This is a genomic window from Streptomyces sp. NPDC001450 (genome assembly GCF_053597295.1).
Window position 1 is genome coordinate 1 of the sequence record NZ_JBSFHY010000016.1, and the last position, 57,671, is coordinate 57,671.

General features: G+C 71.9%; 50 protein-coding genes, 1 rRNA gene and 1 pseudogene (1 of these 52 running past the window's edge). 39 read left to right on the plus strand and 13 right to left on the minus strand.

Annotated elements, in window-relative coordinates; genetic code table 11:
* Positions 1 to 93, plus strand: a 5S ribosomal RNA gene (gene rrf / locus ACWC5O_RS19135); the annotation flags it as partial.
* 87 nt (positions 94 to 180) lie between these two features.
* Here the strand turns inward: rrf and ACWC5O_RS19140 are convergent.
* Positions 181 to 1,113 (minus strand): hypothetical protein, encoded by a 933-nt coding sequence (locus ACWC5O_RS19140; protein ID WP_450781032.1) that lies wholly within the window; start codon positions 1,111 to 1,113, stop codon positions 181 to 183.
* A 261-nt stretch (positions 1,114 to 1,374) separates the two neighbouring features.
* On the opposite strand from ACWC5O_RS19140, the gene ACWC5O_RS19145 reads away from it, so the two are divergent.
* Complete coding sequence (locus ACWC5O_RS19145; protein WP_450584658.1) at positions 1,375 to 2,172, plus strand: hypothetical protein; 798 nt, start codon at positions 1,375 to 1,377, stop codon at positions 2,170 to 2,172.
* Between the two features lie 65 nt (positions 2,173 to 2,237).
* On the opposite strand, the gene ACWC5O_RS19150 is transcribed toward ACWC5O_RS19145, so the two are convergent.
* A complete protein-coding gene (locus ACWC5O_RS19150; RefSeq protein ID WP_450584639.1) occupies positions 2,238 to 3,521 on the minus strand; it encodes a DUF1015 domain-containing protein in 1,284 nt (427 codons plus the stop codon).
* 73 nt (positions 3,522 to 3,594) lie between these two features.
* Here ACWC5O_RS19150 and ACWC5O_RS19155 point away from each other — a divergent pair, with 73 nt between their 5' ends.
* From ACWC5O_RS19155 to ACWC5O_RS19170, 4 genes are all read left to right on the plus strand, one after another.
* Positions 3,595 to 4,623, plus strand: a complete 1,029-nt coding sequence (locus ACWC5O_RS19155) for an HAD-IIA family hydrolase (protein WP_450584637.1) — start codon at positions 3,595 to 3,597, stop codon at positions 4,621 to 4,623.
* A gap of 115 nt (positions 4,624 to 4,738) precedes the next feature.
* On the plus strand, positions 4,739 to 5,782 hold the full coding sequence (locus ACWC5O_RS19160) for a FecCD family ABC transporter permease (RefSeq protein WP_450584635.1): 1,044 nt from the start codon (positions 4,739 to 4,741) through the stop codon (positions 5,780 to 5,782).
* On the plus strand, positions 5,779 to 6,816 hold the full coding sequence (locus ACWC5O_RS19165) for a FecCD family ABC transporter permease (protein WP_450584633.1): 1,038 nt from the start codon (positions 5,779 to 5,781) through the stop codon (positions 6,814 to 6,816). The genes ACWC5O_RS19160 and ACWC5O_RS19165 overlap by 4 nt, the downstream gene beginning before the upstream one ends.
* Positions 6,817 to 6,875: 59 nt before the next feature.
* On the plus strand, positions 6,876 to 7,688 hold the full coding sequence (locus tag ACWC5O_RS19170; protein ID WP_450584632.1) for an ABC transporter ATP-binding protein: 813 nt from the start codon (positions 6,876 to 6,878) through the stop codon (positions 7,686 to 7,688).
* On the opposite strand, the gene ACWC5O_RS19175 is transcribed toward ACWC5O_RS19170, so the two are convergent.
* Positions 7,672 to 8,019, minus strand: coding sequence for an SCP2 sterol-binding domain-containing protein (locus tag ACWC5O_RS19175; RefSeq protein WP_450584630.1), 348 nt, complete (start codon positions 8,017 to 8,019; stop codon positions 7,672 to 7,674). The genes ACWC5O_RS19170 and ACWC5O_RS19175 overlap by 17 nt on opposite strands.
* A gap of 42 nt (positions 8,020 to 8,061) precedes the next feature.
* Between ACWC5O_RS19175 and ACWC5O_RS19180 the strand changes: the two genes are divergently transcribed.
* The 6 genes from ACWC5O_RS19180 to ACWC5O_RS19205 all read left to right on the plus strand — a co-directional run bounded on the left by ACWC5O_RS19180 (position 8,062) and on the right by ACWC5O_RS19205 (position 14,120).
* Positions 8,062 to 8,367 carry a hypothetical protein gene (locus ACWC5O_RS19180; RefSeq protein ID WP_450584628.1) on the plus strand — a complete coding sequence of 102 codons (306 nt, stop codon included), beginning with the start codon at positions 8,062 to 8,064 and terminating at the stop codon, positions 8,365 to 8,367.
* 7 nt (positions 8,368 to 8,374) lie between these two features.
* Positions 8,375 to 9,190, plus strand: a complete 816-nt coding sequence (locus tag ACWC5O_RS19185; RefSeq protein ID WP_450584626.1) for a TlyA family RNA methyltransferase — start codon at positions 8,375 to 8,377, stop codon at positions 9,188 to 9,190.
* Positions 9,187 to 10,104, plus strand: a complete 918-nt coding sequence (locus ACWC5O_RS19190; RefSeq protein ID WP_450584624.1) for an NAD kinase — start codon at positions 9,187 to 9,189, stop codon at positions 10,102 to 10,104. Before ACWC5O_RS19185 ends, ACWC5O_RS19190 begins: the two co-directional genes overlap by 4 nt.
* 39 nt (positions 10,105 to 10,143) lie before the next feature.
* Positions 10,144 to 11,886: a DNA repair protein RecN gene (recN, locus tag ACWC5O_RS19195; protein WP_450584622.1), complete on the plus strand. Its 1,743-nt coding sequence runs from the start codon at positions 10,144 to 10,146 to the stop codon at positions 11,884 to 11,886.
* Positions 11,887 to 11,896: 10 nt separating this feature from the next.
* Entirely contained in the window at positions 11,897 to 12,652 is a 756-nt protein-coding gene (locus ACWC5O_RS19200) for a hypothetical protein (RefSeq protein ID WP_450584620.1), read from the plus strand.
* A 331-nt stretch (positions 12,653 to 12,983) separates the two neighbouring features.
* Complete coding sequence (locus ACWC5O_RS19205; RefSeq protein ID WP_450584618.1) at positions 12,984 to 14,120, plus strand: glycosyltransferase family 4 protein; 1,137 nt, start codon at positions 12,984 to 12,986, stop codon at positions 14,118 to 14,120.
* Positions 14,121 to 14,123: 3 nt separating this feature from the next.
* Here ACWC5O_RS19205 and ACWC5O_RS19210 read toward each other — a convergent pair whose 3' ends face one another.
* The 3 genes from ACWC5O_RS19210 to ACWC5O_RS19220 form a co-directional block, all read right to left on the minus strand.
* Positions 14,124 to 15,776, minus strand: coding sequence for a PucR family transcriptional regulator (locus ACWC5O_RS19210; RefSeq protein ID WP_450584616.1), 1,653 nt, complete (start codon positions 15,774 to 15,776; stop codon positions 14,124 to 14,126).
* Positions 15,777 to 15,825: 49 nt separating this feature from the next.
* Positions 15,826 to 17,208 (minus strand): FAD-binding protein, encoded by a 1,383-nt coding sequence (locus tag ACWC5O_RS19215; RefSeq protein WP_450584614.1) that lies wholly within the window; start codon positions 17,206 to 17,208, stop codon positions 15,826 to 15,828.
* A 164-nt stretch (positions 17,209 to 17,372) separates the two neighbouring features.
* The gene (locus ACWC5O_RS19220; protein ID WP_450584612.1) at positions 17,373 to 19,175 is read right to left on the minus strand and encodes a glycoside hydrolase family 15 protein; all 1,803 of its coding nucleotides are present in this window, start codon (positions 19,173 to 19,175) and stop codon (positions 17,373 to 17,375) included.
* Positions 19,176 to 19,714: 539 nt separating this feature from the next.
* Between ACWC5O_RS19220 and ACWC5O_RS19225 the strand changes: the two genes are divergently transcribed.
* From ACWC5O_RS19225 to ACWC5O_RS19280, 12 genes are all read left to right on the plus strand, one after another.
* Entirely contained in the window at positions 19,715 to 21,364 is a 1,650-nt protein-coding gene (locus ACWC5O_RS19225; RefSeq protein ID WP_450584610.1) for a CTP synthase, read from the plus strand.
* Positions 21,365 to 21,462: 98 nt separating this feature from the next.
* Complete coding sequence (locus tag ACWC5O_RS19230) at positions 21,463 to 22,089, plus strand: NUDIX domain-containing protein (RefSeq protein WP_450584609.1); 627 nt, start codon at positions 21,463 to 21,465, stop codon at positions 22,087 to 22,089.
* A 163-nt stretch (positions 22,090 to 22,252) separates the two neighbouring features.
* The gene (locus ACWC5O_RS19235; RefSeq protein ID WP_450584607.1) at positions 22,253 to 24,337 is read left to right on the plus strand and encodes a tetratricopeptide repeat protein; all 2,085 of its coding nucleotides are present in this window, start codon (positions 22,253 to 22,255) and stop codon (positions 24,335 to 24,337) included.
* 148 nt (positions 24,338 to 24,485) lie between these two features.
* Entirely contained in the window at positions 24,486 to 25,601 is a 1,116-nt protein-coding gene (gene ald / locus ACWC5O_RS19240; protein WP_450781028.1) for an alanine dehydrogenase, read from the plus strand.
* Positions 25,602 to 26,014: 413 nt separating this feature from the next.
* The gene (locus ACWC5O_RS19245) at positions 26,015 to 27,148 is read left to right on the plus strand and encodes a ParA family protein (RefSeq protein WP_145882658.1); all 1,134 of its coding nucleotides are present in this window, start codon (positions 26,015 to 26,017) and stop codon (positions 27,146 to 27,148) included.
* On the plus strand, positions 27,133 to 27,684 hold the full coding sequence (locus ACWC5O_RS19250; protein WP_450584604.1) for a hypothetical protein: 552 nt from the start codon (positions 27,133 to 27,135) through the stop codon (positions 27,682 to 27,684). Before ACWC5O_RS19245 ends, ACWC5O_RS19250 begins: the two co-directional genes overlap by 16 nt.
* A 419-nt stretch (positions 27,685 to 28,103) precedes the next feature.
* Positions 28,104 to 29,135 carry a segregation and condensation protein A gene (locus ACWC5O_RS19255; protein ID WP_450781030.1) on the plus strand — a complete coding sequence of 344 codons (1,032 nt, stop codon included), beginning with the start codon at positions 28,104 to 28,106 and terminating at the stop codon, positions 29,133 to 29,135.
* On the plus strand, positions 29,132 to 29,785 hold the full coding sequence (gene scpB / locus ACWC5O_RS19260) for an SMC-Scp complex subunit ScpB (protein ID WP_450584602.1): 654 nt from the start codon (positions 29,132 to 29,134) through the stop codon (positions 29,783 to 29,785). Before ACWC5O_RS19255 ends, scpB begins: the two co-directional genes overlap by 4 nt.
* Positions 29,785 to 30,906 (plus strand): pseudouridine synthase, encoded by a 1,122-nt coding sequence (locus ACWC5O_RS19265; protein ID WP_450584600.1) that lies wholly within the window; start codon positions 29,785 to 29,787, stop codon positions 30,904 to 30,906. The genes scpB and ACWC5O_RS19265 overlap by 1 nt, the downstream gene beginning before the upstream one ends.
* A gap of 209 nt (positions 30,907 to 31,115) precedes the next feature.
* The gene (locus ACWC5O_RS19270) at positions 31,116 to 31,835 is read left to right on the plus strand and encodes an NUDIX hydrolase (RefSeq protein WP_450584598.1); all 720 of its coding nucleotides are present in this window, start codon (positions 31,116 to 31,118) and stop codon (positions 31,833 to 31,835) included.
* Positions 31,832 to 32,854, plus strand: a complete 1,023-nt coding sequence (locus ACWC5O_RS19275; RefSeq protein WP_450584597.1) for an ADP-ribosylglycohydrolase family protein — start codon at positions 31,832 to 31,834, stop codon at positions 32,852 to 32,854. The genes ACWC5O_RS19270 and ACWC5O_RS19275 overlap by 4 nt, the downstream gene beginning before the upstream one ends.
* Before the next feature lie 4 nt (positions 32,855 to 32,858).
* Positions 32,859 to 33,608 (plus strand): nucleotidyltransferase domain-containing protein, encoded by a 750-nt coding sequence (locus ACWC5O_RS19280; protein WP_450584595.1) that lies wholly within the window; start codon positions 32,859 to 32,861, stop codon positions 33,606 to 33,608.
* Here the strand turns inward: ACWC5O_RS19280 and ACWC5O_RS19285 are convergent.
* Together ACWC5O_RS19285 and ACWC5O_RS19290 are read right to left on the minus strand one after the other, a co-directional pair.
* A complete protein-coding gene (locus ACWC5O_RS19285) occupies positions 33,534 to 34,286 on the minus strand; it encodes a nucleotidyltransferase domain-containing protein (protein WP_450584593.1) in 753 nt (250 codons plus the stop codon). The two genes, ACWC5O_RS19280 and ACWC5O_RS19285, sit on opposite strands and share 75 nt — an antisense overlap.
* Positions 34,287 to 34,309: 23 nt before the next feature.
* The gene (locus ACWC5O_RS19290; protein ID WP_450584591.1) at positions 34,310 to 34,690 is read right to left on the minus strand and encodes a Rieske (2Fe-2S) protein; all 381 of its coding nucleotides are present in this window, start codon (positions 34,688 to 34,690) and stop codon (positions 34,310 to 34,312) included.
* A 212-nt stretch (positions 34,691 to 34,902) separates the two neighbouring features.
* Here ACWC5O_RS19290 and aroH point away from each other — a divergent pair, with 212 nt between their 5' ends.
* From aroH to der, 5 genes are all read left to right on the plus strand, one after another.
* Positions 34,903 to 35,271 carry a chorismate mutase gene (gene aroH / locus ACWC5O_RS19295; protein WP_450584589.1) on the plus strand — a complete coding sequence of 123 codons (369 nt, stop codon included), beginning with the start codon at positions 34,903 to 34,905 and terminating at the stop codon, positions 35,269 to 35,271.
* On the plus strand, positions 35,268 to 36,353 hold the full coding sequence (locus tag ACWC5O_RS19300) for a prephenate dehydrogenase (RefSeq protein ID WP_450584587.1): 1,086 nt from the start codon (positions 35,268 to 35,270) through the stop codon (positions 36,351 to 36,353). The genes aroH and ACWC5O_RS19300 overlap by 4 nt, the downstream gene beginning before the upstream one ends.
* A 98-nt stretch (positions 36,354 to 36,451) precedes the next feature.
* Positions 36,452 to 37,147, plus strand: a complete 696-nt coding sequence (cmk, locus tag ACWC5O_RS19305; RefSeq protein WP_450584585.1) for a (d)CMP kinase — start codon at positions 36,452 to 36,454, stop codon at positions 37,145 to 37,147.
* Positions 37,148 to 37,200: 53 nt separating this feature from the next.
* On the plus strand, positions 37,201 to 37,788 hold the full coding sequence (locus ACWC5O_RS19310) for a lysophospholipid acyltransferase family protein (protein WP_450584654.1): 588 nt from the start codon (positions 37,201 to 37,203) through the stop codon (positions 37,786 to 37,788).
* Positions 37,789 to 37,865: 77 nt separating this feature from the next.
* Positions 37,866 to 39,350 (plus strand): ribosome biogenesis GTPase Der, encoded by a 1,485-nt coding sequence (gene der / locus ACWC5O_RS19315; RefSeq protein ID WP_450584584.1) that lies wholly within the window; start codon positions 37,866 to 37,868, stop codon positions 39,348 to 39,350.
* Between the two features lie 64 nt (positions 39,351 to 39,414).
* Here the strand turns inward: der and ACWC5O_RS19320 are convergent, their stop codons facing one another.
* Both ACWC5O_RS19320 and ACWC5O_RS19325 read right to left on the minus strand, forming a co-directional pair.
* Positions 39,415 to 39,810, minus strand: a complete 396-nt coding sequence (locus tag ACWC5O_RS19320) for a hypothetical protein (protein WP_450584582.1) — start codon at positions 39,808 to 39,810, stop codon at positions 39,415 to 39,417.
* 135 nt (positions 39,811 to 39,945) lie between these two features.
* The gene (locus ACWC5O_RS19325; protein ID WP_450584652.1) at positions 39,946 to 40,731 is read right to left on the minus strand and encodes a hypothetical protein; all 786 of its coding nucleotides are present in this window, start codon (positions 40,729 to 40,731) and stop codon (positions 39,946 to 39,948) included.
* Positions 40,732 to 41,271: 540 nt separating this feature from the next.
* Between ACWC5O_RS19325 and ACWC5O_RS19330 the strand changes: the two genes are divergently transcribed.
* The 3 genes from ACWC5O_RS19330 (at position 41,272) to ACWC5O_RS19340 (ending at position 43,685) form a co-directional block, all read left to right on the plus strand.
* Positions 41,272 to 41,973, plus strand: a complete 702-nt coding sequence (locus tag ACWC5O_RS19330; RefSeq protein ID WP_450584580.1) for a transglycosylase family protein — start codon at positions 41,272 to 41,274, stop codon at positions 41,971 to 41,973.
* Between the two features lie 108 nt (positions 41,974 to 42,081).
* Positions 42,082 to 43,116: a helix-turn-helix transcriptional regulator gene (locus ACWC5O_RS19335; RefSeq protein ID WP_450584578.1), complete on the plus strand. Its 1,035-nt coding sequence runs from the start codon at positions 42,082 to 42,084 to the stop codon at positions 43,114 to 43,116.
* 353 nt (positions 43,117 to 43,469) lie between these two features.
* Positions 43,470 to 43,685, plus strand: a complete 216-nt coding sequence (locus tag ACWC5O_RS19340) for an I78 family peptidase inhibitor (RefSeq protein WP_389187957.1) — start codon at positions 43,470 to 43,472, stop codon at positions 43,683 to 43,685.
* 111 nt (positions 43,686 to 43,796) lie between these two features.
* Here ACWC5O_RS19340 and ACWC5O_RS19345 read toward each other — a convergent pair whose 3' ends face one another.
* Positions 43,797 to 44,831 carry a phosphatase PAP2 family protein gene (locus tag ACWC5O_RS19345; RefSeq protein ID WP_450584575.1) on the minus strand — a complete coding sequence of 345 codons (1,035 nt, stop codon included), beginning with the start codon at positions 44,829 to 44,831 and terminating at the stop codon, positions 43,797 to 43,799.
* Positions 44,832 to 45,069: 238 nt separating this feature from the next.
* Entirely contained in the window at positions 45,070 to 46,338 is a 1,269-nt protein-coding gene (locus tag ACWC5O_RS19350; protein ID WP_450584573.1) for a glycosyltransferase family 39 protein, read from the minus strand.
* A gap of 260 nt (positions 46,339 to 46,598) precedes the next feature.
* Between ACWC5O_RS19350 and ACWC5O_RS19355 the strand changes: the two genes are divergently transcribed.
* Both ACWC5O_RS19355 and ACWC5O_RS19360 read left to right on the plus strand, forming a co-directional pair.
* Positions 46,599 to 48,236, plus strand: a complete 1,638-nt coding sequence (locus ACWC5O_RS19355) for an MFS transporter (RefSeq protein WP_450584572.1) — start codon at positions 46,599 to 46,601, stop codon at positions 48,234 to 48,236.
* Between the two features lie 67 nt (positions 48,237 to 48,303).
* A complete protein-coding gene (locus tag ACWC5O_RS19360; protein ID WP_450584570.1) occupies positions 48,304 to 49,488 on the plus strand; it encodes an acyl-CoA dehydrogenase family protein in 1,185 nt (394 codons plus the stop codon).
* Between the two features lie 39 nt (positions 49,489 to 49,527).
* On the opposite strand, the gene ACWC5O_RS19365 is transcribed toward ACWC5O_RS19360, so the two are convergent.
* On the minus strand, positions 49,528 to 49,965 hold the full coding sequence (locus tag ACWC5O_RS19365; protein WP_450584568.1) for a cell division protein SepF: 438 nt from the start codon (positions 49,963 to 49,965) through the stop codon (positions 49,528 to 49,530).
* Positions 49,966 to 50,332: 367 nt separating this feature from the next.
* Between ACWC5O_RS19365 and ACWC5O_RS19370 the strand changes: the two are divergent.
* From ACWC5O_RS19370 to ACWC5O_RS19390, 5 genes and pseudogenes are all read left to right on the plus strand, one after another.
* Positions 50,333 to 50,935: pseudogene (locus tag ACWC5O_RS19370) on the plus strand (DUF1684 domain-containing protein); the annotation flags it as partial.
* Between the two features lie 122 nt (positions 50,936 to 51,057).
* Entirely contained in the window at positions 51,058 to 51,909 is an 852-nt protein-coding gene (locus ACWC5O_RS19375; RefSeq protein ID WP_450584566.1) for a S1 family peptidase, read from the plus strand.
* Positions 51,910 to 52,134: 225 nt separating this feature from the next.
* Positions 52,135 to 53,034: a S1 family peptidase gene (locus tag ACWC5O_RS19380; RefSeq protein ID WP_450584564.1), complete on the plus strand. Its 900-nt coding sequence runs from the start codon at positions 52,135 to 52,137 to the stop codon at positions 53,032 to 53,034.
* A gap of 319 nt (positions 53,035 to 53,353) precedes the next feature.
* The gene (locus ACWC5O_RS19385; protein WP_450584562.1) at positions 53,354 to 54,436 is read left to right on the plus strand and encodes a S1 family peptidase; all 1,083 of its coding nucleotides are present in this window, start codon (positions 53,354 to 53,356) and stop codon (positions 54,434 to 54,436) included.
* Between the two features lie 274 nt (positions 54,437 to 54,710).
* Positions 54,711 to 57,671, plus strand: the 5' portion of a protein-coding gene (locus tag ACWC5O_RS19390; RefSeq protein WP_450584561.1) for a DNA polymerase III subunit alpha. Its footprint extends 480 nt past the window's final position; 2,961 of the gene's 3,441 nt are visible here — the first part of the coding sequence; the start codon lies at positions 54,711 to 54,713; its stop codon lies off the right edge, out of view.

Consider the following 57,671-nt stretch of genomic DNA (forward strand, 5'->3'; position numbering starts at 1 on the left):
ACGCCCGGTTACATTCCGAACCCGGAAGCTAAGCCTCACAGCGCCGATGGTACTGCAGGGGGGACCCTGTGGGAGAGTAGGACGCCGCCGAACAATCTTTGGAGGACCCCTGGTCCCAGCGTTCAGCTGGGACCAGGGGTCCTTTCGTTTTTACAATGCTTGCGGTACCGAAGACAGGAGTCACCGATGTCCACCAACTCTCCCGAAGACCGGCCGGAGCGCGACCAGCGGCGACGGGACAGTGGTGACCGCGGGGATCGCGGCGGTTACCGCGGTGACCGTGGTGACCGTGGTGACCGTGGTGACCGTGGTGGGTTCCGTCGGGACAACGACCGTACCGACCGCGGTGGTTACGGCCGGCGTGACGACAACCGTGGCGGCTTCCGTCGCGATGACCGTCGTGATGACAGGCGCGATGACCGTCGTGATGACCGCGACCGTGGTGAGCGCGGTGGCTTCCGCCGGGACGAGCGCCGTGATGACAGCCGTGGTGGTGGCTACGGCGACCGTGGTGACCGTGGTGGCTACGGCCGTCGCGACGACCGGCGTGAGGGCGACCGGGGTTCCCGTCCGGCGTACCAGCGTGACGACCGGGACCGTGGGCCGCGCCGGGACGACCGCGGTGACCGCGGCTTCCGCCGTGATGACCGCCGGGACGACCGCCGGGACGACCGCCCCGCCTACCGGCGCGACGACCGGCGTGACGACAGCCGTGGCGGCGGTTACGGCGACCGTGGTGACCGTGGCGGTTACCGTCGTGATGACAGGCGCGATGACCGTCGTGATGACCGCGACCGTGGTGAGCGCGGTGGCTTCCGCCGGGACGAGCGCCGTGATGACAGCCGTGGTGGTGGCTACGGCGACCGTGGTGACCGTGGTGGCTACGGCCGTCGCGACGACCGGCGTGAGGGCGACCGGGGTTCCCGTCCGGCGTACCAGCGTGACGACCGGGACCGTGGGCCGCGCCGGGACGACCGCGGTGACCGCGGTGACCGCGGTGACCGCGGCTTCCGCCGTGATGACCGCCGGGACGACCGCCGTGATGACCGCCGGGACGACCGCCCCGCCTACCGGCGCGACGACCGGCGTGACGACAGCCGTGGCGGCGGTCATGGCGACCGGCGGGACGACCGCCGGAGCGAGGACCGCGGTGGTTTCCGTCGCGACGACCGCGACCGCGACCGCGGCGAGCGCGGTGGCTTCCGCGGCCGGGACGACCGAGGCGGCCGTGGGCCCCGTAGGGACGACCGCGGCGGTCGTCCGGGCGGCTTCCGGGGGCGTGACGGGCGGGACGACCGCCGTGACGACCGGCGCGGTGGCGGCCGCTTCCGTGACGAGCGCGACCGGGACCGGGACCGTGAGCCGATCAAGCGGCTGCCGATCCCGGAGGACGTCACCGGTGACGAGATCGACAAGGACGTCCGGCAGGAGCTGCTGAGCCTGCCCAAGACGCTCGCGGACGACGTCGCCAGGAACCTGGTGATGGTCGCGCGGCTCATCGACGAGGACCCCGAGGGTGCCTACGGCTACTCGAGGGTGGCCCTGCGCCTGGCGTCCCGTGTGGCCGCCGTGCGCGAGGCCGCCGGGTTCGCGGCGTACGCCAGCCAGAAGTACAGCGAGGCCCTCGCCGAGTTCCGGGCCGCGCGGCGCATGACCGGCACCGTCGACCTGTGGCCCGTGATGGCCGACTGCGAGCGTGGGCTCGGGCGGCCGGAGAAGGCGCTGGACATGGCCGGCGCACCGGAGGTGCACAAGCTGGACAAGGCCGGGCAGGTCGAGATGCGGCTCGTCGCGGCGGGCGCCCGGCGTGACATGGGCCAGCTGGACGCGGCCATCGTGACCCTGCAGAGCCCGGAGCTGGCCTCCAACTCCGTCCAGCCGTGGACCGCGCGGCTGCGCTACGCCTACGCCGACGCCCTGCTGGCCGCGGGCCGGCAGAGCGAGGCGCGGGAGTGGTTCGCGAAGGCCGTCGAGGCGGACCGGGACGGGAGCACGGACGCCTCCGACCGGCTCGCAGAGCTCGACGGCGTGGAGTTCGTCGACGCCCTCGACGAGAGCGAGAGCGAGAGCGAGAACGAGAACGACGACAAGGGTGGCAACGAGGAACAGCGCGATGAGAGTGCTGCTTCCTCTGTCGACGCCACCGCCGCTCAGGATGACGACAAGGACTGACCCGAGCGGGTGACGACGTGAGGAAGGGCGGGACCGAACGGTCCCGCCCTTTCGCATGTACGCGGTCAGATATCCAGCGCCCGCAGCACCAGCCCCGATGCCGGCTTCGGGCCGAACGACGTCGACTTGCGGGGCATGGTCACGCCCTGGCGGGCCAGGTCGCGTACGACGTCCTCGTGGACCGGGTGGAGCAGGACGGCCGTACCGCCGTCGCGCTCCGCCTTCGCCACCGTGGCGGCCGTGTCGTGTATGTAGGCGATGTGGGCCGGGGAGTCCTCGGGGATGTGCCAGACGTGGTCGAGGAGCGTGGCGTGCAGGACCGTGGCGTCCAGGGAGCGCCAGGCGGCCGGGCGGTCCTCGGGGATCGTGCGGGCCAACAGGTCCGGGTCCGGGCGGTCGACGAGGTGGAAGGCGCCGTCGCCGGCCAGCAGGAAGGCGTTGCCGGCGCAGGCCGCGTCCGCCAGCAGCTCCAGCGCCTTGGCCAGCGGCACGTCGAGGTGTCGTACCCGGAAGAGGTCCTCCAGGGCTGCCAGCGCCTCCGCGACCGGCAGGCCGTTCAGCAGGCGGTGGATGGCTCGGACGCGCAGGGGGTAGCGGGCGGTGTCGACCAGCAGGACCAGGCCGTGGTCCCAGGGGCTGGGGGAGGCGTGTTCGGCGCGCAGTAGCAAGTAGGTGGCCCAGCGGTGGTGGCCGTCGGCGATGAGGGCCTGGTGGTGGGCCAGGTCGGACTGGATGCGGGCCACGTCGGCCGGGTCGGTGACCGACCACAGGCTGTGGTGGAAGCCGTCCTCGGTGGTGGTGGCCAGCAGCGGGGGCTGTTCCGCCGTGCGCTCGACGACCTCGGCCGCCGTGCCGTTGCCGTGGTAGGTCAGCAGCAGGGGTTCCAGGTTGGCACGGGTGGCGCGCATCAGGGCCGCGCGGTCGGCGACCACCGGGGGCATGACGTCCTCGTGCGGCAGCACCACGCCCTCCGCGGGCTCTGACACGCGTAGAGCGCCGATGACACCGCGCTGGAGCATGCCGTTGCCGTCCCGCTGCTCGTACACGTACAGGGCGGGGTCCGGGTCGGTGGTCAGGACGCCGTCGGCGAGCCAGCGGCGCAGGGTGTCGGCAGCCTGTTCGTTGCGGGCGCTGGGGGTGCCGGCCTGGGGAAGGATCAGACGGACGATGTTGTACGGGTCGGCGGCCTCGAGGTAGTGCAGGCCGTCGGGGCGGATGACGACGTCGTACGGCGGGGAGGTGACGGAGGCCAGGCTGCCGACCCGGTCGGGGTCGTAACGAAGGCCTCGGAACGGGGTGAGTTCCAGGCCTCGGCGCGCCGTTGCTTCCGAGTGACCTGCAGTGTTCATCCCGGCATCGTACGTGTGTCAGTGGCGTGCGGGATGATCGGGGGAGAGAGCGTCGAGCAAGGAGCGATGTGGAATGAGCCAGGGCGTCAGGAAGAGGCCCGAGGGCAGTGAGCAGCCCCTGAGCGAGGCGTACGACACGGCGCTGCTCGATCTGGACGGGGTGGTGTACGCGGGCGGGAGCGCGATCGTGCACGCCGTCGACTCGCTGGCCGAGGCCCGCGCGTGCGGGATGCATCTGGCCTACGTAACCAACAACGCGCTGCGCACGCCGGACGCCGTGGCGGAGCATCTGACGGAGCTGGGGATACCGACGGGGGCTGACGACGTCATCACCTCGGCGCAGGCCGTCGCGCGGCTGATCAGTGAGCAGGTGCCGGCCGGGTCCCGGGTGCTGGTGATCGGCGGTGAGGGGCTGCGGGTGGCGCTGCGCGAGCGCGGTCTGACGCCGGTGGAGTCGGCGGACGACGATCCGGCGGCGGTGGTGCAGGGGTACGGCGGGCCCGAGCTGACGTGGGGGCGGTTCGCGGAGGCGTCGTACGCCGTGGCGCGTGGGGTGCCGTGGTTCGTGTCCAACACCGACCTGACGATTCCCAGCGGGCGGGGCATCGCGCCGGGCAACGGGGCGGCCGTGGAGGTCGTCCGGATCGCGACGGGCGCGGAGCCTCAGGTGGCGGGCAAGCCGTTGCCACCCATGCACCGGGAGACGATCCTGCGTACGGGCGCGGAGCGGCCGTTGGTGGTCGGGGACCGGCTGGACACGGACATCGAGGGCGCGTTCAACGGCGGGGTGGACTCGCTGCTGGTGCTGACCGGCGTCACGGACGGCCGGCAGCTGCTCGCCGCGCCGCCGCAGCACCGGCCGACGTATGTGGACGCCGATCTGCGCGGGTTGCTCACCGGCCAGCCGGAGGTCACCGGGGACGATGCCGGTTTCCGCTGCGGGGGCTGGACGGCGACTGCCGGCGCGGACCGGCTGGAGCTGGACGGCGAGGGCGACGTCCTGGACGGGCTGCGGGCGCTGTGCGCGGCGGCCTGGACAGCGGCCGGGGACGGTTCCTGCGAGCTGGACGGAGGGAAGGCGCTGGCGCGGCTCGGGCTCTGACCGCGCGTCAGCCTCGGGATCGAGAACCTCGGTATCGAGGACCGCGGTATCGAGGACCGCGGTATCCAGGACCGCGGTATCGAGATCGCATGCGAGGGTAGGCTAACCTAACCTGGTGTTGGTCGACAGTCCTCCGGAACAGCGCGCGGAGACCGCCCCCGCGCCCCCAACCCGTCGGGCGGTACGGGCCCTTGGGCTCCTCCTCGCCGTCGCGATCCTGGTGCTCGTCGCCCTGGCGAGCATCGCGATCGGGGCGAAGGCGCTGACGCCGGACCAGGTCTGGCACGGCCTGTTCCGCGACACGGGGACGTACGGCGACGTCGTCGTCGACGAGCGGCTCTCGCGTACGGTCCTCGGTCTGCTGGCCGGCGCCGCGCTCGGCCTGTCCGGGGCGGTGCTGCAGGCGCTCACCCGCAACCCGCTGGCCGACCCGGGACTGCTCGGCATCAACGCCGGTGCCTCCGCCGCCGTCGTCACGGCCATCACCTATTTCGGCGTCACCAGCCTCACCGGCTATGTGTGGTTCGCCTTCGGCGGGGCGGCGGCGGTCGGCGCGCTGGTGTGGTTCCTCGGTGGCAGCCGGGGTGCCACACCGGTACGGCTGGCGCTCGCCGGTACGGCGATCAGCGCCGCGTTGTACGGCTATCTCCAGGCCCTGATGATCATGGACGGCGCGGCGCTGGGCAGGATGCGCTTCTGGACCGTCGGTTCGCTGGCCTCGGCGACCGGCTCGACCATCGTGCAGGTGCTGCCGTTCCTCGCGGTCGGTACGGTCCTCGCGCTCGCGCTGGCCCGGCCGCTGAACGCCGTGGCGATGGGCGACGACACCGCCCGCGCCCTCGGTGCCAGCCTGGCCCGCACCCGGACGCTGGCCATGCTCGCCGCCACCGTGCTCTGTGGCGCCGCGACCGCCGCCTGCGGTCCGATCGTCTTCGTCGGTCTGATGGTCCCGCACGTCGTGCGCTCCTTCACCGGCCCCGACCTGCGCTGGATCCTGCCGTACGCGACGGTCCTGTCACCCGTGCTGCTGCTCGGCGCCGATGTCATCGGCCGGGTCGTGGCCCGCCCCTCGGAGCTCCAGGTCGGCATCGTCACCGCGATCATCGGCGGCCCGGTCTTCGTTCTTCTCGTACGACGGCGGAGGACGGCCCAGCTGTGAAGACCAACCGTGTCATCAGGGCGCCGGGCGGGCTCTCGCTGCGGCTGGACGTCCGGGCTGTCACCGTCGTCGTCCTGCTGCTGCTGGCCGCGCTCGCCGCGAGCGTCGTGCTGATCGGCACCGGCGACTTCCCGATCTCCGCGGGTGACGTGGTGAAGACGCTGCTCGGCGACGGCAACGCCGGCCAGGAGTTCATCGTCAACGAGCTGCGGCTGCCGCGGGTCCTGGTCGGGCTGCTGGTCGGCGCCTCGCTCGGGCTCGGCGGGGCGCTGTTCCAGGCCGTCACCCGCAATCCGCTGGGCAGCCCGGACGTGCTCGGCCTCGGGCAGGGGGCGACCGCCGGGGCGCTCGTGGTGATCGTGCTGTTCTCCGGGAGCGCGGCCCAGGTCACCGTGGGCGCGCTCGTGGGCGGACTGGTGACCGGGCTCGCCATCTATCTGCTGGCCTGGAAGCAGGGCGTGCACGGTTATCGCCTGGTGTTGGTCGGAATCGGCGTCTCCGCGATCGTCACGGCGATCAACGGCTATCTGCTCACCGTGTCCGACATCGTCGACGCGGCCCGTGCCGTCGTCTGGATGACGGGGTCCCTGGGCGGCCGCGACTGGGACCAGGTCTGGCCGCTGCTCGGGCTGTGTGCCGTACTCGTGCCGCTCGTCCTCGCCAACGCGCGCGGCCTCAGGATGACGGAGATGGGCGACGACGTCTCGAACGCCCTCGGCGTGCGCGTCGAGCGCGTACGGGCGCTGCTGATGGTGGCCGCCGTCCTGCTCACCGCGACCGCCACCGCCGCGGCCGGCCCGGTCGGCTTCGTGGCCCTCACCGCACCACAGCTCGCCCGTCGCCTGACCGGGTCTCCCGGCCCGAACCTGCTGCCGTCCCTGTGCATGGGCGCCGCCCTCCTGGTCACCGCGGACTGGGCCTCGCAGCGGGCCTTCGGCGCCGACCAGCTGCCGGTCGGCGTGGTCACCGGAGTCCTCGGCGGCGTCTACCTGCTGTGGCTGCTGGTCACCGAGCGCAGGGCAGGCCGGATATGAGCGGCTCGGGGCAGCCGGACACGAGCGGCTCAGCGACCAAGAACACCCGAAGGAGCACTGTGAACCGCCTGTCCGCCGAGAACGTCACGCTCGCCTACGACCAGCGCGTCATCGCCGAACAGCTGTCGGTGGAGATCCCCGACAACTCCTTCACGGTGATCGTCGGCCCGAACGCGTGCGGCAAGTCGACACTGCTGCGGGCGCTGTCGCGGATGCTCAGGCCGAGCCAGGGCCGGGTGCTGCTGGACGGGCAGGTGATCCAGTCGATGCCGGCCAAGAAGGTCGCGCGGACCCTCGGCCTGCTGCCGCAGTCGTCCGTCGCGCCGGACGGGATCACCGTGGCCGACCTCGTCGGCCGCGGCCGCTACCCGCACCAGGGCATCCTGCGGCAGTGGTCGGCGCAGGACGAGCGGGTCGTCCAGGAGTCCATGGCGCAGACGGGCGTCGCCCAACTCGCCGACCGGTACGTGGACGAGCTGTCCGGCGGCCAGCGCCAGCGCGTGTGGATCGCCATGGCGCTCGCCCAGCAGACCCCGCTGCTGCTCCTGGACGAGCCGACCACCTACCTGGACATCCAGCACCAGATCGACGTCCTCGACCTGTGCGCGGAGCTGCACGAGACTCAGGGCCGCACCCTGGTCGCCGTCCTGCACGACCTCAACCACGCCGCCCGGTACGCCACCCACCTGATCGCCCTGCGCGGCGGCCGGGTGATCGCCGAGGGCGCCCCGAACGACATCGTGACGGCCGAGCTGGTCGAGGAGGTCTTCGGGCTGCGCTGCCAGATCATCGACGACCCGGAGACGGGGACCCCGCTGGTGGTGCCGGCCGCCAGGAAGGCGCGTGCGGCGCGGGTTACAGCAGCTTCCTGAGCCGGAACAGGTCCAGCAGGTTCGCCTCCAGCCGCACCCGGCCCGAGCCCCAGGCGGTGGCGAAGTTCACCTCGCCGTTCACCAGGGCCACCAGGTCGTCGCCGGCCATGGCGAGCCTGATCTGCGCCTTCTCGCGCGGTGGCCCCGGGTGGGTCTCGTCCACATCGATCCGGCCGCCGGTGAGCCGGCCGGCGAAGGTGACGTCCAGGTCGGTGATGTGGCAGCTCACGGAGCGGTCCAGGGCGGCGGCCGCGCGGGCGTCGCCCTCGGCGCCCTGCATGTTGTCCGAGAGCTTTCCCAGTGCGGCGCGGCACTCCTGGATCGTGGCCATGGCGCACGACGGTACCCCAGCGGTTCGGGGTAGCGTCTGGGCATGAGCGAGTCCGTGTCAGAGGCCGAGGTCGGCACCGAGTTCATGGCCGAGGCGGAGGCCGTGGCCGACGTCGCACCCGAGTACGACCCCGCCGCCCCCGCCCCCCTGAACGTCCCCCGCACCCCCACCGGCAACGCCGAGGTCGACGCCCAGCTGGAGCGGCTGGGCGACACCGACCATCTCGCCACCGACGGACACCTCGAGGTGTACGAGGATGTACATCAGGGGCTGCGCGACGCGCTCACCGCGCTCGACGCCCGCCCGGGACCTCCGGCGCCCCCGTCCTCGTATCAGAGCAGGAGCTGAACCGAACGTGGCAGGAGTCGCACGCCGCCGTCTGGACGCGGAGCTGGTCCGCCGGAAGCTCGCGCGCTCGCGCGAGCACGCCAGCCAGCTGATCGTCGCCGGGCGGGTCACCGTCGGCAAGACCGTGGCGACCAAGCCGGCCACGCAGGTGGAGACCGCGGCGGCGATCGTGGTCCAGTCCGACGACAGCGATCCCGACTACGTGTCGCGAGGCGGGCACAAGCTCGCGGGTGCGCTGGAGGCCTTCGTACCCCAGGGGCTGGTGGTCGAGGGACGGCGCGCGCTGGACGCCGGCGCGTCCACCGGAGGCTTCACAGACGTCCTGCTGCGCGCGGGCGCCGCGCACGTGGTCGCCGTGGACGTCGGATACGGCCAACTCGCGTGGTCTCTCCAGAACGATGAACGCGTCACCGTCAAGGACCGTACGAACGTACGCGAGTTGACGCTCGAGGCGATCGATGGGGAACCTGTGGATCTTGTCGTGGGTGATCTGTCCTTCATCCCGCTGGGGCTGGTGCTGCCCGCCCTGAAGCGGTGCGTGAAGCCGGACGCCGACCTGGTGATGATGGTCAAGCCGCAGTTCGAGGTGGGGAAGGAGCGGCTCGGCAGCGGGGGTGTCGTACGGAGTCCGCAACTGCGGGCGGAGGCCGTGCGGGGGGTGGCCGAGAAGGCCTGGGAGCTGGGCCTCGGGGTGCGTGGAGTCACCGCCAGTCCGCTGCCCGGTCCCTCGGGCAATGTCGAGTACTTTCTCTGGCTGCGGTCCGGTGCCCCCGAACTGGACCCGGCCGACGTTGACCGTGCAGTGGCGGAGGGGCCGCGTTGACACAGAACCGAGCGCGTACTGTTTTCCTGCTCGCCCACACCGGGCGTCCCGCGGCGATCCGCAGTGCGGAACTCGTGGTCAAGGGACTGCTGGGGCACGGCATCGGGGTGCGGGTGCTGGAGGAGGAGGCGCGCGACCTGCCGCTCCCCGATGAGGTCGAGCTGGTCAAGGAGGCGACACCGCAGTGCCTCGACGGCTGTGAGCTGCTGATCGTGCTCGGCGGCGACGGCACGCTGCTGCGCGGCGCGGAGTTCGCCCGGGCGTCCGGGGTGCCGATGCTCGGCGTCAACCTCGGACGGGTGGGGTTCCTCGCGGAGGCCGAGCGGGACGACCTCGACCGGGTCGTCGACCGGGTGGTGGCGCGGTCGTACGAGGTCGAGGAGCGGATGACCGTCGATGTCGTCGTGCACCGCAACGGGGACATCGTGCACACGGACTGGGCGCTGAACGAGGCGGCCGTGCAGAAGGCCGGCGCCGAGAAGATGCTCGAGGTCGTGCTCGAGATCGACGGGCGGCCGGTTACCGCTTTCGGGTGCGACGGGATCGTGCTGTCGACGCCGACCGGGTCCACGGCGTACGCGTTCTCCGCCGGGGGGCCGGTGGTGTGGCCCGAGGTGGAGGCGCTGCTGATGGTGCCGATCAGTGCGCATGCGCTGTTCGCCAAGCCGCTGGTCACTTCGCCGAATTCGGTCCTTGCGGTGGAGGTTCTGCCGCATATTCCGCCCGGGGTGCTGTGGTGTGACGGGCGGCGGACCATCGAGTTGCCGCCGGGGGCGCGGGTGGAGGTTCGGCGGGGGGCTGTGCCGGTGCGGCTGGCCCGGCTGCATCACGCTTCGTTCACGGACCGGCTCGTGGCGAAGTTCGCGCTGCCGACTCATGGGTGGCGGGGGGCGCCTCACCACTCGCCGGAGTGAGATAGGCGGGCCGTGTGCACTCTCCCGCCGGGACCTCGTATGGTCTGTTCCGTGTTGGAGGAGATGCGGATACGGTCGCTCGGGGTCATCGACGACGCTGTCGTCGAGTTGTCGCCGGGGTTCACCGCCGTCACCGGTGAGACGGGTGCGGGCAAGACCATGGTGGTCACCAGCCTGGGGCTGCTGCTCGGTGGGCGGGCGGACCCGGCGCTCGTGCGGATCGGGGCCGGGAAGGCGGTCGTGGAGGGGCGGATCGCCGTCCCCACGGACGCCGCCGCCGTCGTACGCGCCGAGGAGGCCGGGGCCGAGCTGGACGACGGCGCCCTGCTGATCAGCCGTACCGTTTCCGCCGAAGGGCGCTCGCGGGCGCACCTGGGCGGGCGCAGCGTGCCCGTGGGGCTGCTCGCCGAGCTGGCCGACGACCTGGTGGCCGTGCACGGGCAGACCGACCAGCAGGGGCTGCTGAAGCTGTCCAGGCAGCGACAGGCCCTGGACCGGTACGCGGGCGACGGCGTCGCCGTGCCGTTGGCCAAGTACACCGAGGCCTACCGGCGGCTGCGGGCGGTCTCCGTCGAGCTGGAGGAGATCGTCACGCGCGCGCGTGAGCGCGCCCAGGAAGCCGACATGCTCCGGTACGGGCTCGAGGAGATCGCGGCCGTGGAGCCGCGGGCCGGGGAGGACGTGGAGCTGGCCGAGGAGGCGGAGCGGCTCGGGCACGCCGAGGCGCTGTCGTCCGCCGCCACCGCCGCGCACGCCGCCCTCGCGGGCAATCCCGAGGATCCCGAGGGCATCGACGCCTCGACCCTTGTCGCGGGCGCGCACCGGGCCCTGGAGGCCGTCCGCTCCCACGATCCCGCGCTCGCCGCCCTCGCCGACCGGATCGGTGAGGTCGGGATCCTGCTCGGTGACGTGGCCGGCGAGCTCGCCGGGTACGCCGACGACCTGGACGCCGACCCGCTGCGGCTGGCCGCCGTGGAGGAGCGCCGGGCCGCGCTGAACGGCCTCACGCGCAAGTACGGCGACGACATCGACGCCGTTCTCGCCTGGGCCGAGCAGAGTGCAGCGCGGCTCACCGAGCTGGACGGCGACGACGAGCGGATCGACGAGCTGACCGCAGAGCGGGACGCGCTGCGTACCGAACTGGGTGGGCTGGCGCAGGCGCTGACGGACGCGCGGACGGAGGCCGCCGAGCGGTTCGCCGCCGCGGTGACCGCCGAGCTGGCCTCGCTGGCGATGCCCCACGCGCGCGTGTCCTTCGACATCCGGCAGACCGAGGACCCGGAAGGCGTCGAGGTCGGCGGGCGCACGGTGGCGTACGGGCCCTCGGGCGCGGACGAGGTCGAGCTGCTGCTCGCCCCGCACCCGGGCGCGCCGCCGCGGCCCATCGCCAAGGGCGCCTCCGGCGGTGAGCTGTCCCGCGTGATGCTGGCCGTGGAGGTGGTGTTCGCGGGGACCGACCCCGTGCCGACGTACCTCTTCGACGAGGTCGACGCCGGTGTCGGCGGCAAGGCCGCGGTGGAGATCGGGCGGCGCCTGGCGAAGCTCGCCAGGACCGCACAGGTCGTCGTGGTCACCCACCTGCCCCAGGTCGCCGCCTTCGCCGACCGCCAGCTGCTGGTCGAGAAGACCAACGACGGCTCGGTCACCCGCTCCGGCGTGAAGGTCCTGGAGGGCGAGGAGCGGGTCCGCGAGCTGTCCCGGATGCTGGCCGGCCAGGAGGACTCGGAGACGGCGCGTGCGCACGCGGAGGAACTGCTGGCCACGGCTCGCGCGGATCTGTGACGCTGTCGGGATGATCAACCGCGCCCGAAGGTCCCGCTCGTTCCTGCTGTCCGCCGCGCTCACCCGGGCCGGCCAGGCACTCCTGCGCGCCGAACCGCCCGGCGGGCGTGAGCGTTGGGAGCGGAGGAACCACGCGGGGCGGACCGTCGGGCTGTACGCCGGGCCCGCCTCGGCTCTCGGCACGGCGGTCGCGGCCGCCCGGGTGCACCCCGGTGCCGGGCTCGCGGTGCTGGCCGCCGGGGCCTGCGGGGCGTACGACGACGTCGCCGGGGCCGGGGATCCGCGGCGCGGGTTCCGCGCACACCTGGGTGCGCTGCGGGACGGCGAAGTCACCAGCGGGGCCGTGAAGTTGTTCGGGATCTCCGCCGCCGCCCTGGTGGCGGGCGCCCTGCTGAAGGAGCGGCCCCTCGACAAGGTGCTGGCGGGTGTCGTGATCGCCGGCGCCGCTCACTTCGTGAACCTGGTCGACGTACGGCCGGGGCGTGCGGCCGGTGCGGTGCTCGCGCTCGGGGTGCCGGGGCTGCTGCGGAACGGGCCGGGCGGGGAACTGAGCGCGGCGGCCCTGGGCGGTGCCGCGGCCGTGCTGCCCGACGACCTCGGGGAGCGCGTGATGATGGGCGACGCGGGGGCGCACGCCCTGGGGGCGGCGCTCGGTGCCGCCGTGGTCGCGTGCAACGGGCGCGTGGGACTGCTCGCGCACGCTGTCGTGGTGGTGGCGGGCGCGGCATACGGGGACCGGGTGAGTGCCGGGGTGCGCGCGCTGTGAGCCTGTGACCTCGGGGTACGGGCGCACGGGCCGTTCCGTCGAGCCGGAGCTTTATTCACTCGTGTGGGTGACGTGCTCCGGCGCACTGCTCCGGCCCGCCGCGCTGTGCGCCTCCCCGGATTGCCCGGAAGGGCCGTACGTCCTGGCATGCTTGGCAGGGAACGCAGGGCGGGCGGCGGGTTGACGCAGCGCGGGTGGCGGGTCGAACGCAGTCCGCGCGGGAGGCGCGCGGTACGTCCTTCCGCCCCTCTCCGCCCGCTACCTTCAGTACGTTTCTTCCTTCAGTACGTTTCTTCGTGACCGCCCGCGCCGAGTCAGGAGCCCCGGCCTCGTGAGCCCCGTGAGCAGCAACGCACCGCTCGGCCAGTCGCCGCTGCGCACCGTGCAGGTGCTGGGCGGAGGCAACGCCGGCAGCAGTGCGCACGTGCGCTCCCTGGCCGAGGGGCTCGTCGCCCGGGGCGTGCGGGTCACGGTGTGCGCCCCCGTCGAGGCCGATCACGCCTACGACTTCACCGGGGCCGGCGCCGACCACGTGCATGTCCCACGCAGCAGCGACCCGGGGTCCGTGGCCGCGCTCCGGGCGGCCTGCGCGGACGCCGACCTGGTGCACGCGCACGGGCTGCACGCCTCCTTCCGTGCCGTGCTCGCGCTCAGCGGGCGCCACACCCCGCTGGTGGTCACCTGGCACAACCGGGCCCGGGCCGAGGGCGCGCGGGCGCATCTGCTGCGGCTGCTGGAGCGGCGCGTGGTCAGGACGGCCGCCGTGGTGCTCGGCACCACCTCCGACCTGGTGGACCGGGCGCGCCGGACGGGCGCCCGGGACGCCCGGCTCGCGGCCGTGGGCCTGCCCGGGCGGCGCCGCCCGGTCGACCACGACGACCCCGACCGGCTGCGGCCCAAGACCCGCGCCGAACTCGGCGCCACCGGACGTCCGTTGCTCATGGCGGTCGGCTCCCTCGACCGGGAGCGCGGCTACGACGTCCTGCTCGACGCGGCCCGCACCTGGCGGGACCTCGACCCGGTACCGCTGGTCGTCGTCGTGGGGGAGGGGCCGCTGCGGCCGGTGCTGCAGCGGCGGATCGAGGACGAGGAACTGCCGGTACGGCTCGTCGGACGGCGCGAGGACGTGCCCGAGCTGCTCGCGGCCGCTGATCTCGCGCTGCTGACCAGCAGTTGGGAGTCCCGGTCCGTCCTCGCCCAGGAGGCGCTGCACGCGCGCGTGCCGCTCGTCGCGACGCGCGTCGGCGGCATCCCGGACCTCGTCGGCGACGCCGCCGAACTCGTCCCGTACGGCGACGCGGAGGCACTCGCGGACACCGTGGTAGGGCTGCTCGCGGATCCGGACCGGCGCGAGCTGCTGCGGGAGCGGGGCACGCGACAGGCGGCGACCTGGCCGACGGAGGACGAGACCGTCGCCCAAGTGCTCAGCGTCTACGACGAGTTGACCCAGCCGAGGCCGCTCACCTAGGGCCTAGGGCACGTGCCGACGGGCCCGCAGGGCGAGGCTCAACGCCAGTACGGTCTGCGGGTCGTCGAGGTCGGTGCCCAGCAACTCCCCGATGCGGGCGAGGCGGTTGTAGAGGGTCTGGCGGTTGAGATGCAGCTCGCGGGCGGTCTCCGCCTTGCGGCCCGCGTGCGCCAGATAGGTCTCCAGGGTGGGCAGCAGCGGCGGCTTGGAGCGGTGGTCGTGGTCGCGCAGCGGGCCGATCGCGCGGTCCACGAAGGCCGCCAGGTCCGGGTGGTCCCGCAGCCGCCACAGCAACAGGTCGATGTCCAGGCGGCGGGCGTCGTACCAGGGGCGGTCGGTCAGGCCCTGTGCCGCCGTCGCCGTCTCCGCCGCGTGCCGCAGGCCCGCCGACGCGGCCGCCCAGCCACCGGCCACCCCGACCACCACGACCGGCGGCGGGGCGCCCGGCCGCTGCATCCCGGCCCGCTCGACACCCGCCCGCAGCGCCGCCGCCACCCGGTCCGCGACCGCGGAGCGCTCCGACTCCGAGCGCAGCCCGAGCAGCACCGGCACCCGGCCCTCGACCGGCCGCACACCCAGCAGCACCGGCACGCCCACCGAGGCCAGCTCCTCGGCGACCGCCCGCGCCAGCACAGCCCAGCCTCCCCCACCGGGGGAGAGGGAGTCCCCGACCCGCATCACCACCGGCAGCAGCGGGCTGTTGCCGGGCTTGAAGCCGAGGACCCGGGCCTGCGCCGGGGCGTCCTCCGCCGTGATGCGCCCCTCGGCGAGGTCGGTCAGGAAGTCGCCGCGCCCGCGCGCCGCCAGTTCCTCCTCCTGGCGGGCCTGCATCAGCACCACGGCCAGGATGCCCGCGGCCCGCTCGGCGGCGATGCGGTGCACCGGAGCCAGCGGCGAGCGCACCGGCAGCAGCACCAGCCGGGCCCGTACCGACCCCGGCCCCGCTCCCGGCCCGCCGCCGGGCACGTCCACGAGCACCGAACCGGCGGGCGGCGGCGCGTCCTTGTGCGGACCCCGCAGCCCCTCCCACACCTGCAGCGGGTCCGCGCCCTCGGGCCCGGACCCGGCGGCGTACAGCAGGCGGCCGTCCACCGTCTCCAGGAACACCGGATTGGCGCTGAAGTCGGCCAGGATGCCCAGCACCTGCGGCACCCCGCCGCCGCCCAACAGCGCCTCGGTACACCGCCGGTGCACCTCCTCAGCGCGCTGGAGCAGCGCGTAGTGCCCGTTGACGATCTCGGTGTGGATCTCCTCGGTGACGGTCACGAACGGCACCTCGCGGTGCAGCTGGACCAGCGGCAGCCCCGCGCTGCGGGCGGTGTCCACCAGGGCGGCGGGCAGCCGGGTGAAGCGCGGGCCCAGCTCCACCACCAGCGCGGCGATCCCGCGCTCGGCGAGCGTGCGCACGAACGCGCGCTGCTCGGCGGGGCGGGTCCCCAGGCCGTAGCCAGTGGTCAGCAGCAACTCGCCGCCCTTGAGCAGCGAGGCGATGTTCGGCACCTCACCCGCGTGCACCCAGCGGACCGTGCGCCCCAGCCGGTCGGCGCCCGCCAGGATCTCCGGGAGCCCACTGCGCAGTCCCGGAAGCTCAAGCGCCCGTTGAACGGTGATCCCGGCGCCCTGAGTGGCGAATCTGCTCTCCGTACCGCTGTCCATGGAGCGGACGCTACCTGCGCAAACGCCCGGACGACAGCTCGGGAGCCGGCTACACCGGACGGATGTTGTGGTTGAAGCGGAACACGTTGTCGGGGTCGTACGCCCGCTTCACCTTCTCCAGCCGCAGCAGGTTCCCGGCGCCCAGCCCCGCCCGCACCCGCTCGGCGCCCTCCTCGCCGATGAAGTTCAGGTACACATCACCGGTGCTCCACGGCCGGACACCCGCGCGGACGTCCCGGACCCAGGTGGCGGCCCGCTCGTCGTCGGCCGGGTTCTCCCAGACGGCGAACGGGTGCGCCGCCCAGGGCGCGTCCCGGTACGGCACCGGGTACTCGTGCGGACCGGCGGCGATCGCGCCGCCCTGCGGGAAGAGGATGTGCTGGGTGGCGGTCGGCACGGGCATGTCCGCGGCCCGGGCGCAGAAGACGTCCACCAGCTCGTCGGGCAGAGCGCTCAGAAACTCCGCCGACCAGTGGTTGCGCAGGCCGGGCGGAACGTCCAGCATGCACTGCAGGTCCACGTAGGGCACCGCCCCGACCAGCTCCGAGGCGTGCGGCAGTGCCAGCAGCGGCTCGGCCAGCCTGCGCAGGTCCTCCTCGCCGCCGGCGTACGTCAGCAGCGCCGCGCACACGAGCCTTCCGACCAGGTGCTCCGGCACGAACTCCGCGGGCGGGCCGGTGAGGTACAGCACCGCGCCGCCCAGCTCGTCGGGGCCGGTGCCGATGACCTGCCGGAAGGTGCGGACCGCCTCCGGGCCGCCCTCCGGCAGGTACAGCAGCAGGGCGACGGCGAACTCCGGCAGCTCGTGCAGCTCCAGGGTGAGCGCGGTGGCCACGCCGAAGTTGCCGCCGCCGCCGTGCAGGGCCCAGAACAGCTCGGGGTTCTCGTCGGCGTTGGCGTGCACCTGCTCGGCGTCGGCTGTCACCAGTTCCACCGCGATGAGGTTGTCGACGGCCAGGCCGAAGGCGCGGTCCAGCCACCCGGTGCCGCCGCCCAGCACGAACCCGCCGACGCCCGTGGACGAGATCCGGCCGCCGGTGGTCGCGAGGCCGTACGGCTGGGTGGCCCGGTCCAGCCGGCTCATCGTGGCGCCGCCCTCGATCCGGACCGCCTCGCCCGCCGGATCCACGGTCACCCGGTGCATCCGGCGCAGGTCCACCACGAGCGCGCCGTCACCCAGGGCCGTGCCGGCCACGCTGTGCCCGCCGCCGCGCACCGCGACGGGCAGGTCGAGATCCCGCCCGAAGCGCACTGCCCGGACCACGTCGGCCGCGTCCGCGCACTGCGCGATCACGGCCGGACGCTTGTCGATCATCCCGTTGAAGACGGCACGCGCGTCGTCGTAGCCCGCGTCCCCCGGGGCGAACACCTCGCCGGCCAGATCCTCGCGCAGTGCGGCGAGGGCGGTGCGCGCCTTGGATCGGGAATCCATGGCCGCCCCCTTCCAGCAGGGTCGGCTCCCAGCGTAGCCGGGGCGCGCCCCGAAGGGGCGCGGGTCTGATACGCGGCTACCGCCGCGCGGGCGCGACCAGCCACAGCGGACCCCCAGACGACCACGGCCCCCCGCGGCCCCCCACGGCGCCCCCAGCGGAGCGCCTAGCCGCCGTAGGCCCCCGAAGCCGTCAGCCGCAGAGCGGTGTCGATCAGCGGAACGTGGCTGAAGGCCTGCGGGAAGTTGCCGACCTGGCGCTGCAGGCGCGGGTCCCACTCCTCGGCGAGCAGACCGAGGTCGTTGCGCAGCGCGAGGAGCTTCTCGAACAGCTTGCGGGCCTCGTCCACCCGGCCGATCATCGCCAGGTCGTCCGCCATCCAGAACGAGCACGCCAGGAAGGCCCCCTCGTCGCCCGGAAGCCCGTCGACGCCCTCGCTCTCGCCCTCCGTCGGGTAGCGCAGGATGAACCCGTCCGTGGTGGACAGCTCGCGCTGGATCGCCTCGATGGTGCCGATCACCCGCTTGTCGTCCGGCGGCAGGAAGCCCATCTGCGGAATCAGCAGCAGCGAGGCGTCCAGTTCCTTGGAGCCGTAGGACTGGGTGAACGTGTTGCGCTCCTGGTCGTAGCCCTTCTCGCACACGTCCCGGTGGATGTCGTCGCGCAGTTCCTTCCAGCGCTCCAGCGGGCCGTCCGCGTCACCGGACTCGATCAGCTTGATGGTGCGGTCCACGGCCACCCAGGCCATCACCTTCGAGTGCACGAAGTGCCGGCGCGGGCCGCGCACCTCCCAGATGCCCTCGTCCGGCTCCTGCCAGTGGTCCTCCAGATAGCGGATCAGCTTCAGCTGGAGCAGGGAGGCGTAGTCGTTGCGGGCCAGACCCGTCATGTGCGCCAGGTGCAGGGCCTCGGTGACCTCGCCGTACACGTCCAGCTGGAGCTGGTGCGCCGCGCCGTTGCCGACCCGGACCGGGGCGGAGGCCTCGTAGCCCGGCAGCCAGTCCAGCTCGGCCTCGCCCAGCTCGCGCTCGCCCGCGATGCCGTACATGATCTGCAGGTTCTCCGGGTCGCCCGCGACCGCGCGCAGCAGCCACTCGCGCCAGGCCCGGGCCTCCTCGCGGTAGCCCGTGCGCAGCAGCGAGGACAGGGTGATCGCCGCGTCCCGCAGCCAGGTGTAGCGGTAGTCCCAGTTGCGGACGCCGCCGATGTCCTCGGGGAGCGAGGTGGTGGGGGCGGCGACGATGCCACCCGTCGGGGCGTACGTCAGCGCCTTCAGGGTGATCAGCGAGCGGATCACCGCCTCACGGTACGGACCGTGGTACGTGCAGTGCTCGACCCACTCGCGCCAGAAGTCCTCCGTCGCCTCCAGCGACTGCTCAGGCTCCGGCAGCGGCGGCGGCTCCTTGTGCGAGGGCTGCCACGAGATGGTGAACGCGATCCGGTCACCCGGGGCGACCGTGAAGTCGGCGTAAGTGGTCAGCGACTTGCCGTAGGTCTCGGCCTCCGTGTCGAACCACACCGAGTCGGGCCCGGCGACCGCCACCGTCCGGCCCTCGTGCTTGTGCACCCAGGGCACCACCCGGCCGTAGGAGAACCGCATCCGCAGCGCGGAGCGCATCGGCACCCGGCCGGTGACGCCCTCCACGATCCGGATCAGCTGCGGTGCGCCGTCACGCGGAGGCATGAAGTCCGTCACGCGCACCGTGCCGCGCGGGGTGTCCCACTCCGACTCCAGGATCAGCGAGTCGCCGCGGTAGCTGCGCCGGGCGGCCGTGGGTGGCTGCGCGTCGGCCGCGTGCGCCGGGCCGAGCCGCCAGAACCCGTGCTCCTCGGTGCCCAGCAGGCCGGCGAAGATGGCATGCGAGTCGAAGCGGGGCAGGCACAGCCAGTCGACTGTGCCGTCCCGGCAGACCAGTGCCGCGGTCTGCATGTCTCCGATGAGTGCGTAGTCTTCGATGCGCCCGGCCACGTGCAACTCCAGTCGAACGGCCACGTCACCCCCGCACAGGGGGCTGTCGCTAGTGCGGTCAAGGGGTCGTTGTTGTGCGTCGTTGAGCGGTGAAGCAAAGCAGCCCGCCGAGCCCTGAGGCAAAACGGCAGTCTTTGCTCAACGAACTGCCGCGCTCTCGTTGTTCCGGGTGATGCAGGCGGGGGTGTGCCGTCGTTCCGGCTGGGCTCGGCAGCGAGTGTCCGAGCAGGATACGACGCACGTAGATGATCTGCGTGCCGCTCCGGGCAACCCGTGTGGGCCGAACGAGTGACCAGCGGGTGATATCGCTGTGACCACTGTGCACCGGTGTATACGCACGTGGCGCCATCCCGTGTCGGCGCGAGCGCGGAGCGTGGCCGTGAGCCATCCCGCCCAGGCGCTGATACGCTGGTAGCCCGTGGACCGGTGGGCGACAAACCCCCGAACCGCAGCGACGGCGCCTCCGCGAGAAAACACGGAAATCTCCGGGCCGGCAGCCGCACAGCACAGACAGCGACCACGGGAGCCCCCTCTTGGCCATGCCGCCGAAATCTACGACGACCAAGCACATCTTCGTCACCGGGGGTGTCGCCTCCTCGCTCGGCAAGGGCCTCACCGCCTCCAGCCTGGGCATGCTGCTCAAGGCCCGTGGCCTGCGCGTCGTGATGCAGAAGCTCGACCCGTACCTGAACGTCGACCCGGGCACGATGAACCCCTTCCAGCACGGTGAGGTGTTCGTCACCAACGACGGCGCCGAGACCGACCTGGACATCGGCCACTACGAGCGCTTCCTCGACCGCGACCTCGACGGCTCCGCCAACGTCACCACCGGTCAGGTCTACTCGACCGTGATCGCCAAGGAGCGGCGTGGCGAGTACCTGGGCGACACCGTGCAGGTCATCCCGCACATCACCAACGAGATCAAGCACCGCATCCGGCGCATGGCCACCGACGAGGTGGACGTCGTCATCACCGAGGTCGGCGGCACGGTCGGCGACATCGAGTCGCTGCCGTTCCTGGAGACCGTCCGCCAGGTCCGCCACGAGGTCGGCCGGGACAACGTCTTCGTCGTCCACATCTCGCTGCTGCCGTACATCGGCCCCTCCGGCGAGCTGAAGACCAAGCCGACCCAGCACTCCGTCGCCGCCCTGCGCAACATCGGTATCCAGCCCGACGCCATCGTGCTGCGCTGCGACCGCGAGGTGCCGACCGCGATCAAGCGCAAGATCTCGCTGATGTGCGACGTCGACGAGGCCGCCGTCGTGGCCTGCCCGGACGCCCGCTCGATCTACGACATCCCGAAGACCGTGCACGGCGAGGGCCTGGACGCCTACGTCGTGCGCAAGCTCGACCTGCCGTTCCGTGACGTGGACTGGACGACCTGGGACGACCTGCTCGACCGCGTCCACAACCCCGACCACGAGATCACCCTCGCGCTGGTCGGCAAGTACATCGACCTGCCCGACGCGTACCTGTCGGTCACCGAGGCGCTGCGCGCGGGCGGCTTCGCCAACAGGGCCCGTGTCAAGATCAAGTGGGTCACCTCGGACGACTGCAAGACCCCGGCGGGGGCCAAGGCGCAGCTCGCCGACGTGGACGGCATCTGCATCCCGGGCGGCTTCGGCGACCGCGGTGTGCTCGGCAAGGTCGGCGCCATCCGCTACGCCCGCGAGAACAAGATCCCGCTGCTCGGCCTCTGCCTCGGCCTGCAGTGCATCGTGATCGAGGCCGCGCGCAACCTGGCCGACATCCCGGACGCCAACTCCACCGAGTTCGACCCGGCCACCGCCCACCCGGTCATCTCCACCATGGCCGAGCAGATGGACATCGTCGCCGGTGAGGGCGACATGGGCGGCACGATGCGGCTCGGCATGTACCCGGCGAAGCTGGCCGAGGGCTCCATCGTGCGCGAGGTGTACGACGGCAAGGAGTACATCGAGGAGCGGCACCGTCACCGCTACGAGGTGAACAACGCCTACCGCGCGGAGCTGGAGAAGAAGGCCGGCATCCTCTTCTCGGGCACCTCGCCGGACGGCAAGCTCGTCGAGTACGTCGAGTACCCGCGCGACGTCCACCCCTACCTGGTCGCCACGCAGGCGCACCCCGAGCTGCGCTCGCGGCCGACCCGTCCGCACCCGCTCTTCGCCGGCCTCGTGAAGGCCGCGGTCGAGCGGAAGAATTCCAAGTAACACACCAGTTGTACGGTGGCCGGGGTGCATACCTTCAAAGGTGCGCACCCCGGTTTCACTTTTGCCGGGTTTTTTGAAAGCGTGTGGGAGGACAGGGCATGACGATCAAGGACACCCCCGAGGAGTGGGAGATCCGTGCGACGGAGACGCCCTTCCAGGGCAACAAGACGTCCGTCCGTACGGACGACGTGGTCATGCCCGACGGCTCCGTGGTCCGCCGCGACTACCAGGTGCACCCCGGCTCGGTCGCCGTCCTCGCCCTCGATCAGGAGGACCGCGTCCTGCTCATCCGCCAGTACCGCCACCCGGTGCGGCACAAGCTGTGGGAGATCCCGGCCGGCCTGCTCGACGTGCCCGGCGAGAACCCGCTGCACGCCGCCCAGCGCGAGCTGTACGAGGAGGCGCACGTCAAGGCCGAGAACTGGCGGGTGCTGAGCGACGTCTACACCACCCCCGGCGGCTGCGACGAGGCCGTACGGATCTTCCTCGCCCGCGATCTGTCCGAGGCCGAGGGGGAACGCTTCGAGACGGAGCACGAGGAGACCGACATGGAGTACGCGCGCGTGCCGGTCGACGAGCTGGTGCGCCTGGTGCTCGCCGGTGACGTGCACAACAACTGCCTCGTCGTCGGCGTCCTCTCCCTGGTGGCGGCCCGCGGCGGGGACGGTCTGGACGCCCTGCGCCCGGCCGACGCGCCGTGGCCCGCGCGCCCTTTCGAGTCCTGAACTCACCCGTCCGAGCATTGGTGTGACGATCGCCTGATCCGATCGGGCGACGTGCCCGCCGTGCTCCTCCCGGAACGTCGCAGAGCGTGAACTAGGCTCTGGAAAACGCCCGTACCGGAAGATCCGGCGGGCTTGCGCGTGCGGTGGGACGGGAGCGTGGCCCGTGACGGATCAGGCGGTGGACACAGGCGGCGGGCGGCTGTCCGCGCACCCGGCCACGGCGGACCATTTCCTGGGCCGCACACGGGAGTTGAAGGGACTGCGCGCCGACATCGAGCGCGCGGGCCTGGACACCCTCTCCGGCCGCAAGGCACCCCGCGCGCGCGTGCTCCTCATCGCGGGCCGCCCCGGCTCCGGCCGGAGCGCCCTTGCCGAGGAACTCGTACGACAGGTCGCCGAGCGTTACCCCGACGGAGTGCTGCGGGCCCGGCTCAGCGAGCCCGACGGCACCCCCGTACCGATCGAGCGCACCGCCCGCGAGCTGCTCGCCGCGCTGGATGTGCAGGCACCCCCCGGGGCCGCCGAGGACGACCTGACCGAGGAGCTGCGCGCGGCCCTCGCCGAGCGGCGCGTCCTGCTCCTGCTGGACGACGCGGCCGGCGCCGAGCAGGTCGACGCGCTGCTGCCGGACGCCCCGGACTGCCTGGTGGTCGCCGTCTCCGGCGGCCCGCTCACCGGCATCGCGGACGTCCGCCCCTGCACCCTGGGCGGCCTCGACACCAAGTCCGCGGTGGAACTCCTCACCCGCTACACCGGCTCGGTCCGCATCACCGTCGACCCGCGCTCCGCCGAGAGCCTGGCCGAGGCGTGCCAGGGCCACCCCGCCGCGCTCACCCTGGCCGGCGGCTGGCTCGCCTCCCGGCCCCAGGCGGCCGTCTCCGACCTCGCCAAGCGGATGCACACATACGCTGTCGAGAGTGCCGCGGGCGCCGAGGGCGCCGACAGCACCCCGCTGGCCCGTGTCTTCCGGCTCGTCCACGACCAGCTGCCGGGCCCCGCCGCCCGGACACTGCGACTGCTCTCGCTGGCCCCGGCCGGCCTGATCGACCCGCACACCGCCTCGGCCCTGGCCGGCTGCTCGGTGGGCGCGGCCCGCGCCGCCCTGGACGAGTTCGTCCTGCTCGGCCTGCTGCGCGTGGTGGACTCCCCGCTGCCCGAGTACGACGTCCCCGGCTGTCTGCACCCGCTGCTGCGCTCCTTCGCCGAGAGCCAGGAACGCCCGGCGGAGCTGCAGCTGGCACGGGCCCGCATGCTGGAGCGGACCGTACGACTGCTGCAGTCGTGCCGGGCGATCACCGAGACGGACAGCCCGCAGGCCCGGGAGAAGCTGCAGGAGATGCCCAAGGCGCTGCGCTTCCCCACCCCCCGGGCGGCCGAGGAGTGGCTGCGCGTGCGCCGGCCCGCCCTGCTGGCCGCCGTCCGCGTGGCCGTGGCCGACGGGGAGCTGGACACCCTCGCCCGCCGGCTGATGTCCCAGCTGGTCAGGGCCATGGCGGCGCATTTCGGCACGCAGGCGGCCGCGCCCGACCTGTACGGCGTCCACGGCCTGGTCCTGGATGTCGCCGAGCGGCGCGGGCTGCACCGGGAGCGGGCCGCGGCGCTGCTGAACCTGGGCGATCTGGACGCGCAGACCGGCCGCACCCGGGCCGCGCTGACCCGCTACCGGGCCGCCCTGGACGCCGGACGCGAGGCGAATGACCCGTACGCGACCCGCCGCGCGATGGAATCCGTAGGCGGCGCGCACCAGGAGCTGGGGGACTACGACCGGGCCGCCGACTGGTTCGGCCGGGCGCTCGCCGAGCGGCTGGCCCGGGGCGAGCGCACCGAGGCCGCCCGGCTGTACGGCCGGATCGCCACCGCCCACACCTACGCGGGCCGCTACGGCGAGGCGCTCAGGAACTGGCGGGCGGCCGTCGCCGGGTACCGCAAGGAGGGCGATGTCGCCGCTCACGCCCGGGCGTTGAGCGAGCTGGCCCGGGTCCAGGAGTACGCGGGGCGGCCCGAGGAGTCGCTGCGCACCTGCCAGGAGGCCGTGGAGTGGGCGCGGCGCGCCGACGAGGTACGGCTGCAGGCGGCACTGCAGCTCCGGCTGGCCGACACCCTGGACCGGCTCGGCGACCCCACGGCCGCCCGCCTGCACCGTGCGACGGCAGAGCGCATGCTGAACGAGGAGCACTCGGAGGAGGACTCCGGCCCGGAACAGGACGCTAACGCCTGCGAAATCCGTACTGCATCCAGTGAAGATTGATGCAATGAAAGGCTAGACAGTCGGAACACCTTCATTAAACTGGCTCTGCCGCTCGTTCTCCTGCGGTGTCTCCCGGTGTGCCCCTGCATGCCTGGGTATGTCTTGTAATGCACCCCCCATACCCTCTGAGCCAAGGACCGTGATCGACGTGAAGGTCGGCATCCCCCGCGAGGTCAAGAACAACGAGTTCCGGGTGGCCATCACCCCCGCCGGTGTGCACGAGCTGGTGCGCAACGGGCACCAGGTCGTCATCGAGCGGGGCGCCGGTGTCGGCTCCTCGATCACGGACGACGAGTACGTCTCCGCCGGCGCCGAGATCCTCGGGACGGCCGACGAGGTCTGGGCCGCCGCGGACCTGCTGCTGAAGGTCAAGGAGCCCATCGCGGAGGAGTACCACCGCCTCCGCAAGGACCAGATCCTCTTCACCTACCTGCACCTGGCCGCCTCCAAGGAGTGCACGGACGCGCTCATCGAGTCCGGCACCACGGCCATCGCCTACGAGACCGTCGAGCTGCCGAACCGCGCGCTGCCGCTGCTCGCCCCGATGTCCGAGGTCGCGGGCCGCCTTGCCCCGCAGGTCGGCGCCTACCACCTGATGCGTCCGGCCGGCGGCCGTGGCGTGCTGCCGGGCGGTGTCCCGGGCGTGACCCCGGCCAAGGCCGTCGTCATCGGTGGCGGTGTCTCCGGCTGGAACGCCACCCAGGTCGCCGTCGGCATGGGCTTCGACGTGACCCTGCTCGACCGCGACATCAACAAGCTGCGTGAGGCCGACAAGGTCTTCGGCACCAAGGTCAAGGCCATCATGTCCAACTCCTTCGAGCTGGAGAAGGCCGTCCTCGACGCCGACCTCGTCATCGGCGCCGTCCTCATCCCGGGCGCCAAGGCCCCGAAGCTGGTCACCAACGAGCTGGTGTCCCGCATGAAGCCCGGAAGTGTTCTTGTCGACATCGCGATTGACCAGGGCGGCTGCTTCGAGGACTCGCGTCCCACCACGCACGCCGAGCCGACCTTCCGGGTGCACAACTCGGTCTTCTACTGCGTCGCCAACATGCCGGGCGCGGTGCCGAACACCTCCACCAACGCCCTCACCAACGCGACGCTGCCGTACATCGTCTCGCTGGCCAACAACGGCTGGGTCGAGGCGCTGCGCCGCGACGCCGCGCTCGCCATGGGTCTCAACACCCATGACGGCAAGGTCGTTTACAAGGAGGTCGCCGAGGCCCACGGCCTGGAGCACGTGGAGCTGGAGACCCTGCTCGGCTGAGCCTCCGACCTGGTGAGTCTCTAAGTCACCGACAGGTAAAAGGCGATTCGTCAACACACATCGTCAACGCCGCGCACCCGGCCGGACCTTGCCCGACAAGGTCCGGCCGGATGTGTGTATGGTCACTTTGCGGCTCTCGGTCAACTCGCCTCGAACGTAACCCTTCGACCGATTCGCACACCGGTGAAACCTGCTGTGCGACGGCCGTACGCCCTTGACAGCGGGATGTTTCATTGCCGACACATCCTGCCGGGTCCGGCGGATTGTGTTGCTGCGGACCGCCGACACGCCATAGAGTCGCCAACCGTCGGCATGGTGCCACGCTGACCTTGTCTAGAAGTTTCCTGGTCACCAAGGAGGTAAGACGACTTGTGAATGAGTCGACATTTTCTCCCGGGGGTGGTCAACCAGGAATGCCTGTACGGGGCCAGGGCTCCGCGGGATTCGAGGCTGTCGGCTCCGTAGCTGTGCGCACCTTCGCAGCCCACCAGAGTCCGGGTCAGCAGACCGCCCGGACAGCACACCAGAGCATGGATGGCCATCACGTGAACGCCATGGCCGGCGACGGAAGTGGCGCGCCCCACAACCACTTCGCCGACTACGACGAACTGCCCGAGGGGCACTTCTACGACCCCGACGCCGAATACGAGCCGGACCCGGAGTACGCGGCCACGCTCGCGCCCGACGCTGCCCGTCAGCGCCGTGAGCGCGTCGGCCCGACCGGACGCCCGCTGCCGTACTTCCCGATCCCGGGCCCGCTGACCGACCACGGCCCCGCGAAGATCATCGCGATGTGCAACCAGAAGGGCGGCGTCGGCAAGACGACGTCGACCATCAACCTGGGTGCCGCGCTCGCGGAGTACGGCCGGCGCGTGCTGCTCGTGGACTTCGACCCGCAGGGCGCGCTCTCGGTGGGTCTCGGCGTCAACCCGATGGAGCTCGACCTCACCGTCTACAACCTGCTCATGGAGCGGGGCATGTCCGCGGACGAGGTCCTGCTGAAGACGGCGGTCCCCAACATGGACCTGCTGCCCTCCAACATCGACCTGTCGGCCGCCGAGGTCCAGCTGGTCTCCGAGGTCGCGCGCGAGTCGACGCTGCAGCGGGCCCTGAAGCCCCTGCTGCCCGACTACGACTACATCGTGATCGACTGTCAGCCCTCGCTCGGCCTGCTCACGGTCAACGCGCTGACCGCCGCCCACAAGGTGATCGTCCCCCTGGAGTGCGAGTTCTTCGCCCTCCGCGGTGTCGCGTTGCTCACCGAGACCATCGAGAAGGTCCAGGAGCGGCTCAACCCCGAGCTGGAACTGGACGGCATCCTGGCCACGATGTACGACTCGCGCACGGTCCACAGCCGCGAGGTGCTGGCCCGTGTGGTCGAGGCGTTCGACGACCACGTCTACCACACGGTCATCGGCCGCACGGTCCGCTTCCCGGAGACCACGGTCGCCGGTGAGCCGATCACCACGTACGCCTCCAACTCCGTCGGTGCCGCCGCCTATCGCCAGCTCGCCAGGGAGGTGCTCGCCCGGTGTCACGCCGAGTGAGTCTGCCCGGGGCCGACGAACTGTTCCGTACGACAGGGGGGATGGCGCTCCAGCCGTCCACGCCCCGGCGCGCGGCCAACGGCGAGGCCCGGGTGCCGGCTCCCGCGGGGGAAAGCGACGAGGTGGCCGCCGCTGAGGACGTGCCGCCGTCGGTGCCCGTCCAGGGCGGTGACGGAGAGGGCGCGGAGCATGTCGCGGCGGAGGCGGAGCCGGCCGAGGCCGGCGAGTCCCGCACGCGGCCGGCCCGGCGGCAGGCTGCGCAGGAAGGTTCTGCCGCCGCCGCGCAGCCGCGCAAGCGGGGGCGGGCGGCGGCCCGGCGGCCCAGCGGGCGCGAGCGGCACGACGAGAAGATCACGGTGTACGTCTCCGCCGAGGAGCTGATGGACCTCGAGCACGCGCGGCTGGTCCTGAGAGGCGAGCACGGGCTGGCCGTCGACCGTGGCCGCATCGTCCGCGAGGCGGTGGCCGTCGTCCTGGCCGACCTGGAGTCCCGAGGGGACGCGAGCATCCTGGTACGGCGGCTGCGGGGTCGGTAGTCGGCCTCGCGGGCGGTAAGCGGTAGCCTGCGACGGCCATGACCTCGAACGACGCCCCCGCCCCCGGCTCAGCGGCCGGCCGCAGACGCGTGCTCGGACGGGGCCCCGGTGCTGCGCGACCCGAGCCACCCGGGCCCACGTCACCGCAGGCCACGGCACCGGCCTCGCCGACATCCGCACCTGTGGCATCCCAGGCAGCTGCCGAGCCGTCGCAGACAGGCGTGGAGGCTGAGCCCGGGGTTTCGCCGGCAGCTGTCGGGTCTGAGTCCGTTGCACCGTCGGCAGCTGCCGAGCCGGAGGCGGTGGCTTCGCAGACAGGTGTGGAGGCTCAGCCCGGGGTTTCGCCGGCAGCTGTCGGGTCTGAGTCCGTTGCACCGTCGGCAGCTGCCGAGCCGGAGGCGGTGGCTTCGCAGACGGTCGTGGAGCCGGAGGCGGTGGCCTCGTCGGCAGTCGTCGAGCCGGAGTCCGGGGTATCGCCTGGAGTCGTCGGGCCGGAGCCCGGGACGCTGTCTTGCGGGGCAGCGGTACCTGGGCGCGGGGCGGACACCGCCGTCGTACCGGGGCCGGTGGCCGGAGACCGGCCGGAACCGTCAGCCGGGAGTGGGCCCGCAGAACCTCTCGCCGAGGACCCCGCCCCCTCCGGTGGCGTCTTCAAGGTGCGGCTCTCCAACTTCGAGGGGCCCTTCGATCTGCTTCTCCAGCTCATCTCGAAGCACAAGCTGGACGTCACCGAGGTCGCGCTCTCCAGGGTGACCGACGAGTTCATGGCGCACATCCGGGCCATGGGGCCGGACTGGGACCTGGACCAGACGACCGAGTTCCTCGTCGTCGCCGCCACCCTGCTGGACCTCAAGGCGGCCCGGCTGCTGCCCGCCGCCGAGGTCGAGGACGAGGCCGACCTCGCGCTGCTGGAGGCCCGGGACCTGCTGTTCGCGCGGCTGCTGCAGTACCGCGCCTACAAGCAGATCGCCGACATCTTCAACCAGCGCCTGGACGAGGAGGCCCGCCGCTACCCCCGTACCGTCGGCCTCGAACCCCAGCACGCCGAGCTGCTGCCCGAGGTCGTCATCAGCATCGGCCCCGAGGGCTTCGCCAAGCTCGCCGTGAAGGCGATGCAGCCCAGGGCCAAGCCGCAGGTGTACGTGGACCACATCCACGCCCCGCTGGTGAGCGTGCAGGAGCAGGCGGGCATCGTGGTCGCGCGGCTCAGGGAACTCGGCGAGGCCAGCTTCCGCGCGCTGGTGGAGGACACCGACGACACCCTCACGGTCGTGGCCCGGTTCCTCGCGCTGCTGGAGCTGTACCGCGAGAAGGCGGTGGCCCTGGAGCAGGAGACCGCGCTCGGCGACCTGCTCGTGCGCTGGACCGGCGGCGACGGGGACGCGGCGCCGATGGTCACCGACGAGTTCGACCGGCCGCCCGAGGAGCCCAAGGAGGAGAAGAAGGCATGAGCGAGGAGACCGCGGAACTCGCGGCGGGACCCCGCACCGTCGCCGATCTCGACCTCAAGCCCGCCCTGGAGGCGGTCCTCATGGTCGTGGACGAGCCCGCGACCGAGGAGCACCTGGCCAGGATCCTGGACCGGCCGAAGCGGCAGATCGCGGACGCCCTGCGGGAGCTGGCCGACGACTACACCGTGCAGGGCCGCGGCTTCGAGCTGCGGTTCGTCGCGGGCGGCTGGCGCTTCTACAGCCGCGCCGAGTACGCGCCCGCCGTCGAGCGGCTCGTGCTGGACGGCCAGACGGCCCGCCTCACCCAGGCGGCGCTGGAGACCCTGGCCGTCGTCGCCTACCGCCAGCCCGTCAGCCGCAGCCGCGTCTCGGCCGTGCGCGGAGTCAACTGCGACGGCGTGATGCGCACCCTGCTGCAGCGCGGTCTGGTCGAGGAGGCGGGCGCGGAACCCGAAACAGGTGCGATCCTATACAGGACGACGAACTACTTCCTGGAGCGGATGGGCCTGCGCGGCCTGGACGAGCTCCCGGAGCTCGCGCCCTTCCTGCCGGAGGCGGAGGCGATCGAGGCCGAGACGCAGGAGGGCGTACCGTCGTTCGATCCGGACGCTCCGGATTCCGAGGACGCAGACGACAAGACGGAACTTTGATGCGAAGCAGTAGCGGCAGGAACAGCAGCGGAAACAACGGCGGGAGCCGTGGTGGCAACAGCGGCGGCCGCGGCGGGAGCAGCGGTGGCCGCGGTAATTACCGCGGCGCCGGGAACGCCCGCGACGACAAGCAGGGCGGCCGGCCGAAGAAGCCGCGCCCGGAGGAGCGGCGCTACGACGTAGGCCCCGGCGCCACTCAGGACGGCCCGAAGTCGGGTCGTGGCGCTTCGGCGCGCGGCGGCGCCAAGGGCGGGCCCAGGCAGAGCCAGGGCACCGGGCGCGGCCGTACGGCTCCGGCGAGTTCCCGTGAGTACGACGCCCGCGCCGAGGAGCGCAACCGGGAGCGGTACGCGGGCAAGAAGGACGTCAAGCCGCCCAAGACCTTCCCGGGCGCCGAGCAGGAGGGCGAGCGGCTGCAGAAGGTCCTCGCGCGCGCGGGCTACGGCTCCCGGCGTGCCTGCGAGGAGCTGATCGAGCAGGCGCGCGTCGAGGTCAACGGCGAGATCGTCCTGGAGCAGGGCCGCCGCGTCGACCCGGAGAAGGACGAGGTCAAGGTCGACGGCCTGACCGTCGCGACCCAGTCGTACCAGTTCTTCTCGCTGAACAAGCCCGCCGGTGTCGTGTCGACGATGGAGGACCCCGAGGGGCGCCAGAGCCTCGGGGACTACGTCACCAACCGCGAGACCCGGCTCTTCCACGTCGGCCGGCTCGACACCGAGACCGAGGGCGTCATCCTGCTCACCAACCACGGCGAGCTGGCGCACCGGCTGACCCACCCGAAGTACGGCGTGAAGAAGACCTACCTCGCCGCCATCGTGGGCCCCATCCCGCGCGACCTCGGCAAGCGCCTGAAGGACGGCATCCAGCTGGAGGACGGCTACGCGCGCGCGGACCACTTCCGGGTCGTCGAGCAGACCGGCAAGAACTACCTGGTCGAGGTGACCCTGCACGAGGGCCGCAAGCACATCGTGCGCCGCATGCTCGCCGAGGCCGGCTTCCCGGTCGAGAAGCTGGTGCGCACCTCCTTCGGCCCGATCACCCTGGGCGACCAGAAGTCGGGCTGGCTGCGCCGACTGTCCAACACCGAGGTCGGGATGCTCATGAAGGAGGTCGACCTCTAGGAGGCGCCTGCACGGCGTTCTGACGGCCGGTCCCGGGTTCTCCGGGACCGGCCGTCGGCGTCTCCGTGAACGGGGCTCCAAGGGGCTCCAAGGGGCGCTGAGGGGCTTGCGGATCACCACACGCGCCCTTTATGGTCGTAGCGACTATTAGTCGGGCCGACGGTGAAGGCCGGGCCGTGGAGGCCGGCGCTGAAGGGGGGGACCGGGGCATGGAGGGCTACGACAAGTACGCCTACGAACCGTTCGCCGTCACCGTCGACCTCGCCGTGCTCACGCTCCGCGCCGGCGCCCTGCACGTGCTGCTGGTCGAGCGCGGGCAGGAGCCGTACGCCGGTCAGTGGGCGCTGCCCGGCGGCTTCCTGCTGCCCGCCGAGTCCGCGGAGACGGCGGCCCGGCGCGAACTCGCCGAGGAGACCGGGCTCGACGACGTCTCCGGGCTCCACCTGGAGCAGCTGCGCACCTACAGCGAGCCCGACCGCGACCCCCGGATGCGGGTCGTCTCCGTCGCCTTCACCGCGCTGCTGCCCGAGCCTCCCGAGCCGCGCGGCGGCGGTGACGCGGCCCAGGCCCGCTGGCTGCCCCACGACTCCGCCCGGCCGCTCGCCTTCGACCACGAACGGATCCTCGCCGACGCCCATGAGCGGATCGGCGGCCGGCTGGAGAACAGCTGTGTCGCCACCGCCTTCTGTCCGCCCGAGTTCACCCTCGGCGAGCTGCAGCAGGTCTACGAGACGGTGTGGGGCACGGCCCTGGACCGGCCCAACTTCCGCCGCAAGGTGCTTGCCACGCCCGGATTCGTGGAACCCGTCCCCGGCGCAGCCCGGCTGACCGGCGGCCGCGGCAAACCGGCCGCGCTCTACCGCGCCGGTTCCGCCACCACCCTGCACCCGCCCCTCCTCCGACCGTCCCGGGAAGGACGCCCCGCATGACCACGTTCCACGGGAGCAAGCGCCCCGCCTCCGGATCCCTGATCGGACTCGCCCTCGGGGACGCCCTCGGCTTCCCGACCGAGTTCAACGACGTGCCCTCGATCCTCGCCAAGTGCGGCCCCTGGCGGGAGATGCAGCTGCCGCAGCGCGCCTTCGTCTCCGACGACACACAGATGACCCTCGCCTTCGGGCGTGCCCTCAGGACGGCCATGGACCGCGGTGTGCTCGCCCCGAGGCGGCTGGAGCGGCCGCTGCGCGAGGAGTTCGTGGACTGGTACCAGTCCCCGGAGAACAACCGCGCCCCCGGCCGCACCTGCCTGACCGCGTGCGGTCTGCTCAAGGAGGAGGGCCGGATCTGGCAGGACGCCAGCCAGATCGGCTCCAAGGGCTGCGGCGCCAACATGCGCGTCGCCCCCGTCGGGCTTGCCCCCGGCCTGAGCGACGAACAGCGCGCCGGCGCCGCCCAGTTGCAGTCCGCGCTCACCCACGGACACCCCACCGCACTGGCCGCCTCCGACCTCACCGCCCGCGCCGTCCACCTGCTCGCCCGGGGCACCGACCCGGCCGGACTCGTCGGACAGCTGCGCTCGTACGCCCACGACAACCGCAACCGCTACCACCACACCTGGCTCGGCGACCTGTGGACCCGCTCCCAGGACCCCAGCCCGGAGCACTACATCGCGCGCGGCTGGGACGAGTGCCTGGAGATCCTCGGCCGCCTCCAGGAAGCCGTGTCCACCGTCTCCCCGGAAGCCGACCCGTGCCTGGCCACCGGCGAGGGCTGGATCGCCGAAGAAGCCTTCGCCACCGGGCTGCTGTGCTTCCTGCTCTTCCCCGACGAGCCCGTCACCGCCCTGCGCCGGGCCGCCTGCTCATCGGGCGACTCGGACTCGATCGCCTGCCTCACCGGCGCCTTCGCGGGAGCCTGGCTGGGTGCGGACGCCTGGCCCACCGAGTGGGCCGACCGGATCGAGTACCGGGGTGACCTGTTGGCCCTGGGAGCGCTCTGGGACGCTTAGGCCCGTGATCGACGACCTCGGCATGGACCTGACGCCGGTGATTGCCGAACAGCCGGACCCCTTGCTGTTCGCGACCGTCTCCGGTGCCCACCTGTACGGCTTCCCTTCCCAGGACTCCGACCTGGACCTGCGCGGCGCCCACCTGCTGCCCACCGCCGACCTGGTCGGGCTGCGCGAACCGGAGGAGACGCGGTCGCGGGCGTGGGTGCGGTCCGGCGTCGAGATGGACCTCGTCACCCATGACGTGCGCAAGTTCGTACGGCTGATGCTCCGGCGCAACGGCTATGTGCTGGAGCAGCTGCTCTCGCCCCTGGTCGCGCACACCACCGAGGAGCACCGGGAGCTGATCGCCCTGGTGCCGGGCGTCCTCACCAGCCACCACGCCCACCACTACCGCGGGTTCGCGGTGACCCAGTGGCGGCTGTTCGAGAAGACCGGCGAACTCAAGCCGCTGCTCTACACGTTCCGTGTGCTGCTCACCGGCGTCCACCTGATGCGCAGCGGCGAGGTGCAGGCCCATCTGCCCACGCTCCTGGAGCAGGTGGACGCGCCCGGCTATCTGCCCGAGCTGATTGCCGCCAAGGCGGAGCAGGAGCACGGCACCGCCGACGTCGAGCACGCGCGCGTGGAGGCCGACGTGGAGCGGCTGCACCTCGTGCTCGACGCGGCGCAGGCCGCCTCAGCCCTGCCCGACGCGCCCAGCGCGCACGACGCCCTCAACGACTTCGTGGTGCGCGTCCGGCAGGCAGGCTGACGTACGGCGCACCCGGTGCAGGAGGTCGGCCACGCGCGCGTGGTCCGGCTCCGGCGGCAGCGGGGTGCGGTGCAAGGCCTCCTCGGTCTCCGCCGCGAGCCGGACCATCCACGCCTCGACCTGTGCCCAGGGGACCTCGCCCCGCTTCACCGCCAGCAGCGGGTCCCGCTGGTCACCGACATCGAGCCGCAGCTCTCCGGTGCGCAGCAGGTCGCGGGCGCTCATCAGCAGGCGGAGCAGGTGCATCGCGTGCTTCCAGCGCGGTGCGCCCGTCGTGCGCACGTCGGCGTCCAGCTTGCGGCGCTGGCCGAGGGCGTAGCGGGTGAAGGTGTCGTAGGCGCGCCGGGAGAGGAAGGCGCCGCGCAGGGACAGCAGCTCGCGGCCGGTGTCGTCGACGTGTTCCACCAGCGGGGAGTGCAGGCACTCCAGGATGTTCGGGTTGCCGCGCAGCGCCAGCTCGCAGAACCGCTCCAGCTCCCAGGAGAACCGCTCCTCGCCCGGCCCCTCCACATGCGTCGGCGGCTTCTCGAACCGCCAGAACAGCGGGGTGGGGGCGAGGTAGACGCCCCTGCGGTCGGTGTCGCTGCTGTCCGTGGCCAGGCCGAAGGCCCGCGATCCCATCACACAGGAGTAGATCGTGTGGTCGCGTACCAGGTCCTCGGCGTTCTCGGGCTGCATGCCCCGGAGCGTACGCGGGCCGCTCACGCCAGGCGGATCGAATTTCCGTCCACCCTGATCGTCTTGGGAGGCAGCGGCTTGGCCGCCGGGCCGTGCGCCACCGAACCGTCGGCGATGTGGTACTTGCTGCCGTGACAGGGGCAGTCGATGGTGCCGTCCGCCACCTGGGCCACCGTGCAGCCCATGTGGGTGCAGACCGCCGAGAAGGCCTTGAAGTCGCCCTTCGTCGGCTGGGTGACCACGACCTTCTGGTCCTTGAAGATCCTGCCGCCGCCCTCCGGGATGTCACTGGTCCGGGTCAGCTGCTCACCGCCGGGCGATGTGGAGTCGATGCCGCCGCAGCCGGCGGCGAGCGCCGCCGCGCCCGTCGCGAGAACCGTGCGCCGCGTCGTGCTGTGGGTCATCTCGTCACTCCGAACATCGACAGGAGGAAAGACGCAATTTGCGACATCTTTGCATCAAAAGTGTCCAAGTCGAAGGAAATGAAGGGGCCGGTGGACGGCCGGCACCGGGCCGGCCCCTGTCTCAGCCGGCGGGCGCCGCGCGCCCGGCCGGTGTGGTCTGACTACGCTGGACGGACCAAGAGCCGATACGCATGTCAGCAAGGAGCAGCGCCGTGGCGGTACGAGCGGTCCGGGGGGCCGTCCAACTGGAGCGGGACGAGGCCGGTCACATGGACGAGCAGGTGGGCGCCCTGCTCACCGCCGTCCTGGAGCGGAACGGGCTCACCACCGACGACCTGATCAGTATCTGGTTCACGGCCACCCCCGACCTGCACAGCGACTTCCCGGCGGCCGCCGCCCGCAAGCTCGGCACCGGCTTCGCCGACGTACCCCTGATCTGCGCCCAGGAGCTGGACATCGAGGGCGCCATGCCCCGGGTCGTCCGGGTGCTCGCGCACATCGAGTCGGACACGCCGCGCGCCGACATCGCCCACGTCTACCTCGGCGCCGCCGCCGCCCTGCGCAAGGACATCGCCCAGTGAGGACCGCACTCGTCATCGGCACCGGGCTCATCGGCACCTCCGCCGCGCTCGCCCTCACCCAGCGGGGCGTCGTCGTCCACCTCGACGACCGCGACCCCGAGCAGGCCCGTACGGCGGCGGCACTGGGCGCCGGCACCGACGAGGCCCCCGGCGGTCCGGTGGACCTCGCGATCGTCGCCGCCCCGCCCGCCCACGTGGCCGGAGTCCTCGCGGACGCCATGGCCCGGGGAGTGGCGCGCGGCTACGTCGACGTGGCCAGCGTCAAGGGCGGCCCGCGCCGCGAACTGGAGGCCCGCGGCCTCGACCTCTCCTCCTACCTCGGCACGCACCCCATGTCCGGCCGGGAGAAGTCCGGCCCCCTGGCCGCGACCGGCGACCTCTTCGAGGGCCGCCCCTGGGTGCTCACCCCGACCCGGGACACCGACACCGAGGTGCTGAACCTCGCCCTGGAACTGGTCTCGCACTGCCGGGCCGTGCCGGTCGTCATGGACGCCGACGCCCACGACCGGGCCGTCGCCCTCGTCTCCCACATGCCCCACCTGGTCTCCAGCATGGTCGCCGCGCGCCTGGAGCACGCCGAGGAGGCGGCCGTCCGCCTGTGCGGGCAGGGCATCCGGGACGTGACCCGGATCGCCGCCTCCGACCCCCGGATGTGGATCGACATCCTCTCCGCCAACCCCGGACCGGTCGCCGACCTCCTCGCGGACGTCTCCGCCGACCTGGACGAGACCGTCAGTGCCCTGCGCGCCCTGCAGTCCTCCGACGAGGACAAGCGGCGCGAGGGCGGCCAGGGCATCGAGGACGTGCTGCGACGCGGGAACGCGGGGCAGGTGCGGGTGCCGGGCAAGCACGGCAGCGCGCCGCGCGTGTACGACACCGTCGTCGTCCTCATCGACGACCAGCCCGGCCAGCTGGCCCGCATCTTCGCGGACGCGGGACGGGCCGGGGTCAACGTCGAGGACGTACGCATCGAGCACGCGACCGGACAGCAGGCGGGTCTGGTCCAGCTCATGGTCGAGCCGAAGGCCGCACCGGTCCTGAAGGAGGCCCTGCGGGAGCGGGGCTGGGCCCTGCGGCAGTAAAGCCCGGTGAGGGCGCCTCCCGGGAGCCAGTAACCTTGTGCGGGACGCCCTCGCGTCCCCCACCCACCCACCACCCTTCACCAGGAAGGTGCCCTCCCGTGGAAAACGGCGCCGCCCCGACCGCCAAGCCCGTGATCGTCGCGATCGACGGCCCCTCAGGCACGGGCAAGTCGAGCACGTCGAAGGCCGTCGCCGCGCAGCTCGGCCTGAGCTACCTGGACACCGGCGCCCAGTACCGGGCGATCACCTGGTGGATGGTGACCAACGGCATCGACCTGGAGGACCCGACCGCGATCGCGGCCGTCGCCGGCAAGCCGGAGATCGTCTCCGGCACCGACCCGGCCGCCCCGACCATCACGGTCGACGGCGTCGACGTGGCCGGCCCGATCCGCACCCAGGAGGTCACCTCCAAGGTCAGCGCGGTCAGCGCGGTGCCCGAGGTGCGCTCCCGGATCACCGAGCTGCAGCGCTCGCTGGCCGCCGGCGCGGAGTACGGCATCGTGGTCGAGGGCCGCGACATCGGTACGACCGTGCTGCCGGACGCCGACCTCAAGATCTTCCTCACCGCCTCCCCGGAGGCCCGTGCGGCCCGCCGCAGCGGCGAGCTGAAGGGCGCGGACGTCCACGCCACCCGCGAGGCGCTGATCAAGCGGGACGCGGCCGACTCCAGCCGCAAGACCTCGCCGCTCGCCAAGGCCGGCGACGCCGTCGAGGTCGACACCACCGAGCTCACCCTCGCCCAGGTCATCGAGTGCGTCGTCACCCTGGTCGAGGAGAAGCGGGCCGGGAAGTGAGCCTTCCGTCCGAGCGGGGCGCCGAGGTGGGGCGGCGCATCGGCGTCGGCCTGATGTACGGGCTGTGGAAGCCGCGGGTGCTCGGCGCCTGGCGGGTGCCCGCGACCGGTCCGGTGATCCTCGCCGTGAACCACTCCCACAACATCGACGGCCCCATGGTCATGGGCGTGTCGCCCCGGCCGACGCACTTCCTGATCAAGAAGGAGGCGTTCGTCGGTCCGCTGGGCACGTTCCTGACCGGCATCGGCCAGCTGAAGGTGGACCGCACCTCCGCCGACCGCACGGCGATCACCGACGCCCTCGGCGTCCTGGACGGCGGGGGAGTGCTCGGCATCTTCCCGGAGGGCACCCGGGGCGAGGGCGACTTCGCCTCCCTGCGCGCCGGGCTCGCCTACTTCGCCGTCCGCGGCGGGGCACCGATCGTGCCCGTGGCGGTCCTGGGAAGTTCCGAGGAGCCGGGACGGTTGATAAAGGGACTGCCCCCGCTGCGCTCCCGCGTCGACGTCGTCTTCGGCGACCCGTTCGAGGCGGGCGACGGCAGCGGACGGCGCACGCGCAGGGCGCTGGACGAGGCGACCGAGCGCATCCAGAAGCAGCTCACCAGCCACCTGGAAAACGCCAGGCGCCTGACCGGGCGCTAGGCGACACTTGAGTAGTGGATCAGCCCCTGACGGGCCGCTCCACCGATCACCACGATGAACGACGAGGTACGGACTTCATGAGCGACCAGATCCAGCCCGACGGCTCGGCCGAGCACGAGTACGAGCACGGGGCGCTCGGCGACGCCGAGTACGCGGAGTTCATGGAGCTCGCCGCCGAAGAGGGCTTCGACATCGAGGACGTCGAGGGCGCCATCGAGGCGGCAGGCCACGGCCCGCTGCCCGTGCTCGCCGTCGTCGGCCGCCCCAATGTCGGCAAGTCGACCCTGGTGAACCGGATCATCGGCCGCCGCGAGGCGGTCGTGGAGGACCGGCCGGGCGTCACCCGCGACCGCGTCACCTACGAGGCCGAGTGGGCGGGCCGCCGCTTCAAGGTCGTCGACACCGGCGGCTGGGAGCAGGACGTCCTCGGCATCGACGCCTCCGTGGCCGCCCAGGCCGAGTACGCGATCGAGGCGGCCGACGCGGTCGTCTTCGTCGTGGACGCCAAGGTCGGTGCCACCGACACCGACGAGGCGGTCGTACGACTGCTGCGCAAGGCCGGCAAGCCGGTCGTACTGTGCGCCAACAAGGTCGACGGCCCGAGCGGTGAGGCCGACGCGGCCTACCTGTGGTCCCTGGGCCTCGGCGAGCCCCACCCGGTCTCGGCCCTGCACGGCCGCGGCACCGGCGACATGCTCGACGCCGTCCTGGAGGTCCTGCCGAGCGCGCCCGAGCAGACCTTCGGCGGCGCCGCGATCGGCGGCCCGCGCCGCATCGCCCTGATCGGCCGCCCGAACGTCGGCAAGTCCTCCCTCCTGAACAAGGTGGCCGGCGAGGAGCGCGTCGTCGTCAACGAGCTGGCGGGCACCACCCGCGACCCGGTCGACGAGCTGATCGAACTGGGCGGCGTGACGTGGAAGTTCGTCGACACCGCCGGTATCCGCAAGCGCGTCCACCTCCAGCAGGGCGCCGACTACTACGCCTCCCTGCGCACGGCCGCGGCCGTGGAGAAGGCCGAGGTCGCGGTCATCCTGATCGACGCCTCCGAGAACATCTCCGTGCAGGACCAGCGGATCATCAGCATGGCCGTCGAGGCCGGCCGCGCCATGGTCATCGCCTACAACAAGTGGGACACCCTCGACGAGGAGCGCCGCTACTACCTGGAGCGGGAGATCGAGACCGAGCTGGCCCAGATCGCCTGGGCACCCCGCGTCAACGTCTCGGCCCGCACCGGCCGCCACATGGAGAAGCTGGTCCCGGCCATCGAGACCGCGCTCGCCGGCTGGGAGACCCGTGTGCCCACCGGCCGTCTGAACGCCTTCCTCGGCGAGCTGGTCTCGGCCCACCCGCACCCGGTCCGGGGCGGCAAGCAGCCGCGCATCCTGTTCGGCACCCAGGCCGGCACCAAGCCGCCGCGGTTCGTCCTCTTCGCCTCCGGTTTCATCGAGGCGGGCTACCGGCGCTTCATCGAGCGCCGCCTGCGCGAGGAGTTCGGCTTCGACGGCACCCCGATCCACATCTCGGTGCGGGTGCGCGAGAAGCGCGGCACGAAGAAGAAGTAGTACCTCCACGACCCATCACGAAGGGCGGCTCCTGCTCCAGGAGCCGCCCTTGGCCGTGCTTACGTCACACACCCCGGCGCGGAGCCGGCGGCAGCCCCGCCGGAACGTGGTGCATCCCGGTGTCCTGCTGCCGCCCGAGGGTGCCGACCCGCTGCCACTGCGACTGCTGCCGCGCGCTGTAGGCCCCCGCGCTGTAGGCGCTGTACGAGCTGCTGAACGACCCCGGCCGGTGTCCGCCGTACGAGCCCGTGCCGTGCGGCATGTTCCCGAAGGCCGTGAAGTCCAGCCCCTCCTCGCCGCTGCGGTCACCCGGCAGCGTACGGAAGGCCTTGACCCACTCCGCGTAGAGCGAGTCGTAGATCGGCGTGGCCGATGGCCCACCGAACCCCTCCTGCCCCGACCGCGCGGACGGGACAGAGGGGAAGGCGGACCGGCGGGAAGGAGCGTCGTATGCGTGCACGTATGTCCAAACGACCGGCACCTTAAAGAGATGCGGTCGGACAAATCGGGGCGCGGGGCTGCATCACTGTGCGGCTCCGCCGCCTGGAAGCGACAAGCCACGAATCATCCGCAGCCCGCACCCCTTGGATGACTGTCAGGTACCCGCAAGCGGCAGCGCCGCCGCCACCAGCTTCCCGTTCGCCGCAGCCTTGTCCAGCGCCTCCCGCAGCAGATCCTCCCGGGGCTGCCGCCCGATGGAGCCCACCGGCGCCGCGAACATCAACACCTGCTGGTGCTTGTTGGCGGCAGCCCGCCAGCTGTCCGTCACCTGCAGCGGCTGATGCGCCTGCCACCAGGCCACCGGCTGCCCCCCGTTGGTGCCCGGCTGCAGCACCGCGTGCAGCTGGCCGACGGCGAGCAGCACCGACCAGCCGTGCAGCACCGGCGGAACGGTCGCCAGCTCGGTCACCGGCATGAAGCCCTGCTCGATGAGGAGCGGAAGGAAGTCGTCGCCGACCGCGGTGGAGCCGGGACGCACGATGGGCGCGGTCGGCTCGACCACGAGCGCGGGGTGCAACTCGCCCTCGATGAGGACGAGTCCGCTGGTCACGCCGAGCACGGCCTGCTCGGGCACCGCCTTGTGCGGCTCGCCCATGCCGGCGGCGCTGCCGCCGATGGAGCGGACCGCGCCCTGCAGCTGCTCCTCGGTGACCTGGACGACCTGCGAGGGCAGGCAGCTGGCGTGGGCGAAGGCAAGGACGGCGGTCTCGTCGCCGACGAACAGAACGGTGCTGGTGCGCTCCTGCTCGGAGTCGCCCGGGGTGCGGCAGGACGTGCAGTCGTAACTGCCCGGGGCGTTCTCTCCGGCGAGCAGCCGGTCGGCTTCTTCGTCGCCGATCTCGGCGCGTACGGCGTCACTGACGTCGAGCATGCGCGGCACGGTGGCTCCCATCGGGATGCGGTGCTGGGTCGGCCGGGTGGCTCCCGGCCCCTGAGCCCCGGGGTTCCGGGCTCATGAAGAAGACAACGGGCTTCCTGTGGTGGTGGTCACGCCCAGGGGAGAACGGAATCGAACCATCCACCGCACAGGGTCACCTTCGGTGCGGAATCGGCCACTCATCGTCAACTCCGCGCACAGTCAAGGAACTTGAACGGGTGAAGTGGGTCACAGATCGCCCGAGCGGGTGGTCGAAAAATCATGAAATCAGCGGATGAAATGGCTGGCCGAAAATCGCCGATACCCAGGGTAACGGCGAACTGGCCTGGAATGACAGAGAGTTGGTTGATATCGGCGGCCCGATCTCCCTACATTCCTCCGCCGTGTGCAGCGAGCACCGCTCGGGTACGTCCGCCGGCCGGCACCAGGCAGAGCACGATCAGGAACCGGCCGCGGCGGACGGGGCGGGCGCGACGAACCGCGGTCCTACGCGGGGAGGCGTGCTCCGTCCGGGGGAGCCCGGGTTCGTGGAGAGGGAACTACATGTCCGAGTGTGCCGATACCACCCGCAACACCGCTCGTCACGGCAGCGCCCGCAAGGGCCGTGCGACGGCCGCCCTCGCCGGGGCGGCGCTGCTGGCCCCGCTGGGGCTGCTGGCCGCGACCGGCAACGCCGCCGCGGCGGACAACGGAGTGTGGGACCGCATCGCCCAGTGCGAGAGCGGCGGCAACTGGCACATCAACACCGGCAACGGCTACTACGGCGGGCTCCAGTTCTCCGCCGGCACCTGGCGCGCGTACGGCGGCACCGCCTACGCGCCGACGGCCGACCAGGCCTCCAGGAGCGCGCAGATCGCCGTCGCCACCAAGGTCCAGCGCGCCCAGGGCTGGGGCGCCTGGCCGGTCTGCTCGGCCCGGGCCGGAGCCTCCGGCACGGCACCGGCGGCCGGCTCCCCGGGTACGAGCACCTCGGGTACGAGCGCCTCGAAGAGCAGCGCGACGACGAAGTCCGCCCCGACGAAGTCCGCCCCCGCGAAGTCCGTACCGGCGAAGGCGCCGGAACGCCCGGCGGGCCACACCGACCGCAGTGCGTCCCGCGGGGACTACACCGTCCGCGAGGGCGACACCCTGAGCGCCATCGCCGCCCGGCACGGGACCAGCTGGCAGCGGATCTACGCCGCCAACGAGAAGGTCATCGGCGACGACCCCAACCTGATCGTGCCCGGCCAGCGCCTCGCGCTCTGAGCGTTCCGAGCGCTCTGAGCGGGCCACGGGTGCCGAGCACCTGACCGGTACAGCCGCTGTCCTGAATGAGGACAGCGGCTGTCCGCATCGGCTGGCAGACTCGGCCCCATGTTGGAGACCTCGGCACGACTGCTCCGCCTGCTCTCGCTGCTCCAGGCCCACCGCGAGTGGTCCGGCGCCGAACTCGCCGACCGGCTCGGTGTCACCCCGCGCACGGTCCGCCGGGACGTGGACCGGCTGCGCGAGCTGGGCTACCCGGTCAACGCGAGCCCCGGCACCGGCGGCGGCTACCGGCTCGGTGCGGGCGCCGAACTGCCCCCGCTGCTGCTGGACGACGACGAGGCCGTCGCCGTCGCCGTCGGACTGCGCACCGCGGCGGGGCAGGGCATCGAGGGCATCGGCGAGACCTCCGTGCGCGCCCTCGCCAAGCTGGAACAGGTGCTGCCGGACCGGCTGCGCCGCCGGGTGGGCGCCCTCAACGCCTTCACCGTGCCGATGCTGCGCGGCGGTCCGCCGTCGACCCCCGTCGACCCGGCCGTGCTCACCGAACTCGCCCACCTGTGCCGGGACGCCGAGCGGCTGCACTTCGAGTACCTGAGCCTTGCCCGGTCTCGAACAGACTCGGCCGGGGGAACCCCCATGGGCAGCATCAGCCGCCGTACCGTCGAGCCGCACCGGCTGGTGTGCACCGAGCGGCGCTGGTACCTGGTCGCCTGGGACGTCGACCGGGCGGACTGGCGGACCTTCCGCGTCGACCGCATCACGCCGAAGCCGCCGCACGGCCCGCGCTTCGACCCGCGCGAGCCGCCCGCCGAGGATCTCGCCGCCTATGTGTCGAAGGGCGTCTCCACGAGCGTGTACGCCACGCACTCCACCGTCCGGCTGCTGGTGCCGCTGCGAGAGGCCGCAGAGCGGATCTCGCCGTCCGCGGGGATGCTCGAGGCCGACGGCGAGGACGCGTGCATCCTGCGCAGCGGTGCCCCGAACCTCGACGTGATGGTCATTCACATCATGATGACGGGCCTCCCCTTCGAGGTGCTGGAACCCGTCGAGCTGAACGACGTGATCAGGAGGGTCCGGGACCGGCTGGACGCCGCACTGGCGCGGGCCGCGGGGCCGCGGGGCGGATCCGGGACGGACTGACACGTACGTCGGTTGTGTGCTGAATCCGTGAAATTCCTATGCGGTGTCAGCTCGCCGGGCATGGCGCCGGATTCCGTGGGGAATGCCACTCGGGACCCACTCCGATCCGCACTGCGGCACATTCCGGCGGGTAATTCGAGGGGCTGCTCCGACACGCGGGAATTCTGTTCGATTGCCCCGGCGAGCGGTACGGAAACCCCCGTACGTGTGATGGAGTTCGAGGGAAGCGCGTGACGGGAACCTGTGACAGAAGTGTGACCGGAGAGGAACCGGAGGGGAACCGGAGAGGGCTCCGGGACGCGGTCCGCCGGCTCCGGCTTCCGTCGCCGTCCGATGCGGCCTAGCGTGGCCGCATGGCACCGATTCCCACTCCGCCAGCGGAGCCCCAGGACAGTCCGGACGGGTATGTCGGCCTCGACGCCGCGCGCGCCGAGCGGCTCGCTCGGGAGCGCGGGTGGTCGACGGTACGGTCGCTGCCGCCGGGCACGATCATCACCATGGAGTACCGGGTGGGCCGGCTCAACTTCGAGGTACGGGACGGCCGGGTGGCCCGCGCCTGGAAGGGCTGACCCCGCTCCCGCCGGCCACTGCGACGAAGGCCCCGCTCCCTCTTCCGGGAGCGGGGCCTTCGCCATGGCGGGGGTTGGCTGTGCGTACCGGCCCCGCCGCCGTGTGGAGCGTCAGTTGCCGGTCAGGGGCCGAGCCGGCTGGGGGGTGCCGCGCGGGAGGCGGTCGGCGTGCGGCGGGCGGCGGCTGCCCGCCGGGGTGACCGGGGTGCGCTCCGAGCGGGCCGTGTGCGGGCCCGGGGCCAGATGGATCGGGGCCCGGGAGCCGCGCACCGGCGACACCGGCTCGCGCGCCGGCGCGGCGACCTGTTCGGCGGGCGCGGGGCGCGGCTTGAGCAGCACCGGTGCGGGCCTGACCGGGACGGCCGGCGCGGGCGCCGTACGGCCGCGGCGGGCGCGCCAGCGGTCGCGCAGGTCGAAGAGCGCGGTCTCGGCCGTGGCGATCAGCGACTCGAACCAGGGCAGGGCGAGCAGGATCAGCAGGCCGGCGGCCCAGCCCAGCAGCACGTCGCTCAGCCAGTGCGTCCCGAGGTAGACGGTGGTGAGGCCGACGCCGAGCGAGGTGACCGCGGAGAGCGCGGACAGCCAGCGGCGCGCTCTCGGGGTGGAGGCCAGATACGCCAGGATTCCCCAGGTCACCACCGCGTTGGCGGTGTGGCCGCTGGGGAATATATCGCCGCCCAGACCCATCTCGTTCGAGCCGATCACGGTCGCGTAGTGCGGACCGAGCCGCCCCATGCCGAGCTTGGCGGCGCCGACCGTGATGTTCAGCAGCAGCAGCGAGGTGGCCAGGGTCAGCAGCGGGCGGAGCGTGTGCTGCCGCCAGGAGCGCCAGCCGAGCCAGGCCGCGACCATCACGGCGGTCGGCCCGCGCTGGCCGAGCACCACGTAGTAGTCGAGGAAGGCGTGGATCTCCGGCCACTGCTGGTACGGCCGGAAGAACATGACCTGCCAGTCGAGCCGGACCAGCCAGGAGGTGATCACCACGGCCCAGACGATCGCCAGGTAAAAGGCGAGGGTCGCGGTGAACAGCACGACCCGGTGCCGGCTCATCCTCGGCACATCGATGTGAGCCGGTCGTTCCGGCTCACGGTCCAGCCTGGCGAACACCCGGTCCAGACTCCGGGTGAGGTTTCGTTCGGTACGCACCCAATCGACGTTACAGCGAGTGAGCTCTGTTCCCGGTCGAAACAGCGGCTTTGTGATGACGATGTGATGTGGGAAACCTCTCAGGAGCGGTCCGAATTCCTGGGATTCCGCAATCCTGTGAGCCTGCTTCCTGCAATTCCTTTGATCATGCCGGAGGGCGGTTTTATGGCGCTTATGAATTCGTTCACCGAATCACGGGATGGAATTCAGGGGGTGCTCATCGAACCGCCGAAGTCGATCACGGGGGACCTGAGCCGTTCAGCCAGAAGGCGCCGTAGACCGCCGTCGCCACGGCCACACCCGCCGTGACCAGCGCCGATCTGGACGTGCGCAGCCGGGCCAGGGCGCGGGCGAGCGGGAACAGCACCGGGAAGGCCGGCATCAGCAGCCGCGGTTTGGACCCGAAGTAACTCGACGCGCACAGGGCGAGAGCCAGGACGACACCCGTGTACACCAGCAGTGCGACGGGCTGGCCCTGGCGTACGCCGGTCACGTAGAGCCAGATCAACAGGGCCACTCCGACGATCAGGCCCGCGCCGGCGAGAGCCGACGGAAATGACGTGAACTTGTCGACTACGAAGCGTGCGAAGGCGTACCCGCCGTCGAACCCGTTGCGCCACCCGGCCTGCACATCGAGATATCCGAGCGGACCCTTGCCGGTGCGGTGACCGACCCAGAGCACATAGCCGGCGGCGCCCAGGGGCGCGAGAAGCATGCCGAGGGCGCGATGCCAGGCGGGTGCGCCGGTGGTGAAAGAGGGGGCGCGTGTTGTTTCGTGTGTGCCGGTCGCGCGTCCGGCGCGCGTGCTGTCCGCCGGAGTGGGGGCGTGTTCGCCGTTTCGCGCGCCGTGCGTCCCCCGTGCGCTTCGGTCTCGCACGAACGAGATCACGCCCGCGACCCACACCGCTGCGACCACCGCGAGCCCCACCGGCCGGGTCAGCCCGGCCAGCGCGGCCAGGGCGCCCGCGCTCACCCACCGGCCGGTCAGCACCGCGTACAGCGACCACGCGGCCAGCGCCGTGAACAAGGACTCGCTGTACGCCATCGACTGCACGATCCCGACCGGCAGCACCGCCCACAGCAGGACCGCGCAGACCCCGACCCTCGGCCCGTACAGCCGGTCCGCGACCGCGAAGATCCCCCAGGCCGCCGCCGGCGAGGCGAGCAGGCTGACGACGAAGCCGGTGTCCGCGTACGACAGCGGTGTGACCGCGTGCAGCAGCCGCTCCAGCCAGGGCAGCAGCGGGAAGAACGCCAGGTTGGAGTGGACGTCGCCGTTCGGCAGCCGCACCTCGTAGCCGTAGCCCAGTTCGGCGACCCGGGTGTACCACAGGGAGTCCCAGCGTGCGGTCAGCAGTGTGTACGCGCTCTTGTCGCGAGCGCCGCTCCACACGGCAAGCGCGACCAGGCCCAGGGCGCGGACGGCCGCGTACCCGAGGAGGGCAGGCGCCGCCCGGCGCAGAGCGGGGGCGCGGGGTGGTGTCACGCGCGCGTCAAGATCGGTCACGGGCTCGATTATCGACCGGACGGGGAACCGGACCGCCCGCGGGGGCGTGGTCAAGAGCGGGCGCAGTGGTGTACGCCACACGTGTTCGGTCCTGCGTGTGAGAGGTCCGCCACGTGCCCCCGCAGTGAACTCGCGTACGCTGACGAGTCACCCGCGTGGGTTTGCGCGGGCCGGAGACACCGCTCCTCTCCGGCCGTACGACGGGGAGTCCCCACCCCGCCGATCCGCCGCCCGCGAGGGATCATCTGGGAGGTACGTACATGTCCGGGACGACCACGGCTGCCGTACGGCCGCGCCGTCGGGCGACCGGGGCCGGTGCAAACCGCTGGGTCGTCCTGATCGTCCTCTGCGTCAGCCTGCTGCTCGTCGCCCTCGACGCGACCGTGCTGCACGTGGCGGTCCCCGCCGTCACCGAGGACCTCAGGCCCAGCGCGATAGAGCTGCTCTGGATCGTCGACGTCTACCCGCTGGTCTGCGCCTCCCTGTTGATCCTTTTCGGCACACTGGGCGACCGGGTCGGCCGCAGGCGCATCCTCCTCCTCGGCTACGCCCTCTTCGGTGTCGCCTCCGCCGTGGCCGCCCTCGCACAGACCGCCGAGACGCTGATCCTCGCCCGCGCGCTGCTCGGCGTCGGCGGCGCGATGATCATGCCCGCGACCCTGTCGATCCTCCGCCAGGTCTTCCCGGACCGGCGCGAACGCGCGCTGGCCATCGGCATCTGGAGCGCGGTCGCGGCCGTCGGCGCGGCGGTCGGTCCACTGCTCGGCGGCTTCCTGCTGGAGCACTTCTGGTGGGGCGCGGTCTTCCTCGTCAACATCCCGCTGATGCTCGTCAGCCTGCCGGTCGGCCGGATGCTGCTGCCCGAGTCGCACGGTGACCGAGGCGGCCCGTGGGACGTGGTCGGCGCGCTGATGGCGGCGGTCGGCCTGTTCGGGGTCGTCCTCGGCGTGAAGCGGCTCGGCGGCGGTGAGGCGCCGACGAGCCCGTTCACCCTGGTGCCGCTGCTGGCGGGCGCGGCGCTCCTCTTCTTCTTCGTACGGCGGCAGGGGCGGCGCCCGCACCCGCTGGTGGACCTGCGGATGTTCCGGCGGCCGGCGTTCAGCACCTCGGTGGGCTGCATCGTGCTGGCGATGCTCGCGCTGGTGGGCCTGGAGCTGATCGCGGCGCAGTACCTGCAGCTGGTGCTCGGTCTGTCACCGCTGGAGACGGGTCTGAGGCTGCTGCCCCTGACCGTGGCCGCGATGGCGGCGGGCCTCGCGGGCGCGCGGATGCTGCGCCGCTTCGGACCGCGCCGGATGGTGTGCTTCGGCTTCTGCCTCACCGCCGCGGCGGTCCTGACGCTGACGGCGATGGGTGCGGCCGACAACGCGGGCCTGCTGCTGTTCGGCTTCGTCCTGCTCGGGTTCGGTCTGGAGACGACCCTCTTCGGGGCGTACGAGTCGATGCTGAGCGAGGCCCCGGCCGAGCAGGCCGGCGGGGCCGCGGCGATCGGCGAGACGTCGTACCAGCTGGGCGCCGGGATCGGGATCGCACTGCTCGGCAGCGTGATGAACGCGGCCTACGCGCCCGGCCTCGCGTCGGTGCCGGGCGTGCCCCCGCACGCGTCGGACGCGGCGGGCCACTCGCTGGGCGAGGCCTACGAGGTCGCCGGGCGGCTCGGCGGGCCCGTGGGGGCCGCGCTGCGCCGGGCGGCCCGGGACTCCTTCGTGCACGGGCTGCACGTGACCCTGCTGGTGAGCGCGGGCCTGTTGCTGCTGGGCGCGGTGATGGCGTTGCGGCTGCCCCAGATCATGCAGTGCGGGGAGGAGTCCGCCGAGGTGGAGCTGCCGTCCCCGAGGGGGGCCGAGAAGCCGAGGGTCGTCGTGGCGGCTCTGGACGTGCGGGACGCTGCACCGTAACGTCGGCCGCACAGCGTAACTAGCGTTGCTAGTTTTCACCGTGCCTCAGTGTGCCGGAGGGTGTTCCATGTCCGCGAAGTTGCCCCCGTTCGACGCCGCCGACCCGCTCGGGATCGACGACCTCCTGGAGCCGGAGGACCTGGCCGTACGGGACACGGTCCGCAGCTGGGCGGCCGACCGCGTGCTGCCCTACGTCGCCGACTGGTACGAGAAGGGCGAGCTGCCCGGCATCCGGGAGCTGGCGCGCGAACTCGGTGGGATCGGCGCCCTCGGCATGTCGCTCACCGGGTACGGCTGCGCGGGCGCGTCGGCCGTGCAGTACGGCCTCGCCTGTCTCGAGCTGGAGGCCGCCGACTCGGGCATCCGGTCCCTGGTCTCCGTGCAGGGCTCGCTCGCCATGTACGCGATCCACCGGTTCGGCAGCGAGGAGCAGAAGCAGGAGTGGCTGCCCCGCATGGCCTCCGGCGAGGTGATCGGCTGCTTCGGGCTCACCGAGCCCGACCACGGCTCCGACCCCGCCTCCATGCGCACCCACGCCAAGCGCGACGGTGACGACTGGATCCTCAACGGCCGCAAGATGTGGATCACCAACGGGTCCGTGGCCGGGGTGGCCGTCGTCTGGGCACAGACCGAGGACGGGATCCGCGGGTTCGTCGTACCGACCGACCGACCCGGCTTCTCGGCACCCGAGATCAAGCACAAGTGGTCCCTGCGCGCCTCCGTGACCAGCGAACTCGTCCTGGACGACGTACGCCTGCCCGCCACCGCCGTACTCCCGGAGGTCACCGGGCTGCGCGGACCGCTCGGCTGTCTGTCGCACGCCCGCTACGGCATCGTCTGGGGCGCGATGGGCGCGGCGCGCAGCAGTTTCGAGGCGGCCCTGGAGTACGCGAAGACGCGGGAGCAGTTCGGGCGGCCCATCGGCGGCTTCCAGCTCACCCAGGCCAAACTCGCCGACATGGCGGTCGAACTGCACAAGGGAATCCTGCTCGCCCACCATCTGGGGCGGCGGATGGACGCCGGCCGCCTGCGTCCCGAGCAGGTCAGCTTCGGCAAGCTCAACAACGTCCGCGAGGCCATCGAGATCTGCCGTACGGCGCGGACGATCCTCGGTGCCAACGGGATCTCCCTCGAGTACCCCGTGATGCGGCACGCGACCAACCTCGAGTCGGTGCTCACCTACGAGGGCACCGTCGAGATGCACCAGCTCGTGCTGGGCAAGGCGCTCACCGGGCTCGACGCCTTCCGCTGACCCCTTGGGGCCGAGGCAGGGCCGGTGAGCGGCCCTGCCTCAGCTCTGGTTGAAGAAGCCGTCCTCGCGGCGCGCCGTCGGCTCACCGCTGATGATCTCCGTGTTCGCCGGCGTCAGCAGGAAGACCCGGGTGGCGACCCGCTCGATCGTGCCCCGCAGGCCGAAGGTCAGTCCGGCTGCGAAGTCCACCACGCGCTTGGCGTCGGCGGGCTCCATCACCGTGAGGTTCATGATGACCGGGACCCCGTCCCGGAACAGCTCGCCGATGGCGCGGGCGTCCCGGAAGCTGTCCGGGGTGACCGTGCCGATCCGGCGGCCCTTCTCCTCGGCCGTGTCCGTGGCCACCTTCACCCGGGGGTCCGTGACCCAGGCGTCCCCGGACTCGGCGCCCTCGGAGTAGTCGTCGTCGTAGTAGCGCTCGTCATCGTTGTCGTCGACGAGGCCGAGCCACGCACTCGCCTTGCGTACCGATCCCATGGACGCCTCCTCTCACAGCGGTCCTTCTTGCTTCCGCATCCCTATGGTCATCCATGATGCGGACGGCGCGCCAAGTGGATAGACGCCGCGCGGGGGGTTTGTGACGGTACTGGTGCAGAGACGATCCGTCGAGAGTCCTTGTGTCCCAAGGGTCTTGACTCGTACGGCTGCTGACTGTGAGTGAAATACGATTGTCGGAGGCGGATGGGTGACGCACGGAGCGTACGGGTGAATGAACGTCAGTTCTCAGCTCCGGTGGGCTGATCCGGGACTCGGCGATCGTGCCGGTCCGCGGTTGTCGTACGTACGCGAGTGCGCCGTCGACGGTTTCGTCCTCGTCCCGCATCTCACGGCGCGTTCCGTACTCGGGCCACTCGCGCTCACGGGGACGCACTGGATCGAGGACTAGCCCGACGGCCGACTTCCGGACATCCCCGGGACCTGGGCGATCGACGGTGACGCGGCGGTGCTGACGGCCTCGCCGGCCGACGGCCTGGCGGTCGACGGGAAACCCTTCACCGGGGCGGTCCGGCTCACGGAGGACTCCGGGCCCGTGCCCGGGGCGCGGGTCGCGCTCGGCGAGCGCCGGTTCGTCGTGCTCGTCCGCGAAGGCATCTGGGGCGTAAGGGACTTCGACCCGGCCTCCGGTGCACGCCGGGCGTTCCGCGGCATCGACGCCCCTGCGTACGACCCGCGCTGGTCGGTGCCGGGGCGCTTCACGCCGTACGAGGAGAGCCGCACGGTCCGCGTGCGGAACGCGGACGGGCGTGAGCGCGGCCTCGGGCTCGCCGGCGAACTCGCCTTCGCCTTCGACGGACAGGAGCTGACCCTCCAGGTCGCACAGCAGGGCGACGGCACGCTGTGGGCGGTGTTCGCCGACGTCACGCTCGGCCTGGTGGTCGAGGCGGGGGAGCGCACCTTGAACTGGCGTCCTTTTCCGTACGTCCCCGGTATGCCCCCGGTCCGTCTCTTGTGCGCGCGGCTCTCCGGCGTCATCCTCACTGACGGCGCATGTCAGGAACACGCCATTTCGGCGCGTTCCGCGGGTCCTCACCCCCCGGCCCGGCCTTCCGCTTCCCAAGAGGAGGAACAGTGAGAGCCAAGCGCACCCGACTGCTCGCCGTCGCCGCAGGTCTCGTCGGCGCCACCCTGGCCGGAGCCCCCACCGCGGGCGCCGCCGGGACCCCCGCCCCCAGCGCCGCGAGCCTCGCACGGGTTTCGGACGGCGTCGCCAGGACCGCGGTCGACGGCACCGCCTGGTACACGGACCAGGCGTCCGGACGTGTCGTCGTCACCGTCGACAGCACGGTCTCCCGGGCCGACATCGCCCGCATCCAGAAGGCCGCCGGCGCCGGCACCGGCGCTCTGAGGATCCAGCGCACGACCGGATCCTTCCGGCCGCTGCTGTCCGCCGGGGACGCCATCTACGGCGGCCAGTACCGCTGTTCGCTCGGCTTCAACGTGGTGAGCGGCAGCACGTACTACTTCCTCACCGCAGGCCACTGCGGCAAGGTGGCCAAGACCTGGTACACCAACCAGGCGCACTCCACGCTCATCGGCCCGACCATCGACTACAGCTTCCCCGGCAACGACTACGCCCTGGTCCGCTACGACAACGCCGCGCTCAGCCACCCCGGCGGCTACAGCGCCGCCAACGCCTACGTCGGCGAGAACGTCAAGCGCACCGGCTCCACTTCGGGCACCCACGGCGGCACTGTCACCGCGCTCAACGTCAGCGTCCGCTACCAGGGCGGCGGCACGGTCAGCGGCATGATCCAGACCACGGTGTGCGCCGAGCCCGGCGACTCCGGCGGGCCCCTCTACGACGGCACGAAGGCGCTCGGCATCACCTCCGGTGGCAGCGGCGACTGCACGACCGGCGGTACGACCTTCTTCCAGCCGGTCACCGAGGCGCTCAGCGCCTACGGGGTCAGCGTCTACTAGGGCACTCGGCGCGCCGTAGAAGGTCAACGCGCTTGAGCGTGTGACAGTTGAAGGCTGCACGGCCGAAAGCCGCCCTTGCGAACGTCGGTCGTGCGGCCGAATACTCCCCCTCAGCGCTTGTCAGGGGCACGGCTTGTCCGGAACTCGGACAAGCGAGTCTCCGGCTGCGCCTCACGGGCCCCGACCCCACGCGGGCCCCCGACTTCCCCCAGGAGGGAACGAAACGTGAGGATCAAGCGCACCACTCCCCACAGCGGCACCGCAAGACGGACCCGGCTGATCGCCGTGGCCACCGGCTTCCTGGCCGCGGCTGCGTTCGCCGCCCCCACCGCGAACGCCAGCGACGCCCACACGTTCAGCGCCACCCAGCTCACCAAGGCGAGCGACTCCGTCCTCAAGGCCGACATCGCCGGCACGGCCTGGGCGGTGGACAGCAAGACCAACCGTGTCGTCGTCACCGTCGACAGCACGGTCTCCGAGGCCGGGATCGCCAAGATCAAGCGGCAGGCCGGCGGCAACGCGGGCGCGCTGACCATCAAGCACACGCCCGGCAAGTTCAACAAGCTGATCACCGGCGGCGACGCCATCTACGGCGGCTCCTACCGATGCTCGCTCGGCTTCAACGTGCGCAGTGGCAGCACGTACTACTTCCTGACCGCCGGTCACTGCGGCGAGGTCGCCTCGACCTGGTACAGCAACTCCAGCCACACCACGACGCTGGGCACGAACGTCGGCTACAGCTTCCCGGGCAACGACTTCGCGCTGGTGCGCTACACCAACTCCTCCATCGCGCACCCGAGCGCGGTCGGCAGCCAGACCATCAGCAGCGCGGCCACTCCGTCCGTGGGCACGACCGTCTACCGGCGTGGTTCCACCACCGGTACGCACAGCGGGCGGGTCACCGCGCTGAACGCGACCGTCAACTACGGCAGCGGTGACATCGTCTACGGCCTGATCCAGACCACGGTATGCGCCGAGGGCGGCGACAGCGGCGGTCCGCTCTACGCGGGCACCGTGGCCTACGGTCTGACCTCGGGGGGCAGCGGCAACTGCACCTCCGGCGGTACGACGTTCTTCCAGCCGGTCACCGAGGCGCTGAGCTACTACGGTGTGACCCTTCCCTGACGGGTCGGCTTCTGTGGGCCCCCGCGCGCGGGTTGCGTGCGGGGGCTCTCTCCTGTCCGGGGAAGGTTGCATTCCGGCCAGGGGTAACCGTCACTGTCCGCCGATGGGTTACTCGCGCGTAGTGTTTGCTGTGCGAATTCCCTGGGGTGGCTGTCCCCGATCCAGGCGGTGGGGGCGTACGGGCTTCTCGTGTGCGCGTCCTGAAGTCGACCTTGTGTGCTCCCTGTGCGGTTCGGAAGAGTGGGCGCCCGTCAACCAGCCTTCCGGCCCTTGAGGTCCCCACAACCTCCCGGGCCGACCCCCCACAGGAGGACGTGAGTTGAAGCACCGACGCATACCCGGGCGGCGGGCCTTCGTGACCGGCGCGGGGATCGCCGCACTGGTCGCCGCGGGTGTCACCTTCCAGACTGCGAACGCCAGCGAGCCGGCCAAGTCCGCCCCGGAAGCGCGGGTTCTGTCCGTTCCGGCGGCCGGAAAGCTCGCCTCGGCGCTCGTGAAGGACCTCGGGCCCGACGCGGCGGGCAGCTACTACGACGCCCGGACCAAGAGCCTCGTCGTCAACGTGCTCGACGCCACCGCCGCCAAGTCCGTCCGGGCGGCCGGCGCCAAGGCCAGAATCGTCGCCCACTCGCTGGCCGAACTCGACGGTGCACGGGCGACGTTGAAGAAGGACGCGACCATCCCCGGTACCTCGTGGGCGACCGACCCGGTCACCGACAAGGTCGTCGTCACCGCGGACAGGACGGTGTCCGGGGGCGAGTGGGCGAAGCTCGGCAAGGTCGTCGACGGGCTTGGCACCAAGGCCGAACTGAAGCGGTCGAAGGGGGAGTTCAAGGCCTACATCGCCGGTGGCGACGCCATCTCGGGATCGGGTGGGCGCTGCTCGCTCGGCTTCAACGTGGTCAAGGACGGGCAGCCGTACTTCCTGACCGCGGGGCACTGCACCGAGGCCATCTCCACCTGGTCGGACTCCTCCGGCGACGTCATCGGCAAGAACGCGCAGTCCAGCTTCCCGGGCAACGACTTCGGGCTGGTCAAGTACACCTCGGACGTGGATCACCCGAGCGAGGTGGACCTGTACAACGGGTCCGCCCAGCAGATCACCGGCGCGGCCGAGGCCACCGTCGGTATGAAGGTCGCCCGCAGCGGCTCGACCACCCAGGTGCACGACGGGACGGTCACGGGGCTGAACGCCACCGTCAACTACTCGGAGGGCACGGTCAGCGGTCTGATCCAGACCGACGTGTGCGCCGAGCCCGGTGACAGCGGTGGCTCGCTGTTCTCCGGCAGCAGCGCGATCGGGCTGACCTCGGGTGGCAGCGGTGACTGCACCTCCGGTGGGGAGACCTTCTTCCAGCCGGTGACCGAGGCGCTGTCGGCCACGGGGGCACAGATCGGCTGACGCCCTGGCTTCTGCATTGTCGGAGTCCCGTCCCGGGTGTGGGGCGGGACTCGTCGTTTCATACCTGCACGGTGTGAATACAACGTCCGGGATGCCTGGCGGTCCCCCCGGCACGTCCCCTTCCCGCCGCGCGCGGGCGCCGGTCTCCGGTGGCATCCGTGCAGGTGAGAGGTGCTCGAACGGACATCGCACACTTGTTCGGGAATGGGGGTATGGTGGGGGTGGGAACTGATGTTCGAGAGCTGTTTGGGGCTCACGAGTGCGGGAGGTGCGTGTGCCGGGCTTCGTGCATCTGCACACCGTCTCCGGGTTCTCCCTGCGGTATGGAGCGTCGCACCCGGAGCGGCTGGCCGAGCGCGCCTCGGAGCGGGGTATGGACGCTCTCGCCCTTACCGATCGGGACACCCTTGCGGGCACGGTGCGGTTCGCCAAGGCGTGTGCCAAGGCGGGAGTCCGTCCACTGTTCGGGGTGAATCTTGCGGTGGGTGAGCCGGTCGTCGCGCGGCGTGAGCGGCGGCGGGCTCCGGTGCGTGGTGGTGCCTTTGTCGACGAGTCGGCAGCCCGGGTGACCTTCCTTGCCCGGGACGGCGCCCGCGGCTGGGCCGATCTGTGCAGGATCGTCACGGCGGCACATGGGGACGAGGGTGCGCCTCTGCTGCCCTGGGACGGTAATCACGGTGATGGTCTGACCGTGCTGCTGGGGCCTGGCTCCGATGTGGGGCGTGCTCTTGCCGCGGGGCGTCCCGACCGGGCCGCGAAGCTGCTCGTTCCCTGGCGTGAGGTCTACGGTGACGCGCTGCGTCTGGAGGCCGTCTGGCACGGTCGTGAAGGTACGGGGACCGGTTCTCTGCGGCTGGCCGCCCGTACGGTCGGCTTCGCCGCCGAGCAGCGGGTCCGGCCCGTGCTCAGTAACGCGGTTCGGTACGCCGACCCCGGTCAGGGGCCGGTCGCCGACGTGCTGGATGCCGCCCGCCGGCTGGTTCCGATCGACCCCCGCAAGGAGCTGGACTCCGGTGAGGCCTGGCTGAAGGACGCGCAGGCCATGCTGCGGGTCGCCGAGCGGGTGGTGGAGGCGGCCGGCTATCGGCGCGACACCGCTCATCGGCTGCTGGAGCAGACCCGGGCCACGGCCGCCGAGTGTCTGGTCGATCCCGAGGACGACCTCGGCATGGGGAGTGTTCACTTCCCTGAGGCGCATCTTGTCGGTGCCGGGCGTCGTACCGCCCAGCGGGCGCTCGCCTCGCGGGCTGCCGCGGGCATGGTGCTGCGCGGCTACGCCGACCGCCGGGAGTACTGGGCGCGGATGCATGACGAGCTGGACATCATCGCCCATCACGGCTTCGCCTCCTATTTCCTGACGGTTGCTCAAGTGGTGGATGACGTAAGGGGTATGGGGATTCGGGTGGCCGCCCGTGGGTCCGGTGCCGGCTCCCTCGTCAACCACCTGCTCGGGATCGCGCACGCCGATCCGGTCGAGCACGGGCTGCTGATGGAGCGCTTCCTGTCCAAGCGCCGCCTCGCCCTGCCCGACATCGACATCGACGTGGAGTCCGCGCGCAGGCTGGAGGTCTACCGCGCGATCATCGGCCGGTTCGGCACCGAGCGGGTCGCGACCGTCGCGATGCCGGAGACCTATCGGGTTCGGCACGCGATTCGTGATGTCGGGGCCGCCCTGTCCATGGATCCCGCCGACATCGACCGCATCGCCAAGTCCTTCCCGCACATCCGGGCCCGGGATGCCCGTGCCGCGCTGGAGGAGCTGCCCGAGCTGAAGCGGCTGGCGAGGGAGCTTCAGCGGGAAGGTGCGCGGTACGGCAGGATGTGGGAGCTGGTCGAGGCCCTCGACGCCCTGCCGCGTGGGGTCGCCATGCATCCGTGCGGGGTGCTCCTGTCCGATGCCTCGCTGCTCGCCCGTACGCCGGTCATGCCGACCAGCGGCGAGGGGTTCCCCATGTCGCAGTTCGACAAGGAGGACGTGGAGGACCTCGGGCTGCTCAAGCTGGACGTGCTGGGCGTACGGATGCAGTCGGCCATGGCGCACGCGGTCGCCGAGGTGGAGCGGGTGACGGGGGAGCGGATCGACCTGGACGCCGTGCAGGGGGGTGACCCGGCTACGTATCGACTGATCCGGTCCGCCGAGACTTTGGGCTGCTTCCAGATCGAGTCGCCCGGTCAGCGGGATCTGGTGGGGCGGCTCCAGCCGGCCACCTTTCATGACCTGGTCGTCGACATCTCGCTGTTCCGGCCGGGGCCGGTCGCCGCCGACATGGTGCGGCCGTTCATCGAGGCGCGGCACGGGCGGGCGCCGATCCGCTGTCCGCACCCTGATCTGGAGGGGCCGCTGAAGGAGACGTACGGGGTCGTCGTCTTCCACGAGCAGATCATCCACATCGTCGACATCATGACCGGCTGCGGCCGGGCCGAGGCGGACGCGGTGCGGCGCGGGCTGTCCGATCCGGAGTCGCAGGGGCGGATCCGGGTCTGGTTCGCGCAGCACGCGGCGGCCAACGGATATGACGCGGAAACGATTCAGCGGACCTGGGAGATCGTCGAGGCGTTCGGGTCGTACGGCTTCTGCAAGGCGCATGCGGTCGCCTTCGCCGTGCCGACGTACCAGTCGGCGTGGCTGAAGGTCCATCACCCGGCCGCCTTCTACGCCGGGCTGCTCACGCATGATCCCGGGATGTACCCGAAGCGGCTGCTGCTGGCGGACGCCAGGCGGCGCGGGGTGCCGATCCTGCCGTTGGACGTGAATGCGTCCGGGGCGGCACACAGGATCGAACTGGTGTCTGAATCTGGGGTGTGGGGGCTGCGGCTCGCGCTCTGCGATGTGTACGGCATCAGTGAGGCCGAGGCGAAGCGGATCGCGGACGGGCAGCCGTACGCCTCGCTGCTCGACTTCTGGGAGCGGGCGCGGCCGAGCCGTCCCCTCGCCCAGCGGCTCGCGCAGGTGGGCGCGTTGGACGCCTTCGGTGCCAACCGCCGGGATCTGCAGCTGCATCTGACCGAGCTGCACCGGGGTGCCCGGGGCGCGGGCGGTGGTCAGCTCCCGCTGGCCGGCGGCCGGAAGACGGCCTCGGCCGGGCTGCCCGATCTGACCTCGGCGGAGCGGCTCAGCGCCGAGCTGGGCGTGCTGTCCATGGACGCCTCGCGCAATCTGATGGACGACCACCGGGAGTTCCTCAAGGAGCTGGGCGTGGTGTCGGCGCGTCGGCTGCGCGAGGCCCGGCACGGG

Coding starts and splice junctions, on each gene's coding strand:
- ACWC5O_RS19140 (WP_450781032.1), bottom strand. CDS start 1,113: ATGACCGCCGCCACGGCTGTCGTCACGCCGGTCGTCGCGCCGGTAGGC.
- ACWC5O_RS19150 (WP_450584639.1), bottom strand. CDS start 3,521: ATGAACACTGCAGGTCACTCGGAAGCAACGGCGCGCCGAGGCCTGGAA.
- ACWC5O_RS19155 (WP_450584637.1), top strand. CDS start 3,595: ATGAGCCAGGGCGTCAGGAAGAGGCCCGAGGGCAGTGAGCAGCCCCTG.
- ACWC5O_RS19175 (WP_450584630.1), bottom strand. CDS start 8,019: ATGGCCACGATCCAGGAGTGCCGCGCCGCACTGGGAAAGCTCTCGGAC.
- ACWC5O_RS19180 (WP_450584628.1), top strand. CDS start 8,062: ATGAGCGAGTCCGTGTCAGAGGCCGAGGTCGGCACCGAGTTCATGGCC.
- recN (WP_450584622.1), top strand. CDS start 10,144: ATGGTCTGTTCCGTGTTGGAGGAGATGCGGATACGGTCGCTCGGGGTC.
- ACWC5O_RS19200 (WP_450584620.1), top strand. CDS start 11,897: ATGATCAACCGCGCCCGAAGGTCCCGCTCGTTCCTGCTGTCCGCCGCG.
- ACWC5O_RS19210 (WP_450584616.1), bottom strand. CDS start 15,776: ATGGACAGCGGTACGGAGAGCAGATTCGCCACTCAGGGCGCCGGGATC.
- ACWC5O_RS19215 (WP_450584614.1), bottom strand. CDS start 17,208: ATGGATTCCCGATCCAAGGCGCGCACCGCCCTCGCCGCACTGCGCGAG.
- ACWC5O_RS19225 (WP_450584610.1), top strand. CDS start 19,715: ATGCCGCCGAAATCTACGACGACCAAGCACATCTTCGTCACCGGGGGT.
- ACWC5O_RS19230 (WP_450584609.1), top strand. CDS start 21,463: ATGACGATCAAGGACACCCCCGAGGAGTGGGAGATCCGTGCGACGGAG.
- ACWC5O_RS19245 (WP_145882658.1), top strand. CDS start 26,015: ATGCCTGTACGGGGCCAGGGCTCCGCGGGATTCGAGGCTGTCGGCTCC.
- scpB (WP_450584602.1), top strand. CDS start 29,132: ATGAGCGAGGAGACCGCGGAACTCGCGGCGGGACCCCGCACCGTCGCC.
- ACWC5O_RS19265 (WP_450584600.1), top strand. CDS start 29,785: ATGCGAAGCAGTAGCGGCAGGAACAGCAGCGGAAACAACGGCGGGAGC.
- ACWC5O_RS19270 (WP_450584598.1), top strand. CDS start 31,116: ATGGAGGGCTACGACAAGTACGCCTACGAACCGTTCGCCGTCACCGTC.
- ACWC5O_RS19275 (WP_450584597.1), top strand. CDS start 31,832: ATGACCACGTTCCACGGGAGCAAGCGCCCCGCCTCCGGATCCCTGATC.
- ACWC5O_RS19285 (WP_450584593.1), bottom strand. CDS start 34,286: ATGCAGCCCGAGAACGCCGAGGACCTGGTACGCGACCACACGATCTAC.
- ACWC5O_RS19290 (WP_450584591.1), bottom strand. CDS start 34,690: ATGACCCACAGCACGACGCGGCGCACGGTTCTCGCGACGGGCGCGGCG.
- ACWC5O_RS19310 (WP_450584654.1), top strand. CDS start 37,201: ATGTACGGGCTGTGGAAGCCGCGGGTGCTCGGCGCCTGGCGGGTGCCC.
- der (WP_450584584.1), top strand. CDS start 37,866: ATGAGCGACCAGATCCAGCCCGACGGCTCGGCCGAGCACGAGTACGAG.
- ACWC5O_RS19330 (WP_450584580.1), top strand. CDS start 41,272: ATGTCCGAGTGTGCCGATACCACCCGCAACACCGCTCGTCACGGCAGC.
- ACWC5O_RS19335 (WP_450584578.1), top strand. CDS start 42,082: ATGTTGGAGACCTCGGCACGACTGCTCCGCCTGCTCTCGCTGCTCCAG.
- ACWC5O_RS19340 (WP_389187957.1), top strand. CDS start 43,470: ATGGCACCGATTCCCACTCCGCCAGCGGAGCCCCAGGACAGTCCGGAC.
- ACWC5O_RS19355 (WP_450584572.1), top strand. CDS start 46,599: ATGTCCGGGACGACCACGGCTGCCGTACGGCCGCGCCGTCGGGCGACC.
- ACWC5O_RS19360 (WP_450584570.1), top strand. CDS start 48,304: ATGTCCGCGAAGTTGCCCCCGTTCGACGCCGCCGACCCGCTCGGGATC.
- ACWC5O_RS19365 (WP_450584568.1), bottom strand. CDS start 49,965: ATGGGATCGGTACGCAAGGCGAGTGCGTGGCTCGGCCTCGTCGACGAC.